Raw genomic sequence first — 57,671 nt, 5'->3', positions numbered from 1 at the left:
CCCGCCACCGTGCGGCCACGAGCCACATCGCCCTGGCTGACGAGCAGGTCCAACACCCACACCAACGCCAGCACACCCAGCACCGCCGCCGCGATCACACCGGCCTTCCGCCGCCCGATCGCGAACTCCTTCGCCGTAGCCAACCGGGCCGCCACGCCGCCGCCCGCCGCCGCGGCCACCGGCGGGGCCACATCCGGGTCCGACGGGGAGTCGGTGTCGGCGGAGTCGGTGTCGGTCGAGTCGGTGTCGTCGGTGTCCGTGCCGTCGGTCGGCTCTCCGGAGTCGGCCGGGCCCGCGTGCTCAATCGGCGGGGTCAGGACGGCGGTCGCGGCTGCCGCATCCGTCTCCGACGGCCACTGCGGATCCTCCGCGTCGGTATCCGCCGACTCCTCGGCCCCCGTTTCTCCAGTCGCCGTTGCGGCCGCCGCTTCGGCAGCGGGCGGCTCGACGGTCCCGGACTCGACGGTGGGTTCGTCGTCCGCGGGCGCCGCACCGGAAGCGTCGTCGGCGGGCTCGTCGGTCCCGGCCTCGCTGGTCTCGACCTCGTCGCCCTGGGGTTCGTCGGCCTGGGTCTCGGCGGACGGGTCGGGTACCGGCCCGTCGCCTGTGGCCTCGGACGCGTCGGCGGCGTTGGGTTCGGGATCGGCCTCGGGCGTGGACTCCTCGCCTGCCGGGTCGGGCTCGGCGGCGTTGGCGGCGGCGCCATCGGAGGCCTCGTCGCCGGCAGCGTCCTCGGCGGCTGTGTCCGCAGCGTCCTCACCGGCGTCGGCCTCGTCCTCGCCATCGGCGCCGGCGGCCTCGCTGTCGGCGACCTCGTCGCCTTCGGCAGTGTCTGCGGTGTCTGTCTGACCAGCACGGTCCTCACCGCTGACGTCCTCGCCGGAATCGGCAGCGGACGTCGTGTCGGTGTCGTCGATCCCGGCGGCGTCGGCGGCGTCGTCCGCGGATTCGGGCTTCGGGGAGTCGTCGTCCTGGGCCAAGATGTCCCTTACCTGCGTTCAGCTATGGCAATCGAACCAAAATTACCGCAGGGCACAGGCGTGGCCGCACGCACCTCACACGTATCGGCACCGACCGTGGCCCCCGGCCCCGCCCGGTGCGGCCCGTCAGCGCTCCTCGTCGTCCTCCTCGTCCTCCTTCTTCTCCTCTTCCTCCTCCTTCTTCTTCCGCTCCTCCTCGCGCTTCTTCTCCTCCTCTTCCCGCTTCTTCTCTTCCTCCTTCTTCTTCTCCTCTTCCTTCTCGTCCTTGTCCTCGTCGTCCTTGTCGTCGTCGTCCGTGGCGTCGTCGTCCTTGTCCTCGTCGAGCGGACGGGACGAGACCACCCGGTCGCTGTCGATCAGCGGATCGCCCGCGTCCGACACCGTCATGCCCAGCTGGTGCACCTGCCGGGTGCGCTCCCCCTCCTTCGAGGTCAGCACCAGCTGCACCTGCACCGTCTCGTCGTCCAACGCCCGCGGCCGCCGGTGATCCGGACGTCCTCGAAGCCGCCCCAGAACGCGTCGTAGGCATCTCGCCCTGGGCCTGCAACGACGGGCCGAGGCTGTTCCACGCCGCATCGGCATCGGACAGGACCAGTGCGTAGTACCGCGTCACCGCGGCCTGCATCTCCGCCCGCGACGGCTGCGGCGGTGCCGGGGGCTCCGTCGAGCTCGGGGCACTGCTGGTGGGCGGCGGACTCGGCGCAGGCGCGGCGTCGGCGTCCGACGCCGCGCGCACCAGCACCTCCGACACCAGCACACCGGCGAGCACCGCCCCGACCACGGCCAACGCCGTGACCGCCACCCGGTTGCGCCGGGCGGATGCGTTCCCGTCGTCCGCACCGGACTCCTCCGCGGCCGCCGCGGGCATGTCGACCCGCGTCCCCGTGCCCGGCGCCGCGGCGGGTGCGATCGCCGTCGCATCCGGCCGGGCGGGCGGCGGCACCGCGGCCATTGCCGGCACCGTCGGCGGGTCGAACTGCGGCGACCCGCCGGCGGCCACCACGCTGAGCCCGTCCGCCACCTGCGGCATCGTCGGCCGCTGCCCCGGCTCCGGCCGCAGCATCGCCTCGAGCGCGCCGGTCAACGGGCCGGCCTGCCGCGGCCGGTCGACCGTGCCCGTGGCGACCTTGTGCAGCAACGCGATCTCGTTGTCGACGTGGCCGAACGGCCCACGGCCCTCCACAAGCGCATAGAGCGTCGCGCCGAGCGAGAACACGTCCGAGGCCGGACCCGGGTCCGTCCCTCGCGCCGCCTCCGGCGACAGGTAGGCCGGCGTGCCGGCGAACATCCCGGTACTGGTCAACGTCACGTCACCGGCGGCCCGCGAGATGCCGAAGTCGGTGATCTTGGCGGTGCCGTCCTCGGCGATCAGCACGTTCCCCGGTTTGACGTCGCGGTGCACGACCCCCGCCGCGTGCGCGGCGGCCAACGCCGACGCCGCCTGCGCGCCGATCCGCGCCGCCTCCGCGGGCGGCAGCAGCCGTCCCTCGCCCTGCAGATCGGACAGGCTCCGCGACGGCAGGTACTCCATCACCAACACCGGCTGACCGGCGTCCTCGGCGACGTTGTAGACCGTGATCGCGTGCGGATGCTGCAGCCGCGCGGCCATCCGGCCCTCGCGGAACGCCCGCTGCCGCGCCGTCTCGGTCTCCCGCGCGTTCAGCCCGGGCGGCAGCAGCAACTGCTTGACCGCCACCGTGCGGTCCAGACGTTCGTCGACGGCCCGCCAGACCACCCCCATCGCGCCGGAGCCGATTCGCGCCTGCAGGCGATAACGCTCCGCGACCAGCCGGCCCTGACCTTCACTCACGGGCGAACTCCTCGGGCTGCGTACTCGTGCGGTGTCATGGTGCGCACAGGGTAGATGTCAGCGCACCGTCCCAGGACACGGATGGCCGAGATCGACATCTACCCCCACCACGACCTGCACGGCGAGTGGGACCCGGAGTGACGCCCACCCTCAAGATCCACCCAAATGGGTGGATAGACTGACTCCCCATGGTTTGGTTGATGCACACGTGGCGGGAGTCCGCCGCCAGGCGCGAGATCGCCGCGCTCGCCGACCGGCTCGGCCGGGTCGCGCGGCCATCAACACCCTCGCACCCGGACGCCTCGCGACCGTCGACCAGCACGCCGCCGCCGTCCGGGACATCCTCACCCTCGGCGGAGCCGGTGGCGTCGGGACCGTCCAGCTCGCGCACTACGCCAAGGGCGTCCAGGACGCCGCCCACGAGGCGGGCTGGACCCCGCCCGAACCACACGACGCCGCGGGCGACTGGGTCCTGCTGCGGCTGGCCGCAGTGTGCCTGCTCGCCTCGGCCGCCGTGGCCGTCGGCAGCGACCTCGACCCCGCCCTGTTCTCCTGACCGACCGACGACAACGGCGGATGCACCCTCGTGGTGAGGGTGCATCCGCCGTGGCGATGGAACGTTTCGTGCTGCGAGCCTCGTGCTCGGTGCTCGACCCCGCTTACCTGGGGTAGTCGCCCGCGTCCGGACGCGGCTGCTCGGACTGCATGCCCGAGGCCCCACCGGGCGCGGTCGGGATCGGACCCGTCTGCGGGTCCGGGTCGGCCGCCGCACCGGCAGCGGGCTCGCCGGACCGTGCGCGCATCGTGTCCTCACGGCCCCGCTGGTACGCCTGCTGCGCACCGCCGTTGCCGGGCATCTCGGCCTCGGCCCTGCCCAGCCACTGCTCCCAGCGCTGCTGCATCGGCCGGACCATGCCGCCGCCGACGCCGACGACCAGAATGCCGCCGACGGTGGCCAGCACCGCGACCAGCACCGGGGTCGTCACCGTGGTGGCGACGCCCATCTGGTTCAGAGCGGCGATCACCGCGAGGGCGATGATGAAGCCCTGGGCCACCCGGGCGACCAGGTTGCCCCAGCTGAACCCGCCGAGCGCCGAGGACACGATGTCCTTGACCGCGTTGGCGATCGCCGCCGCCACCACGATGATGACGATGGCGACCACGGCCATCGGCATCCACGCGACGAGGTCGGAGAGCAGATTGCTGACCGGGTTCGGACCGAACACCGCGAAGCCCATCTGCAACGCCATCAACAGGACGGCGTAGTAGACGATCGCCGCGATCAGGCCGCTGGCATCGTATTTGGAGCGTGCGAGGGCCCGCTGGATCCCACCCCGCTCAACCGCCCGGTCGAAATGGACGCGCTCGAGCACCATGTTGACGACCTTGCGCAGCACCTTCGCCACGATCCAGCCGACAACGAGAATTACGAGGAACACGGCCAAGTTCGGTAGGAAGTTGATTACCGTGTCCATGACGTTGCGGAACGAATCACCAATGTTCATCGCCGGTACCATCCTTTCCGGGTGGTTGCGGACTACCCGGAAAGTCAGGCTCACACGCACGCGCGTGTAACGCCTTTCGAGATCGACTACTCACCCCATTCGGGTGAGGGCGGAAAATCACGAATAATTCTCGCTATTTGTGCGATCTCCGCAGGTGAGACCCGACAGCATCCCCCCACCAGGCGCGCACCTTCCGCCATCCAGGCCATCACCTCCTCGGGGGAGAAGGTCGCCCGGCCGGCCCATTGACGCCGTGCGGCGTCCCATCCGTGACCACTGTTCGGGTAGGCGATCACCGGCTTTCCGGTCGCCACACGGGCGATGCGTACCGCCTCGACCACGTCCGCCGGCGCGCAGCAGTTCACCCCGACAGCGGTCACCCGCTCGTCGGCGGCGACCGCGAACGCCTCCTCGAGCGGCTGGCCGGCGCGCGTCCGGTCGCCGTCGACGCTGTAGGACAGCCACACCGGGATGCCCGACCCGCCGACGGCCTCCAGCGCCGCCAGCTCGGCGACCGCCTCGTCGACGTCCGGCACCGTCTCCAGCGCGAGCAGGTCCGGACCGGCCGCCAGGAGAGTCTCGATCCGCGGCCGGTGGAACGCCGTCAGCTCCCGGTGCGAGAGCCCGTAACCGCCCCGGTACTCCGACCCGTCGGCCAGGTAGGCGCCGTACGGACCGACGGATGCGGCGACCGTCCCGCCGCCCACCCGGCGGGCGGCCTCCCGCGCGAGCTCGACACTGCGGCTCAGCAACCGCTCCGCCTCCACGCGGCCGATGCCGTGAGCGGCGAATCCGGGCACGCTCGCCTGATAGCTGGCGGTGATCGCGATGTCCGCGCCCGCCCGGAAGAACGCCTCGTGCGCCGCGACGATCTCCCCGGGTGCGTCCGCCAGCAGCCGCGCCGACCACAGCGCGTCCGACAGATCGTGCCCCCTGGCCTCCAGCTCGGTCGCCAGCCCGCCGTCCACCACCCGAACGTCCACCCCACCCACGGTAGTCGGGCCGCCGCGGCGCGTCGGTAGATTGTGGCCGCCCGAGCGGCGAGACACCCGGCGGACCGCGACGTCCGCGACGCGAGAGGAGCACGACGCGTGGCCCATGAGGGCGCGGATACCGCGACCGGCGACCCGTCCGGCCCCACCGAGGACTTCTACGCGGTGCTCGGGGTCCCGGACGACGCCTCCGCAGCGGAGATCAAGTCGGCGTTCCGGTCCCGGGCCCGCAGCTGGCATCCCGACGCCGGTGGGGACGCCGCCCGCTTCGCCGTGCTGCGCGAGGCGTACGAGACGCTGTCCGACCCGTACCTGCGCCGGCTCTACGACGGGCTCGACCCGGACGACGGCGGGTTCGCGAGCGCGCCGACCGACGTGTTCGACGCGGTGGACACCGACCGGCCCGGCGAGCCCATGCCGCCGGGCCGGGCACGGGCACGGGCCCGTGCTTTCGGGGACGACCCCGCGTTCCGGCCGCCCCGGGTCCGCGTCGACCCCGAGACGCTCCCCTGGTGGCACGCCGCCGACGACGATCCCCGGCTGCGGTTCAGTCCGGCGAAGGCGCCCGGACATGCGGCCCCCGCGACGCTGCTCGTCGGCGCCGCGCTGCTGACCGTCGTCCTGCTCCTGACGGCCCCGACGCCGGTCGCCGTGCCGGGCTCCCTCGCGGCGCTCGCCGTCGCCGCCGCCCTGGTGATCGCGGTCGGCCGTGCCCGCCGCACCGCGCTGCGCGGTGCGCGGCACGAGGTGCGCGGCACCGTGTTCGGCAACCCCGGCACCGAGGACGACCAGATCGCCGAACGGCGCACGGCCGACATGCTCGGCCGGTACGTCACCCGACTGCCGGGCGCGCGGATCTTCCACGGTCTCGCCTGGCCCGGGTCGGTGTTCGCCGACATCGACCACGCCGTCCTGTGTGGACACCGGTTGTTGCTGGTGGAGTCGAAACGGTGGCTGCCCGGCCACTACTCGACCGCACCCGACGCCGCCGGGGAGCCCGTGCTGCACCGCAACGGGCGCCGCTTCGGCGGGGGCGGCAGCAGACTCGCCGAGGCACTGGACGTGTTCGAGGAGTTGCTGCCCGGCATCGAGGTGCGCGGCGCGCTCGTGCTCTACCCCAACCGCGCAGGGACAATCACCGTCGAGGATGCCGGGCCCGCCGCCGGCGACGACACGGTGCGCGTGCTGACCCCCGAGGGGTTCCTCACGGATGCCTGCGCCTGGCTGGCCGCTGATCCGTCCACTGTGGACGTGAGTGCCTTCCGCAGGGTGCTGGCGCAGGTCGTCAGCTGACCCACGCCGGGGTCACACTCCCCCGCGCGCCCCGGCAGCTCACACCGGTTTCACACCGACCCGCCCATCGGACTCCGACCCGTTTTCGGACTCCCGCAGCGGCGCCGCGACTGGTAACTTCCTAAGCGCACGCTTACTCGATGAGGAGGAACAGTGTCGGTGGACAATCCTGGACAGAACTCGGTGTCCCGTGTCGCCATCGTGACCGGCGCGGGCCGTGGGATCGGGGCCGCCGTTGCAGCTCGGCTCGCCGACGACGGCTTCGCCGTCGGCCTGATCGATCTCGACGAGGCCGGTGCGAAGGCCGGCGCCGAGGCGATCACCGCCGCGGGCGGCAAGGCCATCGGACTCTCGGCCGACATCAGCGACGCCGACGAGGTGGACCGCGCCGTCGGCACGGTCGCCGACGAGCTCGGACCGCCCACGGCGCTGGTGAACAACGCGGGCATCCTGCGCGACAACCTGCTGTTCAAGATGTCGGAATCCGACTGGGACGCGGTGATGAACGTCCACCTCCGGGGCGCGTTCCTGATGTCGCGGGCCGCGCAGAAGCACATGACCGAGCAGGGCTGGGGCCGCATCGTCAACCTCTCCAGCACCTCGGCGCTCGGCAACCGCGGACAGGCGAACTACTCGGCCGCCAAGGCCGGGCTGCAGGGCTTCACCAAGACCCTGGCCATCGAGCTCGGCAAGTTCGGGGTGACGGTCAACGCGATCGCCCCCGGCTTCATCGCCACGGACATGACGGCCGCGACCGCCGAACGGGTCGGTGTCGAGTTCGAGGACTTCAAGACCGCCGCCGCGCAGGAGATCCCGGTGCGCCGCGTCGGCCGGCCAGAGGACATCGCGCACACGGCCTCGTTCCTGGTCAGCGAGGGCGCCGGGTTCGTGTCCGGGCAGGTCATCTACGTCGCGGGAGGGCCGAGGGCATGACCACCACGGAACCGGAGCGCGTGTTCGCCGACCTCGACAGTTTCGTCGCCGTCGCCGGCCAGCATCTCGGCCGGAGCCAGTGGCACACGATCACGCAGGACCAGGTCGACCTTTTCGCCGACGCGACCCTCGATCACCAGTGGATCCACATCGATCCCGAACGTGCCGCCGCGGGTCCCTTCGGCGCCCCGATCGCCCACGGGTTCCTGACGCTCTCGCTGATCCCCCGTCTCGGTAAGGACATCTACCGCGTGGACGGACTGCGCATGGGCATCAACTACGGGCTCAACAAGGTGCGGTTCCCGCAGCCGGTGACGGTCGGCTCGCGGGTGCGTGGCAGCGCCGAGCTGACCGAGGTCACGCCCGTCTCCCAGGGCATGCAGGCGATCGTGCGCTGGACCGTCGAGATCGACGGCGAGGACAAGCCCGCGTGCGTGGCCGAGACCGTCAGCATCCTGGTGCCGTAACCCGCGCGGCGCAGCCCACCGGAACCACGTCGCGTTCCGCTCAAGGACAAGGAGGTCGGATGAGCAATGAGGATCCGCCCGGGGTGGACCTGACGCGCCTGCGCGCGTACCTCGACCGACAGCTGCCGGGGACCGTCACCGGTCCTCTCGCGGCCCGCCTCGTGGAGGGTGGCCGGTCGAACCTCACCTACGTGCTCGACGACGGGACCCATCGCTGGGTGTTGCGGCGGCCGCCGCTCGGGCACGTGCTGCCGACGGCGCACGACATGGGCCGGGAGCACCGGGTGATCAGCGGGTTGCACGGCACGCCCGTGCCGGTCCCCCGCGCCCACCTGCTGTGCACCGACCCCGAGGTGCTGGGCGCGCAGTTCTACCTCATGGATTTCGTCGAGGGCTCGCCGTTGCGCACGGCCGAGCAGCTGCGCCCGCGAGGACCCGAACGCACGAGGGCCATCGCCGACCGGTTGGTCGAGACGCTCGTCGAGCTGCACGCCGTGGACCCGGAGGCCGTGGGGCTCGGCGATTTCGGCAAGCCGGACGGCTTCCTCGAACGGCAGCTGCGGCGGTGGTCGAAGCAGCTCGCCGCGTCCCGCAGCCGCGACGTACCCGGCATCGACGAGCTGTTCGAGCGGCTCGCCGCCCGGGTACCGACGTCGGCGGCGCCGGCGGTCGTGCACGGCGACTACCGGCTCGACAACGTGCTGGTCGGCGAGGACGACCGGATCAACGCGGTGCTCGACTGGGAGATGTCGACGCTCGGCGATCCCCTCACCGACGTCGGCCTGCTGCTGGCGTACTCCCGATTGCACGAGCTCGACCTCGACGCCGTGAGCGACGTCGGGCGTGCGCCGGGGCATCCGTCGCCGGACGAGCTCGTCGAGACCTACGCCGGCGCCTCCGGACGCGACGTCTCGGAGCTGGGCTGGTACCTGGGCTTCGCCCTGTTCAAACTCGCCGTGATCCTCGAGGGCATCTACTACCGCTTCCGCAGCGGTCAGACGGTCGGCGAGGGCTTCGATCGCATCGGTGCGGGCGTGGGCCCGCTCGTCGAACTCGGCAACGCCGCCGTGAAGGAGAAGTGATGGATTTCGCCGTCGACAGCACCACCGAGGAGCTCACCGGGCGGTTGACGGAGTTCATGGACTCCCACATCTACCCCGCCGAGCCCGTGTTCCACGAGCAGCTGGCCGCGCGCACCGACCCGTGGTCGATCCCGCCGATCGTCGAGGACCTCAAGGCCGAGGCCCGCAAGCGCGGGCTGTGGAACTTCTTCCTGCCCGGCTCCGACGGCGCGGGGTTGACGAACCTGCAGTACGCGCCGCTCGCGGAGATCACCGGCCGCAGTCCGGAGCTCGCGCCGACCGCGCTGAACTGCGCCGCCCCGGACACGGGCAACATGGAGGTGCTGCACATGTTCGGTTCGTCCGAGCAGCAGCGCGAGTGGCTCGAACCGTTGTTGGACGGTCGGATCCGGTCGGCGTTCGCGATGACCGAGCCCGATGTGGCCTCCTCGGACGCCCGCAACATCGGCACCAGCATCGAACGCGACGGTGACACGTATGTCCTGAATGGACGGAAGTGGTTCATCTCCGGGGCGATGAACCCGAACTGCCGAATCTTCATCGTGATGGGCAAGACCGACCCCGAGGCCGAACCGCACCGCCAACAGAGCATGATCCTGGTGCCGCGGGACACGCCCGGGCTGCATGTCAAGCGCGGCATGCAGGTGTTCGGCTACGACGACAGCTCCGGGGGCGGCCACGCCGAGGTGGTCTTCGAGAACGTGCGCGTTCCCGCCGAGAACCTGATCGGCGAGGAGGGCGGTGGGTTCGCCATCGCCCAGGCACGCCTCGGCCCGGGGCGCATCCACCACTGCATGCGTCTGCTGGGCATGGCCGAACGTGCCGTCGAGCTGATGTGCAAGCGCGCGGTGAGCCGCGAGACGTTCGGCACGCCGCTCGCCAAACAGGGCGTCGTGCAGGAGTGGATCGCCGAGGCCCGCGTGACGATCGAGTCGCTGCGCCTGCTCGTGCTGAAGACCGCCTGGCTCATGGACACCGCGGGCAACAAGGGCGCCCACACCGAGATCCAGTCCATCAAGATCGCCACCCCGGCCGCCGTCGAGTCCATTCTGGACAAGGCGATCCAGCTGCACGGCGCCGGCGGGGTGAGCCAGGACTTCCCGTTGGCCGGGCTGTGGGCCTCGGCGCGCACCCTGCGGCTGGCCGACGGTCCCGACGAGGTGCACAAACGTTCCCTGGCCCGCCGAGAGCTGAAGAGGTACCTGTGATGACCGCTACCGACAGTTCCCCGGCGCTCGACGCCGGGACCCTGCGCGGCCGCGTGGCCGCGTTCCTCACCGACAACGACCCCGCGCGGACCGACCGCCTCGAGTTCCTGCGGGCACGGTTCGACGCCGGGCTGGCGTGGGTGCACTTCCCCGTCGGCCTGGGCGGCCTGGACGCCCCGCGCCCACTGCAGTCCGTCGTGGACGCCGAGTTCGCCGCCGCCGGCGCACCGGACAACAACCCGCGCCGGATCGGCATCGGCCTCGGCATGGCGGCGCCGACCATCCTCGGCTTCGGCAGCGACGAGCTGAAGAAGCAGCTGCTGCGTCCGTTGTGGACCGGCGAGGAGGTGTGGTGTCAGCTCTTCTCCGAGCCGGGCGCGGATCCGACCTCGCGGCACTGGCCACCCGGGCCGTGCGCGACGGCGACAGCTGGGTCGTCAACGGGCAGAAGGTGTGGACCTCCAGCGCACACACCGCGCAGTGGGCGATCCTGGTGACCCGCACGGATCCGGAGGTGCCGAAGCACAAGGGCATGACGTATTTCGTGCTCGACATGTCCAGCCCCGGCGTCGAGGTGCGCCCGCTGCGGCAGATCACCGGTGAGGCCGAGTTCAACGAGGTCTTCCTCAGCGACGTGCGCATCCCGGACGCGCACCGGCTCGGCGAGGTCGGCGCGGGCTGGCAGGTCGCGCAGACGACGTTGATGAACGAGCGCGTCGCGATCGGCGGCAACGCCCAGCCGCGCGAGGGCGGCATGGCGGGTGTCGTCGCCCGGGTGTGGCGCGAGCGCCCCGAGCTGCGCACCCCGGAGCTGCGGGACCGGCTCGTGCGGCTGTGGGTCGAGGCCGAGGCGTTCCGTCTCGCCGGCAGCCGGCTGCGCCAGCAGCTGGCCGTCGGCCAGCCCGGGCCGGAGGGCTCGGGCATGAAGCTCGCGTTCGCCCGCAACGCGCAGGCACTGGCCGGCCTGGAGCTGGAGCTGCTCGGCGACGACGCCCTGCGCTACGACGACTGGAGCATGCGCAGGCCCGAGCTGGTGGACTTCACCGGCCGCGAGGCCGGCTACCGGTATCTGCGCAGCAAGGGCAATTCCATCGAGGGCGGCACGTCGGAGGTGCTGCGCAACATCATCTCCGAGCGCGTGCTCGGCCTGCCCTCCGAACCCCGCACCGACAAGGACGTCGCCTGGAAGGACCTGCCCCGATGACCACCGCGGATCTGCTGTACTCCGACGTCGAGACCGATCTGCGCGACAGCGTCCGCGGATTGCTCGGCGACCGGTGCTCACCCGAGGCGCTCCTGGCCCGCGTCGAGAGCGACCAGCCGTACGACCTGACGTTGTGGCAGACCCTCGCCCGCGAGCTCGGCCTCGCCGGTCTCGCGGTGCCGGAGGAGTTCGGCGGGCAGGGCGCGTCGGAACGTGAGGTCGCCTGGTGCTGGAGGAGCTCGGCCGCGCGGTTGCGCCGGTTCCCTTCCTGGGCAGTGCGGTGCTGGCGACCTCGGCGGTGGCGCGGTGCGACACCGCGAGCACCGACGTGGCGACGCTGCTGCGCGGTCTGGCCTCGGGCGAGCGCACGGGCGCGCTGGCCGTCCCGCTGTCCACGCCGCCGGACGCGCCGCTGCCCACCGATGTCACCGTGTCCGCCGGCGCGGCGGGCAGCACGGTGGCGGGCACGGTGCGGTCGGTCGCCGACGCCGCGGTCGCCGACGTCCTCGTGGTGCCGGCCACGGGCCGGACGGGCCGGGGCTGTATGCCGTGGAGGCGAGCGCGGCCGAGGTGAGCACTCCGGTCTCGTTCGACCTGACCCGGCCGATCGCGGACGTGACGTTCCGCGACGCGCCGGCCGTGCCGCTGGCCACCGGCGACCGGGCCGAACAGGCCCTGCGCCACGCGCTGCGGACGGGTGCGGGCCTGTTGGCCTCCGAGCAACTCGGACTGGCCCAGTGGTGTCTCGACGAGACGGTGGCGTACCTGAAGGTGCGGTACCAGTTCGGCCGGCCGGTCGGCTCGTTCCAGGCGCTCAAGCACCGGCTGGCCGATCTGTGGCTGGAGCTGGTCGGGGCGCGGGCCGCGGCCCGGTACGCGGCGGACACGCTCGCGCGCGGCGACGACGACGCGCCCGTGGCGGTGGCGCTCGCGCAGTCCTACTGCGCCGAGACGGCGGTGCACGCCGCCGAGGAGGCCGTCCAGCTGCACGGCGGCATCGGCATGACGTGGGAGCACCCGGCGCACCTGTACCTCAAGCGAGCCAAGGCGAGTCAGGTCGCGTTCGGAACTCCGGGCCGGCACCGCGCGGTGCTCGGCGACCTCGTGGACCTGCCCGCATGAGAAGAACCTCGGTGGGACGTCCCGGCGAACCGGGGCGTCCCACCGTGCACCATCAGCGGGTCTCGCCGACGAGCCACTCCAGATAGTCGGCGTGCCCGCCCACGAGCGGGCTGACGACGACCTCGGGCACGTCGTAGCCGTGCCGCTCGGTCAACAGCGCGACGAGCTCGTCGGCGCGGTCGCCCGCGGTCTTGACCTCGACGCGCCATTCGCGGTCGGTCTCGACGGCACCCTGCCAGCGGTAGACGCTCGTGATCGGTCCGACGATCTGGGCGCACGCGCCGAGCCTCGCCTCCACGGCAGCGGCGGCGAGGCTCTGCGCGGCGTCCTCCGAATCGGTGGTCGTCACGACGACGACGTGTTCGTGGGTCATGGCCCCAGGCTGCCACCCGTTGCGCCCACGGCTTCCTCGAGGCCCCGCTGCAGTTTGTTCATCCCGCCCAGCCACCGGTCGGTCTCGGTGGCGCGGCGGCGGTAATACTCGGCCACCTCGGGGTGCGGCAGGATCAGGAACCGCCCGTCGGTCAGCGCCTCCAGGACCGTCGCCGCGACGTCCTCGGGTTCGATCGCGCCGGCCCCGAGCAGTGCCTGCCCCGCGGGACCGGCGTCGTCGAGCAGCGCCGTCCGCACGCCCTGCGGGCACAGCGCCTGCGCGCTCACGCCGCGATGGCGGTACGTCGCACGCACCCATTCGGCGAAGGCCACCGCACCGTGCTTGGTGACGGAGTACGGCGCCGAGCCCAGGTTGGTCAGCAGGCCCGCGGCGGACGCGGTCACGAGCAGGTGCCCGCGGCCCCGCTCGAGCCATCCCGGGAGCAGTTCGCGCGCCGCGCGGACGTGGGCCATGACGTTGACCTCCCACGACCGCGTCCACGCGTCCTCCGGTGCCTCGGGTCCGCCGTGTTCGGCGACGCCGGCGTTGGCGCAGTAGACGTCGACCTCGCCGAGTTCCTCGCGGGCGCGGGACACGAGGGTGCGCACACCGTCCTCGCTCGCCGCGTCGCCCGGGACGGCCACGGCACCGAGTTCCCGCGCGACCGACGTGACGGCCGCGCCGTCGACGTCGGCCAGCACGAGCCTCGCGCCCTCGGCGGCGAAGGCACGTGCCATGGCGGCCCCGATGCCCCGGCCGGCGCCGGTGACGACGACGCCGCGCCCGACAGCGCGACCGCCGGCTCGCTCGTCACAGTCCACCGCCCAGGGTCACGCCACCGTCGAGGATCAGGGTCTGACCGGTCATCCAGCCCGCGTTCTCCGAGAGCAGGAAGGTGACGGCGCCGGCGATGTCCTCGGGCACGCCGAGGCGGCCCAGCGGGTACGTCGAGGCGATCTCCTGCTCCCTGCCCTCGTAGAGCTGGGTGGCGAACGAGGTCTTCACGATGGCGGGCGCACGCAGTTCACGCGGATCTTCGGACCGAGTTCCTGGGCGAGCTCGGTGGTCGCGCGGATGACGGCGGCCTTGCTGATGCCGTACATGCCGATGCCGGGCGAGGTCCGGACGCCGGCGATCGAGGCGACGTTGACGATCGCGCCGCCGTGCTCGCCCATCCACGCGTCGCGCACGGCGCGCGTCCACGCGAGGGGTGCGAGCACGTTGACCTGGAAGATCTTGGCCGCGGCTGCGTCGTCGCAGTCCAGCAGCGACCCGAAGTGCGGGTTGATCCCGGTGTTGTTGACCAGGTAGTCGATCCGGCCGAAGGCGTCCATCGTCCTGGCGACGGCGTCCTGGCGGTGCTCGGCGTCGTCGGCGCGGCCCGCCACGCCGAGGGCGACGTCGGACCCGCCGAGCTCGGTCACCGCCTCGGCCAGCGGATCGGGTTTGCGCGCGGTGATGCAGACCTTGGCTCCCCGGCTGATCAGGTCCTGCGCGATGCCGAAGCCGATGCCCCTGCTCGCGCCGGTCACGACGGCGACCTTGCCGGTGAGGTCTCCGGGGCCTGCGGTGGTCGTCATGTGGTCGATACTCCAATCCGCGCTGAGCGCTCGCTTACACTTCTCACATGTCTGGGAGCCTGCCCGCCGGTCCGCAACCGGCCGATCTGTGGCCCGAGGTCCAGCCCGACGCCGCGCGCCGGCTGATGCTGGCGGGTGTCGAGTCCTTCGCCCGGCGCGGATACCACGCCACGACCACGCGCGACATCGCCGCGGCCGCCGGGATGAGCCCGGCCGCGTTGTACGTGCACTTCCCGTCGAAGGCCGCCCTGCTGTTCGCGATCAGCCGCAGCGGCCACGAGCAGGCGCTGTCGCTGGTGCAGCGTGCGCAGGACGACGCGGCCGGGCCCGTGGAGGCGATGCGGGAACTGGTCGAGCAGTTCACCGCGTGGCATGCGCGGCGGCACACGATCGCGCGGGTGGTGCAGTACGAGCTCGGGGCGTTGCCCGAGCAGGAGTACGCGGTGGTCGCGAGCCTGCGCCGGGACATCGAGGAGCTGGTCCGCACTCTCGTCGAACGGGGCCGGGACGAGGGTCTGTTCACCGTCGGCGACCCGCACACGGCCGCCCGCGCGGTGCTGTCGCTGGGCGTCGACGTGGCGCGCTGGTACACCGATCGCGCCCGGCAGACGCCCGACGAACTGGCGAAGGAGTACGGGGATCTGACGCTGCAGATGCTCGGCGCAGCCCACCACTCACCTCCGCGTTGACGACACCGTCTCGCCGACCATCCTAAGCAACCGCTCACCTCCAGCACCAGGGCCGGCTCCGGCGCCGGCGCCATCGGGTGCCGGCGCCGGAGCGGGCGGGGAGTCAGTACGACTTCGGCAGCCCGAGGCTGTGCTGGGCGACGAAGTTCAGGATCATCTCCCGGCTCACCGGCGCGATGCGGCCGACCCGCACGGCACCGAGCAGGCTGCCGAGCCCGTACTCCGACGCCAGGCCGTTGCCGCCGTGCGTCTGCACGGCCTGGTCGACGGTCCTCGTCGCGGCCTCGGCGGCGGCGTACTTGGCCATGTTCGCCGCCTCGCCCGCTCCCCCGTCGTCGCCGGCGTCGTACAGGGCGGCGGCCTTCTGGTACATCAACTTGGCCAGCTCGGTCTCGATCTTCACCTCGGCGAGCGGATGGGCGATGCCCTGGTGCGAGCCGATCGGCGCGCCCCACACGCTGCGCTGGTTCGCGTAGGCGGCGGCCTTGTCGAGCGCGTAGCGGGCGATGCCCACCGAGAAGGCGGCCCCCATGATCCGCTCGGGATTCAGCCCCGCGAACAGCTGCGCCAGCGCCGCGTCCTCCGAGCCCACGAGCGCCTCGGCGGGCAGTCGCACGTCGTCGAGGAACAGGCCGAACTGCCGATCGGCCGACACGAGGTCCATCGGGATCTCGCGGTACTCGAACCCCGGGGTGTCGGTCGGGACGACGAACAGCACCGGCTTGAGCTTGCCGGTGCGGGCGTCCTCGGTGCGGCCGACTACCAGCACCGCGTCGGCGTCGTCCACACCGGACACGAACACCTTCTGCCCGTTGAGGATCCAGTCGGCGCCGTCCCGGGCGGCCGTCGTGGTGATGCGGTGCGAGTTCGACCCGGCGTCCGGTTCGGTGATGCCGAACGCCATGCGCACGCTGCCGTCGGCGAACCCCGGCAGCCACCGTGCGCGCTGCTCGTCGGTGCCGTAGCGGGCGATCACCGTCGCGCAGATGGCCGGCGAGACGACCATCAGCAGCAGCGGGGTTCCCGCGGCGCAGAACTCCTCGCACACCGCGGCCAGATCGCCGATCCCGCCGCCCCCGCCGCCGTAGGCCTCCGGCACCGCGACGCCGAGGTAGCCGAGGTCGCCCGCCTCCGTCCACAGTTCCGTGGTCGATCCGCCGGAGCGGGCACGTTCGACGTAGTACTCGTGGCCGTAGCCGGCGGCCAGGTCGGCCACGGCTCGGCGGAGCGCCAGTCGTTCGTCGGATTCGGTGAACGGCGTCGACACCGTCATGGCACTGCCTCCAGGGGACTGTTGCACTGCTTTTCGGGTAACGGCTTCTCGCGTGGGTGGACGGTCAGCCGGTGTAGCCGAGCCGCTTCGCCGCCAGGCCGGTGAGGATCTCGGTCGTGCCGCCGCCGATGCCGAGGATGCGCACGTCACGGTAGTGCCGCTCCACTTCGGACTCGGCCATGTAACCGAGACCACCGTGCAGCTGGACGGCCTCGTTGACGACCCATTCGCCGGTCTCGACGGCGGTGTTCTTGGCGAAGCACGCCTCGGCCGTGACCTCCTCGCCGGCCGCGTGCCGCCGGGCGATCTCGCGCGTGTACGTCCGCGCGACGTCGACCCTCCGCGCCATCTCGGTGAGTGTGTGCTGCACGAGCTGCCGGGAGATCAGCGGACGGCCGAAGGTCTCCCGCGTCCGGCACCATTCGAGCGTCACGTCCAGCGCGCGCTGCGCGGTCGCGTACCCCTGCACGGCCAGCGACAGCCGCTCACCGACGAACTGCGCCGCGATCTGGGCGAAGCCGCTTCCCTCGGCGCCGACGAGGTTGGCCGCGGGCACCCGGACGTCCGAATACGACAGTTCCGCGGTGTCGGAGCAGCGCCAGCCCATCTTGTCCAGCTTGCGGCCGACCGTCAGTCCGGGAGTGCCCTTCTCGACGACGATCAACGACAGACCGTGCGCCCCGTCCTCGCCGGTGCGCACGGCGGTGGTGACGAAGTCCGCGCGGCAGCCGGACGTGATGAACGTCTTGGCGCCGTTGACGACGTACTCGTCGCCCTCCCGCCGGGCCGTCGTGCGGATCCCGGCGACGTCGGACCCGCCGTCGGGCTCGGTGATCGCCAACGAGCACACCTTCTCGCCCGCGAGCGCCGGCCGGACCCACCGCTCCAGTTGGTGGGCGTCACCGGCGGCCGCCATGTGCGGCACGGCGATGCCGCAGGTCAGCAGCGACGCGACCAGACCGCCCGAACCGCCCGCGTGATGGATCTCCTCGGTCACCACGAGCGCGTCGAGGAAGTCCCCGCCACCGCCGCCCGCGTACTCCGGCAGCGCCACCCCGAGCAGGCCGAGCGCACCGGCCGTGCGGTGCAGCTCGCGCGGCAGCTCGCCGTCGGCCTCCCAGGTGTCGAGGTGCGGCAGCACCTCTCGCTCCACGAAGCGGCGCACCGTCCTGCGCAGTTCGATCCGCTCGGGCGTCTGCAGCGGGTCGGTCGGCGCCGTCACGACCCGCTCCCCTGCGGCTGCCTGCCCGCGCCGGGTGGGCCGGCGAACGCCTGCGCGATGCCGAGCCACTCCTCGCGCCGGCGGTCGCGACGAGGTCGGTGTCGGCGCGGTTCCGGCGTTGTGTGACCAGCAGGCAGAAGTCGAGGGCGCTGCCGCTCACCCGCTCCGCGGCCTCGTCCGGGCCGAACGCCCACGTCGTGCCGTCGGGCGCCGTGAGCTCGACCCGGAACTCCTCGGCCGGGGGTGTGCGGTCGTGCACGGCGAAGGCGAAGTCGCGGGTGCGCACGCCGAGCCGCGCGATGTGCCGCAATCGTGCGGTGGGTGTCCGGCCGACCTCGAGTGCGTCGGCGACGTCCTGCGCGTGCGCCCAGGTCTCCATCATGCGCGCGGTCGCCATCGACGCCGGGCTCATGTCGGGGCCGTACCACGGCAGCTTCCGTCCCGCGGGTACCGCGGCGAGCGCCGCCTGCAGCTCGGCCCTGCCCGCGCGCCAGCGGCGCAGCAGTTCGGTCGGTTCGAGGCGGGCGAGCTCCTGGGCGCCCTCGTCGACGAAGTTCTCGCCCGCGGCGAACGCGCGGTGCCGTTCGGCGTCGAACTCGTCGGGGGTGCGCGCGGCGATCAGCGACTTCTCGTCCGTCCACAGCAGATGAGCGATCTGGTGCGCGACGGTCCATCCCGGCGCCGGCGTCGGCCGCTGCCACCCCGCGTCCGGAAGCCGGGCGACGAGCACGTCGAGATCGCCGCTTTCGGCCTCGAGATCGCTCAGGATCCCGTCGAGATCGACCACCGGGTACCTCCTCGTCGACGACCCGCTGTGCACGCCTGCCCGAACCGGGTGCCCGGAGATCGACAGCGTCGACCGCCGCGGGGCGCGCATGATCATTGTTACGCTGTTGACAGACCGCCAGCAACCCCGTACGCACAATGTCGTGGAGTATCCGCCTGCGCCGTGGAACCTGACGGCGAACGCCTACCTGTCACTGTGGACGGTTCCGGCCGCCGACATCCCGCGGCTGCCCGGCACCGCGACGCCGGTGACCGTCGGATCGACCGCCTTCGTGTTCACGGCCTGGTTCGACTATCTGCCCTCGGGCCAGATAGCCTACCACGAGCTGCTCGCCGCCGTCGCCGTGCGCGCCGGGCTCACGCCCACCGCCACGGTCACCGAGATCTGGGTGGACAGCCCGGAATCGCTCGCCGGCGGCCGCGCGCTGTGGGCGATTCCCAAGGACCTGGCCGAACTGGAGTTCACCGACGGACGCGCGTTCACCGCGACGGCCGGAACGCAGGACGACTGGATCGCGACGGCGGCGTTCTCCCCGCGTCCCGGACCTCCTCTGCGCCTGCCCGCGGCCTTCGCCGTCCAGCAGGAAGCCGCGGGAGCCCGCTCACCTCGGCGGTCAGCACGCTCGCCCGGCCCCGGGCCGCCTCGGCGGCGTGGAACATCAACCCGGACGGTCCGCTCGGCTATCTCGCGGACCGCACTCCCCTGCTCAGCGCCCACCTGGCCGACGCGCAGATCCGGTTCGGCGCCTGAACTCGCGCGGCGACATGCCGTGCCAACGGGTGAAGGCGTGGATGAAGCTCGAGGCCTCGCTGTAGCCGAGCCGTTGGGCGACCTGTTCGACCGTCATCGCCTCGCCGGCCAGGAGCTGATCGGCGCGCTCGCGGCGGACCCGGTCGACGAGCGACCGGAACCCGACTCCCTCGTCGGCGAGCCGGCGACGCAGCGTGCGTACGGTCATCGACAGCGTCGCGGCCACCTCGGCCATACCCAACGCGGGTCCCTGCTCGGTCAGCACCCGGCGCACGAGCGTCGCCGTCGCCGTGGCGCGCCTGCGCGCCTCGAGCACCTCGCGGCACTGCCGTTCGCACAATGCGAGATTGTGCTCGTTGGCCTGCGGCATCGGGTGGTCGAGGACCGCGTGCGGGAACGTGATCCGCGTGGTGTCGCCGAATTCGGGGACGACGCCCAGCACGGCGCGGTACGGTTCGGGGTCCGGCGGCGCGGGCGCGGCGAGCGTGATCGCGGTGGGCAGCAGCTCCGCCGCCGCCTGTTCGCGTACGAGCGTGGCGATCGCGGCCACATCCCGCGCCGCCAGGAAGCTGCGCACATCCGCGGGGACGTCGTCGGTGCGGCAGTGCAGTTCCGCGAGCGGACCGTCCGTGCGCAGCTCCGGGATGCAGAAGACGTGGGTCAACTCCACGTACCGCAGCGCCAGTTCGACCGCCTGCCGCACGGTCGCGCAGCTGGTGACCGCGTAACCCCAGATGCCGTAGGACGTCGCGTGGTACCGGGTGCCCGCCTCGAGGCCCAGCAGCCCCGGGTCCCGCAGCCGCGGATCCCGCAAGGGCTGTGCGCCGGCCGGGGCGGAGCCGGCAGCGCAGGTCGCCACGAGGTTGCGCACGACGGCCAGTTCCTGATCGGCCGACACGTGCGCGTGCGGATCGTCCAGTACCGCCGGGTCCAGACCGCTGCCGCGCAGGATGTCGTGCCGAGACCGGCCGAGCTCGTCGCGAGCCCGGCCAGCAGCACCACGCTCGCCACACCGCGAGGAAAGTCCCAACCCGCCACATGGCCGAAAATATCAACATTCTGTCCGCCGCTGCGATGGGCGCGCCCACGCCGCGTCCCTACATTGCGAGCATGACCACTCGCAGCACCGCGCTCATCGTCGGAGCCGGCTTCGGCGGCCTCGCCATCGCCATCGAACTGCGACGCCGCGGCATCGACGACTTCGTGATCCTCGAGAAGGCCGACGATCTCGGCGGGGTCTGGCGCGAGAACACCTATCCCGGCGCCGGCTGCGACGTGCCGTCGCCGCTCTACTCGTTCTCGTTCGCCCACACACCGCGCTGGCCCCGCCGCTACGCCCTGCAGCCCGACATCCAGGCGTATCTGCAGCGGGTCGCACGCGATTTCGACATCCTCCGGCACATCCGCTTCGGCCGGGAGGTCACCGAGGCGGAGTTCGACGAGACGACCGCCCGCTGGCGCGTGTCCACCGCCGGCACGGGTGCGGGAGAGCCCGAACTGTTCGAGGCGAGCGCGTTCATCCCCGCGGTCGGCCAGCTGTCCCGGCCGGCGATGCCGGACATCCCCGGCATCGACGAGTTCACCGGCACCGCGTTCCACTCCGCCGAGTGGAACCACGACTGCGACCTCGAGGGCAAGCGGGTCGCGGTGATCGGCACCGGCGCCAGCGCGATCCAGTTCGTCCCGGAGATCCAGCCGAAGGTCGCGCACCTGTCGGTGTTCCAACGGTCGGCCCAGCACATCCTGCCGCGACGCGACCACGCCTACGACCGCTGGTACCACGCTCCCCTGCGCGCGGTTCCCGCGTTGCAGAAGCTCGACCGGTTCGGCTTCTGGCTCTACACCGAGTTCGCCCAGTCGTGCATGTCGCGGTGGACCGCACTCACCCCGGTGTTCCGACTCCAGACCGCGCGGCATCTGCGCACACAGGTCGCGGATCCGGCGCTGCGGACCGCACTCACCCCCGACTACACCCTCGGCTGCAAGCGCGTGCTGTTCAGCAACGACTACCTGCCCGCAATCACGCAGTCCAATGTGGACCTCGTGACCGACGACATCACCGAGATCACCCCCGGCGGCGTCCGCACCGCGGACGGGACCGAGCACGAGGTCGACGTCATCGTCTACGGCACCGGCTTCGCGGCACTCGAGCTGCTGGCGCCCATGACGATCCGCGGCCTGCGGGGCCGGGAGCTCACCGAGGCGTGGAGCGAGGGTGCCCGCGCGCACCTGGGCATCACGGTCCCCGGATTTCCCAACATGTTCCTCATGTACGGGCCCAACACCAACCTCGGCGGCGGTTCGATCGTGTACATGCTGGAGAGCCAGGCGCGCTACGTCCGCGCCGCCGTGCAGCGTCTCGCGGCCCGGCCGGGCCGGTTCCTCGACGTTCGGCCCGAGGCCGAACGCGCCTGGGACGCGATGGTGCAGAGCAGGCTCGCGCGGTCGGTGTGGACGCGGTGCCACAGCTGGTACCGCAACGCCCACGGCCGCGTCGTGTCGAACTGGCCCGGCCGCACCCGCGAGTACCGCCTGCGCACCCGGACGCTCGACCCGGCCGACTTCCGGATCGGCGTCGTCAGCAGAGGCGACACCACCGGGGCCGGTTCTTCCAGGGATGACACCACCGGAATCGCCGCAGCGACACCGGGAACGAGCGAGGAGGTCACCGCATAACCCGTACGTCCGGCGGGAGGAACGTCCTTGTCCGCCCACCGGCGCATCATGCACGGTTGAGGAACGTCTCGACGAGGAGATGATTCACCCATGGCCGTCACACCGGTCCGCTCCGTCCGAGGTCTCCGCGACGCCGCGAGCAACGCCATCGGCAGCGCGATCAACACCGCAGGCACCGTCGTCCGGGAACGGGTGCCACCGCTCACCGCCCTGCCACTGCCCGCGGCCGTGGACGAACGGCTGTTGCGGCAACGCTGGCCGTCCGAGGTGCTCGCCGCGCCGCCGGCCGGCAGCGGCCTGCACCCGGTTCTCGGCGATGCGGGTCCCCCCGTCGTCGGCAACACCCTCACGCAGATGCGCTTCGGTGTCGACTTCGCACTGGAGCGGTTCCATCGCTACGGACCGGTGTCGTGGTCCGGCGCGTTCGGCCGCCGCATCGTCACCCTCACCGGCGCGGACGCCACGCAGGCCGCGTTGGTCAACAAGGACAAGGCGTTCTCCCAGGCGGGCTGGGAGTTCTTCATCGACGCGTTCTTCCACCGCGGGCTCATGCTGCTGGACTTCGACGAGCACCGCATGCACCGGCGGATCATGCAGGACGCCTTCACGCGCGAGCGGCTCGAGGGATACGTCGCGAGCATGGGCCCGACGTTGCGGGAGGGCGTCGCCGCGTGGCCGCGCAATCCGCGGCTGTACTCGGCGCTCAAACAGCTCACCCTCGACGTGGCCACCCGCGTGTTCATGGACATGCGCAGCGACGAGGAGGCCCGCGCGATCAACCGCGCGTTCGTCGCGTGCGTGCGCGCGGGCACGGCGCTCGTGCGCGCCCCCGTGCCGGGCGGGCGTTGGCGCGCGGGGCTGGAGGGCCGCAAACTCCTGGAGCGCTACTTCGCCGAGAACCTGCCCGCCAAACGCGCGGGCGACGGCAACGACCTGTTCTCCGCCCTGTGCCACGCCACCACGCCGGACGGCGAGCGGTTCGGCGACGAGGACGTCGTCAACCACATGATCTTCCTGATGATGGCCGCGCACGACACGACGACCATCACCTCCACCGCGGCGGCCTACTACCTCGCCAAGCACCCCGAGTGGCAGGAACGCGTCCGCGCGGAATCCCTGGCACTCGGCGACGACTATCCCGACACGGCGGCACTCGACACGCTCGAGTCGCTGGAGCTCGTCATCAAGGAGGCGCTGCGGCTCGTGGCTCCCGTGCCGTCGTTGCAACGCACGACGGTGACCGGCACCGAGGTACTGGGCCACTACATCCCCGAGGGTCAGCTCGTCGGCGTGGCTCCGGCGGTCAACCACTTCGACCCGGCGTGCTGGAGCGATCCGCACACCTTCGACCCCGAGCGCTTCGCCGAGCACCGGCGCGAGGACAAGTCGCACCGGTTCGCGTGGATGCCGTTCGGCGGCGGGGCGCACAAGTGCATCGGACTGCACTTCGGGATGTTCGAGACCAAGGCCCTGCTGCACGAGATGGTGCGCCGCTACCGGATCTCCGTGCCGGACGGGTACTCGGTCAAGTGGGACTACGTCTCGTTGCCCGTGCCCGTCGGCGGACTGCCCGTGCGCCTCGACCCGGTGTGACACGGGCATACGTGAGAGCGCCGCTGCTCGGAGCGCGGGTGTGATCCGAGTGCGCACCCCATGGAGTGAAATACGCCGGACGAGGCACACCCAGACTCGCACCGCCGGGACGGAAATCCGAAGCTCACCACCCGTCCCGGCGGCCGAAGGTCACACAGTGTGATGGCCACGGCGCGTGAACCACCCGTACAGACGGTGGACACAGCGTAGCTATCATGATGGTCTTGCAACGTTTTCGGCCGACTCGACCGGCAATGCGCACTCAGCGGTGTACCGCCGATGCGCGGACGGGCGAGCCGGCCTTTTCGACTGGTCAGGCCGGGTCCAGCGCGTCGGGGCAGCTGACCTCGGCAGCAACGTCGCACGCCGACGTCGCACGACAACGCCAGCTGAGAGAGGTGCACGGTGCCCGAACCTGGTGACGCACCAGGGATGTCCGACATCACCCGCCGCTGGGCCGCGGAGATCGCCGCCGCGGCCGGAGACGCCGTGCCCCGCGCCGAACTGGAACGGCTGGTGCGTTCGGCCGTGTCCGAGGCGGCCGATGCCGCCGCCGGCCACTGCCGGGTCACGCACGACTCCGCCGTGGAGCGCTTCGCCGCCCTCTACGCCGCGTCCCCCAGCGGCGTGGCGCTGGCCGACGCCGACGGCGCGATCCTCGACGTCAACCCGGCGATGCTGGACATGCTCGAGACCGACATCGACACGCTCGTCGGGCGGGCCCTCACCGAACTCACCACCGACCACCGCGGCACCGCCGCGCTCCGCACCGCCCTCGACGATCTCGCCGAGGACGGCCGAGCCCGCCGCCGCGAACAGGTCAACCTCGGGGTCGGGGCCGACAGTGCCGTGCTGACCAACGTCACCGTCACGACGCTGCCGAGCTCCGACGGCGAGCGCATGCACCCGATCCTGCTCGCCGAGAACATCGACGAGCTCCACCTGCTGCGCGAGACCCTGCGCCGCCAGAACATCCACGACCAACTGACCGGCCTGCCCAACTCGGGCAGCTTCCTGACGACCCTCGAGACATGGCTCGGTGCCGTCGGCGACCACCGGGTCGCGGTGATCTACCTCGACATCGACGGCTTCAAGGTCGTCAACGACGGGCTCGGCCCCGGCGCGGCCGACACGGTGCTGCGGCATGCGGCCGGCAGGATCGAGTCGGTCTTCAACGGGCCCAACACGGTCGTCGCGCGGCTCGCCGGCGACGGCTTCGGCGTCCTCGTCGGCGGGTACATCACCGCGGCCGACGTCATCGCCCTCGTCGAGGAGGCCATGGCCGAACTCGCCGAACCCGTCTACGTCGGCGAGACCGGCGTCGCCGTCAGCATCAGCGCCGGCATCGTCGTGCAGGAGGCCGGTTCCAGCAACCCCGACGAGATCCAACGCGCCGCCGAGATCACCCTGCACCGGGCCAAGGAAGCCGGGCGCGCGCAGTGGATGCTGTACGAACCCGAGCTGGACGAGGGCGACCGCAGGCGCTACGGCATCGGGGCCGGAATCGGCGGCGGCATGGAGAACGGCGAGTTCATCGTCGACTACGAGCCCACCGTCACGCTCGACGGCAGCAACCAGATTGCCGTCGTCAACGCCGTGCTGCGCTGGGAGCACCCTCGGCACGGCAAGCTCGACGGCTCCGAGTTCTTCCCGCTCGCCGACACCACGGGCATGACACCGGCACTCGGCAGTCTGTTGCTGTCGCAGGCCATGGGCGACGCGGCCGCCTGGTACAGCACGTTCCCCAGTGCACCCGACCTGTGCGTGCGGCTGCCCACCCGGCTCGCCGTCGACCCCAACCTGGTGCGGATCATCCGGCGGCTGCTCGACGAGACCGGCCTGCCCGCGCAGAAGCTCCGCATCTGCACCGACAGCCTCGCCCTGTTCGACCCGCGCGGCGAGGTCCTCGACACCCTGTCGGTGCTCGCCGACCTCGACGTCAAGATCACCCTGGCGATCTCGGGGGCGTCGGACCTCGAGCTGGTCCACACCCACAAGCTGCCGGTCGGGTTCGCCATCCTGTCCGGTCCGCTCGTCGACGGCCTCGCCGCCGAGGGCACCGAGGCCGACAACGCGCGCGCCCACCTGCACGCCCTGCTCGAACGATCCCGCGAACTCGGCATCAAACGCATGGGTGCCGACGGTGTGCGCAACGCGGCCCATGCCCGCAGGCTGCGCGACGTCGGCATCTTCGCCGGCCGCGGCAAGCACTACGGCGGCATCGCCACCGCTGCCGAGATCCGCACCGTCCTCGACGAGCGCTACGCCCACACGTGACAGGCTGATCGGCAATGAAACAGGACGAGTACGCCCCCGATTTCACCCTGCCCGATCAGACCGGCACCGATCGGTCGCTTCTCGGTTTCCTCGAGAGCGGACCCGTGGTGCTGCTGTTCTACCCGGCGGCCATGACCCCCGGCTGCACCGCCGAGACGTGCCATTTCCGGGATCTGGCAACGGAGTTCGCCGCCGTCGGGGCCCAGCGAGTCGGTATCAGCCGGGACGCGGTGGCCAAGCAGCACACCTTCGACGAGGCCCACGGCCTCGGCTTCCCGCTGCTGTCCGACGCCGACGGCACCGTGGCACGCCAGTTCGGTGCGAGCCGGTCGTTCGGACCACTCGCGACGAAGCGGCACACGTTCGTCATCGACACCGACCGGCGCGTCCTGTCGGTCATCAAGAGCGAACTGCGGATGTCGGTGCACGCCGACAAGGCACTCGAGGTCCTGCGCGCGCGGTCCTGACCACCGCCGTCGGATGACGGCCGGCGGCCAGGCCGCCGGCCGTCATTCCACGATCACGTTCTCCGGGATCTCCGTGTCGTTGCGCAGCGCGTCGAGCAGCGCACCGGACAGTTCGTCGTCCCAGTACTCCGCGGACGCGCTCGTGGTCGGCATCGTCGTGCTGACCACGCCGCCGCTGGAGATGCCGCGCATCGCCCACGCCAGTTTCACCAGGTGGTGCAGGTGGTCGTCGTCGTCGATCGTCAACGCGTCGGGCGCCTCGGCCAGCAACGGCACGGCCCGGAACGGGTTCAGGAACGTGCTGGGACTGGCCATCTGGCTCACCATCTCGCCGATGAACCGCCGCTGGTTCATGACCCGGTCCAGGTCGGAACGCGGGGTCGCCGAGCTGTAGCGCATCCGGACGAACCCGAGGGCCTGCGCACCGTCGAGCTTCTGCCGGCCTCCGGGATCGTCAGGCCCGTCATCGGGTCGTGCATCTCCTGCTCGATGTCCATCTCGACGCCGCCCATGGCATCGACCATCCCGGCGAAGCCGCCGAAGCCGATCTCCGCGTAGTGGTCGATGTGCAGCCCCGTGGCCTGCTCCACGGTCCGCGACAGCAGCGGCGCCCCGCCGATCGCGAACGCCGAGTTGATCTTGCCGCTGCCGTGGCCGGGGATCTCGACGATCGAGTCCCGCGCAGGCTCAGCAACGTCGGCTTCGTGTCGTTGTCCGGCAGATGGGCGATCATCATCGTGTCGGTGCGGTCGCCGCCCGAATCGCCGGTGGCCAACGACTCGCGCTGGTCGGCGTCGAGCCCCTCCCGCGAGTCCGAGCCGACGATCAGCCAGTTCGTGCCCTCAGCGGCCGCCGGACGGCCCTCGTAGTCCTCGAGCGCGTTGATCCGGTTGATGGAGAAGTCGAGGTAGGCCCACACCGCGCCGAGCAGCAACAGGATGACCAGCGCGAACACGCCGAGGACCTTGCCGAACGACCACCGGCGCCGGCGACCCTTCGGACGTCGCGGCGGAGGTGGGGGCGGCTCCTCCGGAGGCACGTCCCGCGGCGGCGGTGCAACCCGGGTCTGCTGCGGCCGCTGCCGCGCCCGCTCGCTGCCGGGCACCGGCATCATCTGCGCCTGCTGGTGTTCGCGCGGACCGCGCGGACGCCGCGGATCACGGGGGCCACCCGGACCGCCCGGGCCCGGGCCGCCCCGCCCGCCAGGGCCTCCCGGACCGCCGGGGCCGCCCGGAGGACCCGGCGGACGCTGCCGCCCGTGCGGCGGCCGACCCTCCGGCCATCCCCCGCCGTACTGTCCGCCCTGCGTCATGGCGTCTCCCGGTCCGTCCTGTCTCGTCCGTCGCTACGCGCCGTGTGGTGGCTTCCACTAAACCGCACACTCCGGTGTGAGCGACGTATGGAGCCCCGTGTCGGTTGTCCGATCCACCGATGGTGCCGGGCGCGTGACCGTTCTGCCCCGCTTCTAGAGCGAGATCGACAGGCGTCCGGGAGCAGGATCACACCACACCCGGTCGAGTGCGTCGACGGCACCCGGCAATTCGACGCCCCGCGCGGTCGCCGGGCCCTCGCCGGGCGGGCGGGCGTTCAGGGCCCGGGCGGTGACGTCGACCACGAGCCGGCGCCACATCGCGGGTCTGCGCAGCATCGCGTGCCGCTCCCCCGCGAGCTCGACCCTGGCCAGTCGCGCCGCGACCGGCTCGGCCCGGGTGGCGTAGGCCAGCGACGCCTCCGGCCTGGTCCGCACGTCGTCGGTGCCGTGGGCGATGAGAACCGTGCGCCCGCGCACCGGCTCGACGGGTTCGCCCTCCGGTGTCCAGGGCGCGAGCGCGCACACCCCGGCGACGCCGTCGCGTCGGCGACCCGCAGCGCGACCCGGCCGCCCATCGAGTGCCCCACGAGCACGAGCGGCACGTCCGGGGTGACCTCGCGGATGCGCTCGAGCGCCCACCGCGCGTCGGCCACGGGCTGCCGCTCCGGTTCGTTCCACCCCCGGACCCGGTTGCGCAGCAGGTGCACGTCGACGCCGAGGCGACCGTAGGTCGAGACCAGGGCCCGGGCGAACGGCACCATGCGCAGGTACGCCGCGCGCCACGGCGGCACCGGGTCGAGGCCGTGCTCGGCGCCGCCGTGCAGCACCAGCACCGCGGCCACCGGGCGGCGGCTCCGGGACCGGACCGTTCGCAGCACGGGCGACTCGGCCCGGTCGGCCCACTCGTCAGACCGCCGCCGGTTCGGCATCCGCACCGTCCTCCGCCTGTCCCTCGAACCCGTGCCCGTCGGACGCCGTCTCCGCATCGCCCTCGCTGAACTGCGTACGGTACAGCTGCGCGTACTTCCCCTCGGCGGCGAGCAGCTCGTCGTGGGTGCCCTGTTCGGCGACGCTCCCGTCCACGACCACGACGATGCGATCGGCGGCCTGATCGTCGACAGCCGGTGCGCGATCACCAGTGACGTCCGCCCGTCGAGCGCCTCGTTCAGCGCCTCCGACACGGCCACCTCGGACTCGGAGTCCAGATGGGCGGTGGCCTCGTCGAGCACGACGACCTGGGGCCGCGCCAACAACAACCGCGCGATCGTCAACCGCTGCCGCTCACCGCCGGAGAGCCGGTAGCCGCGTTCGCCGACGACCGTGTCCAGTCCGTCGGGCAGCGACCGGACCAGCGCGTCCAGCCGGGCCCGTGCGAGCGCCGCGGTGATCTCCTCATCGGTGGCCCCGGGCCGGGCGTACTCGAGGTTGGCGCGGATGGTGTCGTGGAACAGGTGGCCGTCCTGGGTGACGACGCCGACGGTGGTCTTGAGGCTGTCGAAACCGAGGTCGCGCACGTCGACCCCGCCCAGGCGCACCGCCCCGGCGTCGACGTCGTAGAGCCGCGGCACCAGGCCCGCGATGGTCGACTTGCCCGCGCCGGACGGGCCGACGAGGGCGACCATCTCGCCGGCATCGGCGCGGAAGCTCACCCCGTGCAGCACCTCCTCACCGCCGCGGTGGTCGACGGTCGCCACCTCCTCGAGCGAGGCCAGCGAGTACGCATCGGGTGCGGGATAGCCGAAGCGCACGTCGTCGAACTCGACCGACACCCCGCCGGAGGGCAGCCGCGCCGGATCGCGCTTCTCGGTGATCATCGGGTCGAGGTCGAGCACCTCGAAGATCCGCTCGAACGACACGAGCGCCGTCATGATGTCCACCCGCACGTTGGCCAGCGCCGTCAGCGGTGTGTAGAGGCGCGTCAGCAGCAGCGCGAGGGACACCACGGTGCCCGCGGCGAGGTCGCCCTCCAGCGCCAGCCACCCGCCGAGGCCGTAGACCAGGGCCAGCGCGAGCGCCGACACCAACGTCAGACCTGTCAGGAACCAGCGGGTGAGCATCGCGGTGCGCACGCCGATGTCGCGGACCCGTCCGGCGCGCTCGGCGAACTCGTCGGCCTCCACCCGGGGGCGGCCGAACAGCTTCACCAACGTCGCACCCGGCGCGGAGAACCGCTCGGTCATCTGGGTCGTCATCGACGCGTTCTGCTCGGCCGACTCGCGTTGCAGATCCGCCATCCGGCGCGCGATGCGGCGGGCCGGGATCACGAACACCGGCAACAGCACCAGTGCCAGCAGCGTGATCTGCCAGGACAGCGTGAGCATCACCGCGACCGACAGCACCAGCTGGATCACGTTGGTCACCAGCCCGGACAACGTGGCGGTGAACGTGCGCTGGGCGCCGATCACGTCGTTGTTGAGCCTGCTGACCAGCGCGCCGGTGCGGGTGCGCGTGAAGAAGGCGACCGGCATCCGCTGGACGTGCTCGAACACCGCCCTGCGCAGGTCGTAGATCAGCCCCTCGCCGATGTGCGCCGACTGCCACCGTTCCGCCAGCCCGACGGCCGCATCGGCCAGTGCGAGCCCCGCGATCGCCAACGCCAACCACACGACGACCCGCACGGCGTCGGCGCCGTCCCCGCCGACGATGGCGTCGACCACCCGTCCGGCCAGCAGCGGCGTCGACACGGCGATCACCGCCGACACCACGGTCAGACCGAGGAACACGATCAACCGCCGCCAGTGCGGCCGGGCGAACACCGCCACCCGGCGCACGGTGCCCTTCCGTAGTCCCTTGGGAGCGTCCGCGGCGCGCATCGCCCCGTTCATCAACGTCCAGGTGCCGTCCATCGGTCTCCGCCCTTCCCCGCCACTCCCCGGCACGAAACCTCGAGCATGGAGGAGGTTTCGACCCTGTCTGCCCAGCACAACGCGCCGGCCATGATGATCCTTCCCGATTCGGTGTCCGAACCTCCTACCGCATCCCCCACTGCCGTTCAGGGCCTGCGCGCCGTCACCTAACCTGACACGTCATGGGGAGCCGCCTCGTCCCGGAGTGGGTACGTGCCAGCTGGGCCGAGGGTCCACCCGGCCGGCCGCCGTATCGTCCGGTGCGACTGGATCTCGTGCTGTACGCGGTGTGCACCGCCTACGCCGTCGCCCTCGCGCTCACCGACAAGCACTACGGCTTCCGGGTCTGGGCCGTGTTCGCCGCCGTCGCCTACGGCGCGGCGCTCGCGCACAGCATCGGGCTGGCGATCTCGGAGCACCTGGCCGCGCGCGCCGAACGACCGCCCCGCGGGGCCCGGCTGCGCTCGCGTTGGATCGGCGTCGCCATCGTCGGCGTGGTCGGGATGCTCGCACCGCTGGTCGCACTGCTCGCGCGCCGACTGTCCGGCGGCGACTGGTCCCCCGACCCGAACCGCTGGGCCGCACAGCCCGAGGTGTGGGTGATCGAACGCTCGGCAGGGCTGCTGACGTCCACCGGGACCCCGTACGTCGACGTGACGGCACTCGGACGGCCGCCGGTCGTCGACGACTTCACGCCCTACGGCCCGGCCATGCCCGTGTTCGGCCTGCCGCGGGCGTGGTTCGGCGGCACCCCGGTCGGCGATCTGCTCACCGATGCACGGCTGATGTTCGCCCTGACCGCCGTGCTGTGCGCCTGGGGTGCGTGGCGGCTGCTCGGCCGGCCCGGCATTCCGGTACGCGCGGCGCAACTGGCCGCGGTCTTCCCGCTGACGGCGCTCACGTGGGCGACCGCCGGCCCCGATCTGGCCATGACGGGACTGCTCATCCTGGGCTGCACCCTGGCCGCGGTGGATCGCCCGCTGTGGGCGGCACTCGTGCTCGCGCTGGCGACGAGCGCCAAGTTGACCGTGCTGCCCGCGGCCGTGGTCGTGGGCGTGCTCGTCTGCGCCAGGCTCGGCGCGGGCGCGCTGGCCAGGTTCACGGGAGCATTCGTCGGTACCTGTGGTCTCGTCAACGTGCCGGTGCTGCTCGTCCACCCCGCCGCGTTCGTCGAGCACGTGCTGAAGTTCCCGACCGGACTCGGCGCGGTCACCTCACCGGCGGCGAGCCCGCTGCCGGGTCATCTCATCGCCTCGACGGGCGAGGCGGGCAGGATCGTCGCCTTCGTGCTGCTCGGCCTTGCCGGGGCCGCGGTCCTGTGGTGGCTGCTGCGCCGGCCCCCCGTCGACGGTGCGGACGCCATGCTCCGCATCGCCGTCGGTCTCGGCGCTTTCACGCTGCTGACCCCGGCGACGAGATTCGGGTACCTCGTGTATCCGGTCGTCCTGCTCGGCGCGATGCTCGTGCTACGCCGCAGTCTGCACCACGGCCCGCCTCGCACCCGATCGACCGGGACCTCCGCGCCTGAGGACGGCGCGCGGAGGTCGCGTTCTACTTCTTCTTGACCCGCGTGGCACCACCCCGGCCACGCAACTGGACCCCGGATTCGGACAGCACCCGGTGCACGAATCCGTAGGAGCGACCCGTCGACTCGGCCAGGGAGCGAATACTCGCACCCTTCTCGTACTTCTTCTTCAAGTCGGCGGCCAGCTTGTCCCGCGTGTTTCCGGTGATACGCGCGCCCTTCTTGAGGTCAACCACGTCGATCCACCTTCCGCCTGTCGTGTTCTGGGCCACATTCGGCCCCTCTCATCGCAATGATCGAACACGTACCGCGGGAATGCCAGACGAGAGCCGCAAAACGCAGCGGATGGGCCGAAATGTTGGGCCAACCCGGTATTTGTGCACGTCAACTAACTACCTGACCGGGTTCGCACAACCCGGCAGCAAGATCGGCTTTTTTCGTCAGGCGAGCTGGACCAGTTCCAGATAATCGGCGGACCAGTGGTCCTCGGTTCCGTCGGGCAGCAGGATCACCCGTTCCGGTTCCAACGCCTCGACCGCGCCCGGGTCGTGGGTGACGAGCACGACCGCGCCGTCGTAACTGCGCAGCGCGTCGAGCACCTGCTCGCGGCTGGCCGGGTCGAGGTTGTTGGTCGGCTCGTCGAGCAGCAGGACGTTCGCCGCGCTCGAGACCAGACCCGCCAACGCCAACCGCGTCTTCTCACCGCCGGACAACGTTCCGGTGGGCTGCTCGAGCTGTTCGCCGGAGAACAGGAACGAACCGAGCAGCGTGCGCAGTTCCTGCGCCCCGGTGTCGGGAGCCAGATGGCGGATGTTCTCCCACACCGACGCGTCGTGATCGAGCATCTCGTGTTCCTGGGCGTAATAGCCGAGCCGCAGACCGTAACCCGGGACGACCTCGCCGGTGTCGGCGTTCTCCATCCCGCCGAGCAGGCGCAGCAACGTCGTCTTGCCCGCGCCGTTGAGGCCGAGGACGACGACCTTCGACCCGCGGTCGATCGCGAGGTCGACGCCGGTGAAGATCTCCAGCGAACCGTACGACTTCGACAGGCCCTCCGCCGTCAACGGCGTGCGGCCACACGGCGCAGGGGCGGGGAACTTGATCTTCGCGACCTTGTCCGACTGTCGTTCCTCGTCGAGGTTCGAGAGCATCTCCTCGGCGCGGCGCGCCATGTTCTTGGCCGCGACGGCCTTCGTGGCCTTCGCCCCGAGTTTCGCGGCCTGCTGCTGCAGCGCGCCGGCCTTCTTCTCGGCGTTGGCGCGTTCCCGGCGACGACGCTTCTCGTCGGTCGCGCGCGCCTCCTGGTAGCGCTGCCAGTTCATGTTGTAGCCGTCGAGCTCGCCGCGGGTGGCGTCGAGGAACCACACCTTGTTGACGACCTCGTCGAGCAGCTCCACGTCGTGACTGATGATCACCAGCCCGCCCTCGTGGGCCTTGAGGAACCCGCGCAGCCAGTTGATCGAATCGGCATCGAGGTGGTTGGTCGGTTCGTCGAGCAGCAGCATCGTGCCCGACTTCCCGCCGGCCCCCGACTCGGAGGCGGCGAACAGGATGCGCGCGAGCTCCACCCTGCGGCGCTGTCCGCCGGACAGGGTGCCCAACCGCTGACCGAGGATGCGCTCCTCGAGGCCCAGGTTGGCGCAGATCCGCGCGGCCTCGCTCTCGGCGGCGTAACCGCCGAGCGAGGAGAACCGCTCCTCCAGCTTGCCGTACCGGGTGACGGCCTTGTCGCGCTCGCGCTCGTCGACGTGTTCGGCCATGGCCGTCTGCGCCTTCTCCATGTCGCGCAGGATCTTGTCGAGTCCGCGTGCGGACAGGACCCGGTCCTTGGCCAGCACCGCCAGATCGCCCTCGCGCGGGTCCTGGGGCAGATAGCCGAGTTCGCCGCTGAGGGTGACCTCGCCCGCGTACGGTTCGCCCTCCCCCGCGAGCACCTTCAGCGTGGTGGTCTTGCCGGCGCCGTTGCGGCCGACGAGGCCGATCCGGTCACCCGGCTGCACGCGCAGCGTGGTGTCGTCGAGGAGGATGCGCGAACCCGCGCGCAACTGCAGGCCGGTAGCCGTGATCACAGGAGAACTCCGGTCGTTGAAGAAGGTCGGCGGACACGCGGACAGGCGCAGCGGGCCCGGGATGCGGGCGGCTGCCTGCGCGGCTCATTCCAGCTTGACGACCACGACGACGAGTGTACGGACCACGCGCCACCGGATTCCCGACGGGCGAGAACACCCGCCGACGCGGCTCAGCGGCCGGTCGCCGCGGGGCGCACGACGATCTCCACCGCGCGTGCCCGGTGGGCGGCCTCGTCGAGCACGGTCCGGCGCGGTTCGGCGATGTCGAGCACCCGCGGCGTGGCCAGCGCGAACACCGGCTCGAGCCGCCGGTCGGCGCGCAGCTCGTCGAGGGCCTGCCGGTCGCCGCCGAGCACGACCGCGTCGAGGTCGGCGAGCCGGCCGGTGAGCACGTCGGCGACGTCGTCGGCGGCCGAACGCAGCGCCTGCCGGGCCTGGCCCGCGCGCCGGCGCGCGAAGCGTTGCTGGGACCACCCGCCCGCGGCGCTGCGACCCTGCACGTGGTGCCGATCGGTCCGCGACACCTCGACCGTGCCGTCGAGGGCGACCCCGACACTGTGGGCGCCCTTGCGCACCAGGACGAGCCCGATCCGCCGCGGCGTGCGGGCATGCTCGATCAACCACTCCACCACCGAGCCCTCGGGCGGGTCCTGCTGGTCCGGTGCGACCAGCGGTGGGAACGGAACCCGAGCGGTGGCGGTGGTGCCCTCGCCGCCGGTCACCACGACCTCCTCGGCGCCCGGCACGGTCGAGCGGATGCCGTCGTTGCGCTCGGCGAAGCGCGTGAACCACCGTTCGAGCCGTTCGGGCTCGACCTCGACGGCTACGCCGCCCCCGCCGACCTGTCTCTTCCTGCTCACGGCCGGATCACAGGACGAACGACTCCGACCACGGTTCCGGCGTGCGGCCCGTGATGCCGTCCAACAGGGCGGAGGCCTGACGGTCGGTCAGCGAGGCGACGAAGTCCACGACCGCCCGGCCGCGCGCGAGGGTCCACACGGCGTCCTTGCCCGACACCCGTTCCCCGGTGGCGCCGACCAGCAGTTCGGGCGTGTCCTCGGCCAGCCGCGTGTACTGCTCGCGCGCGAGAGTGACCAGATCGTGCAGCCGGCGCGGGAGCCGGCGCGCCTCGTCGCGGTCGGTGAGCCAGTCGTCGAGCGCGTCGACGAGATCGGCGATCATCCGCGCCTGGCCCCGTTGGTGCAGGGCCAGATCGGCGCGTTGCAGCACGAAACGCACGTGCACGAACTTGAGCACCTGCACCTCGTGCCACTGCGCGGGTCGCAGGGTGACGTGCCCGGTGCGCACGGGCGGGTCCGGATCGACGAGCACCCCGCCGACGAGGCGCGCCATCCAGCGGGCGGAGAAGGCCGCCATGGCCTGTTCGGCCTCCACCGAGCCGTCGAACGGGATGGCCAGCAGGTCGTCGACGAGCTCACCGCGCACGCGGGCGACCGCGCGGGCGAACGCCTCGTCGTCGGCGACCCAGCCGTCCTTGGCGTGCATCCGCCGGCGCAGCGCCTCGAGCGAGCGGCCCGGTTTCCGGTGCTGGTCGCCCAACGCCTCGGCCGGCAGTCCCGCGAGGTCGTCGACGTTGGCGAGCCACTGTCCCAGTTCCGTGGCCACGGCGGCGTGCTGCAGGACGCCGATGCGGTGGAAGTCCTGGATGTCGTGGATCGCGTAGGCGATGTCGTCGGCCAGGTCCATCACCGACGCCTCGACGGTCTGCTGCCAGGGCTCGACGCGGCCGGTCACCATCGCGCGGGACTGGGTGACGTCGGCCAGATCCGTGACGTAGGCCGAGAACTTGCCCGATCCGGTGCCCGGGGCGTCGGCGGGTTCACCGGCGCCGCGCGGCAGCACGGGCATCGTCGACGGATGCGGGTCGGGGTAATGCAACCGGGCCCACGGGTACTTGAGGATCGCCGCGCGCGTCGCGGCCGTCAGGTTCAGCCCGTGCGGCGTCGGGCCGCCGGCCTCGGTGGTGGTGACGATCCGGAAGCTCTGGGCGTTGCCCTCGAAACCGTCGGCCAGGCCGTACCGGTGGCGCGCGATGCGGTCGAGCACCTGCTCGCCGAGATGCCCGAACGGCGGATGCCCCAGGTCGTGTCCGAGCGCCGCGGCCTCGACGACGTCGGCGTCGCAGCCGCCGAGCTTGTCGACCAGTTCCCGCGCCTCGGGGTCGGCGACGACACGTTCGGCGATCGCCCGCGCCACCTGGCCCACCTTGAGGCTGTGGGTGAGCCGGTTGTGCAGCAGGCCCGAACCGCTCGGGCTCACCACCTGCGTGACCCCGCCGAGTCGGGCGAAGAACGGGGACGCCGCGATGCGGTCCCGGTCCACGCGGTACGGACTGCCGATCAGATCGGAGAACCCCGCCGCGGCCTGCTCCTCGTACCGTCTCCGGATGCGCGTGTCCCGCTGCTCGACCATGCGCCTCACCGTACGTCAGCACCGGCCGCCGGTTCGGCGACAACGAGCCGAAAACACGGCGAAAAACCGGCGGTGACCCAGACCTCCATTTTCGGTGTATCCACTGATCAGCAGCCTTGCGATTGACTGATCGTCCAGTCGAGTTCTTGCGATTACCGCAAGCGGTGATTACGGTCCCCCGACATGTCCGGAAGGGAAGAGTTGCGTGACCGGGTCCGCGGGCTGCTGCCCGAGAAGCCGGGAGCACAGCGCGAGTTCGCCACGGCGATCGGTCTGGACGAGACCAAGCTGTCCAAATCGCTCAAGGGAACCCGCCGGTTCTCCCCGCACGAACTCGTCCGGATCGCCGAGCACTCCGGGGTCACGGTCAACTGGCTGCTCAACGGCAGCGACGACGCCGCGACCGTCACGGCGGTGCCCGCCCCATCGGCGAGCGCCACCCAGGACGGCCCCCAGCCGGCGACCCGCAGACGGATCCTGGAAACCGCGTGGGAGCTCATCGCCGAACGCGGTTACCACCGCGTGCGGATCGCCGACATCGCGAAGGCGTGCGGACAGAGCACGGCCAGCATCCACTACCACTACCCCAGCAAGCACGCCGTACTCACCGAGGCGTTGCGCCGCAACGTGAAACTCGCCTTCGACCGTCAGGTCGCCGAACTGCACGCGATCGACAACGCCTACGAGCGGCTGCTGCTGTTGGTCGAACTGCAACTGCCCACCGACGGGCTGTTGCGGGACGAATGGTCCGTGTGGCTCCAGGTCTGGAACGAGTGCGCGCTGAACCCCGACATGCGCGCCCTCTACTCCGATTCCTACGACCGCTGGTTCCACACGATCGCCATGACCATCCGCAGTGGACAGCAGCAGGGCCTGTTCGCCGAACGGGACGCGACCGCGATCACCGCTCAGCTCAGTGCCCTCGTCGACGGCCTCGGCATCCAGGTGTTGACCGGCAAGCCCGCGCGTCGGTGGACACGATGCGCGAACACCTCAAGGACTTCATCGACCGCACGATCGCCACCTGCACCAGCACCGACACCAGCACCGACGACCCGGACACGAACACAGACACCGAAGGACCGTGAACACATGCAGGAGAAGGTCATCATCACCTGCGCCCTGACCGGCGCGGGCGACACGACCGGCAAGAGCGAGCACGTACCGGTGACCCCGGAGCAGATCGCCGCCGACGCCGTGGCCGCGGCGAACGCCGGCGCCGCCGTCGTCCACATCCACGTGCGCAACATCGAGACGGGCCAGGGTTCCCGCGACGTCGCGTTGTACCGCGAGGTCACCCGGCTCATCCGCGAGTCCGGTGTGGACGTCGTGGTGAACCTGACAGCCGGGATGGGCGGCGACCTGGTCATCGACCAGGAGGATCCGCTCAAGCCCGTCGACGGCACCGACCTGGTCAACGCCCACGACCGGCTGCCCCACGTCGAGGAGCTGCTGCCCGACATCTGCACCCTCGACTGCGGTTCGCTGAACTTCGGCGAAGGCAGCCAGCTCTACATCTCGACCCCGGACATGCTGCGAACCGGGTCGAAGCGAATCCAGGAGCTCGGCGTGAAGCCCGAGCTGGAGATCTTCGACACCGGCCAGCTGTGGTTCGCCACCAAGATGATCGAGGAAGGCCTGATCGACGCCCCGCCGCTGTTCCAGCTGTGCATGGGCATCCCCTACGGGGCGCCGGCGAACCCCGAGCTGCTGCAGACGATGGTCACCATGCTGCCCGAGGGCGCGCAGTGGGCCTCGTTCTCGATCGGCCGCAACCAGCTGCCGTGGGTCGCGCACTCGGCACTGCTCGGCGGGCACGTGCGGGTCGGCCTCGAGGACAACCTGTACCTCGCCAAGGGCGTGAAGGCCACCAACGCGGCGCTGACCGAACGTGCTGTGTCCATTGTGGAAGGTCTCGGCGGCACCATCGCCTCGCCGGACGACGCCCGCCGGATCCTGAACCTGAAGGGAGGCTCCGGTGTCCGAGGTGCCTGAACCGCAGGAGATCCGCACGGTCGCGTGCGTCGGCGCCGGGGTCATCGGCGGCGGCTGGGTCGCCCACTTCCTCGCCCGCGGGTTCCGCGTGCGCGCCTGGGACCCGGCTCCCGACGCCGAGGAGAAGCTGCGCCGCCTCGTCGACGGCGCGTGGCCCGCGCTCACCGAACTCGGCCTCGCCGAGGGCGCCTCGCCCGAGTCGCTCGTCGTGCTGCCCACCCTCGCCGAGGCGGTCGAGGGTGCGGGGTTCGTCCAGGAGAGCGCCCCGGAGGACCTCGAACTCAAGCGCACGCTGCTTGCCGACATCGACGCCGTCACCGCGCCCGAGGTGATCATCGCCTCGTCCACGTCCGGCTTCCCGATGACCGACATGGCCACGGCGGCGGAGAACCCGGGCCGGCTCGTCGTCGGCCACCCGTTCAACCCGCCGTACCTCATCCCGCTCGTCGAGGTCGTCGGCGGCGAGAAGACCGAGCGGTGGGTCGTCGAGCAGGCGAGCGCGTTCTACCGCCACGTCGGCAAATCGGTCATCACGATGGACCGGGAGCTGCCCGGGTTCATCGCCAACCGGCTGCAGGAGGCGCTGTGGCGCGAGGCGCTGCACATGGTCGCCGAGGGTGAGGCCACCGTCGAGCAGATCGACACCGCGATCACCGACGGGCCCGGCCTGCGCTGGCCGGTCCACGGGCCGTGCCTGACGTTCCACCTCGCCGGCGGCGAGGGCGGCATGGCGCACATGCTGGACCACTTCGGACCCTCGCTCGAGCGCCGTGGACCCGGTTGACCGCGCCCGAACTGACCACGCGGCTGCGCGACGACATGGTCGCCGGCTGCGAAGAGGCCTCGGGCGGTCGCAGCATCGCCGAGCTGGTCGCCGAACGCGACCGCGCCGTCATCGCCGTCCAACGGGCGGTCGCCGAGGCCCGCGGGGGCGCCCGTGGGTGAATGTATGCAGTACCGCGACCGGGTCCGTCCGGAGTGGATCGACTACAACGGCCACCTCAGTGAGCCGTTCTACGTGATGGTCTTCGGGTTCGCGACGACGAACCTGATGGACCACGTGGGTCTCGACGAGACCTACCGCGGCGAGACGGGGTGTTCGCTCTACACCGTCGAGGCCCATGTGCGTTATCTGCGGGAGGTCGGGCCCGATGCCGACCTCCACGTGACGACCTTCGCGCTCTCGGTCGGCGCCAAGAAGGTCCGGCTGTGGCACGAACTGCGTGTCGACGGCGACGACGGCGACGTCGTGGCGACCGAGGAGATCATGGCGATCCACGTTTCCGGATCGCGGGCGGCACCGTTCCCGGACCACGTGGCGGACAAGCTTCGACGCCTGCTCCGCCCGGCACCGGAGTACGCCGGACGAGCGATCGGCGCCTGAGACCCGTTCCGGCGGTGGCGCGCCCCCTGGGCGTCACCGCCGGAACGCTCCACCGGTTCGGCCCACGAGCCGGGCGCTGCGCTCCCCGTCGCCCTGTCCCCTACCGGAAGCCCGACGTCATGTCGCCTGTTCATTCCCAGAATTCCCGCATCTCCCGGAGGACCCTGCTGTTGGGTGGTGCCGCCCTCGCCGGCGCCGCGCCCCTGTTGTCCGCCTGCGGCGGGCGCACCAGCGCCGCCGAGGACCCGACCGGACCGCCGAAACGCGGCGGCACGCTGCGTGTCGGGGTCACCGGCGGCGGTGCCTCCGACACGCTCGACCCGCACTCCCCCGTCGCGAATCCGGACATCGCCCGGGTCCGCAACCTCTACGAGCCGCTCGTCGACCGCGATCACGAGTACGCGATGGAGTACCTCGTCGCCGAGCGCATCGAACGCTCCGCCGACGCGCGGACGTGGACGGCCACGATCCGCGACGGTATCCGCTTCCACGACGGCAGACCCGTCACGCCCGAGGACGTGGTCGCGACGTTCGCGCGGATCATGAACCCCGACGACCCGAAGTCCGGCGCCGCCAGTCTGTCCATGTTGGACCGGGTGGTGCCGAAGGGTGACCGGCAGGTGGAGTTCCACCTCAACGAGGCGTCCGCGGTGTTCGACGACTATCTCGGTCAGTACTCGCTGGGCATCGTCCCGGCGGACTTCGACCTCGAGAATCCGATCGGCACCGGCCCCTTCCGCGCCCGCGAGTTCACGCCCGGGCTGCAGAGCCGTTTCGTCAAGAATCACCACTACTGGCGGCCCGACCGGCCGTACCTCGACGAGCTGGTGCTCATCAACTTCACCGAGGACGACGCGCGGATCAACGCGCTGCTGGCCTCGCAGGTGGACGCGATCGACCAGGTTCCGGTCTCCCTGGTCGAGGTGCTGCGCAGCGACGAACGCATGCGCATCCTCTCGTCCGAGACCGGCGCGTGGCTGCCGTTCACGATGCGCGTCGACCGGCCGCCGTTCGACGACCCACGGGTGCGCCAGGCGTTCCGGCTCATCGTCGACCGCGAGCAGATGATCAATCAGGTGCTGTCCGGTCAGGGCCGGGTCGGCAACGACCTCTACGCCCCGTTCGACCCGGCATATGCCTCCGAACTGCCGCAACGCACGCAGGACATCGCCGAGGCGCGGCGGCTGCTCGCCGAGGCGGGTCACTCCACATTGGACGTCGAGCTCGTGACCGCGCCCATCCAGGCGGGTGCGGTCGAGGCCGCCCAGGTCTTCCAACAGCAGGCGAGGGCGGCCGGGGTGAACGTGCGACTGAACCGCGTCGACACCACCACGTTCTTCGGCGACAACTATCTGCAGTGGGATTTCGCCCAGGACTTCTGGTACACGCGCAACTACCTGCCGCAGGTCTCCAACGGTTCCCTGCCGGACTCGCCCTACAACGAGACGCACTGGCAGGACCCCGAGTTCCTCGACCTCATCGCCGAGGCCAGGGCCACGACCGACGACGGGCGGCGGGCCGAACTGCTGCGGCAGGCCCAGCGCATCGAGTACGAGCGGGGCGGGCTGATCGTGTGGGGCTTCCTCAACCAGGTGGACGCCCACCAGGTCTACGTGGCCGGGCTCGTCCCGGACCGCACGGGACTGCCCCTGTCCGGCTATTCGTTCGACCGGGTCTGGCTCGGCTGAGGAGGTGAGTGTGTCGTGTTCCGTGTAATCCTGCGCCGGCTCCTGGTGAGCGTCGCGGTGCTGTGGGTGGTGACGTTGCTCGTGTTCGTCGCGACCCTGTTGTTGCCGGGTGATCCCGCCCGCGCGATCCTCGGTCAGGCGGCCACGCCCGACCGGATCGCCGCGCTGAACGCCCAGCTGGGCCTCGACGCCCCGGTGTGGCAGCGCTATCTCGACTGGCTCGGTGGCGTGTTCACCGGCGACCTCGGTGTCTCCGCCGCGACCCAGGGTCCGGTGACCGAGCTGCTCGGCGAGCGGGTCGGCGCCTCGCTGGTGTTGCTGATCGTCGCGGCCGTGCTGAGCACAGCGGTCGGTCTCGCGCTCGGCACGTGGTCGGCGCTGCGGCGCGGCCGGGGCGTCGACCACACCGTGTCCGGGCTGAGCCTGGTCGTGGCCGCGCTGCCCGAGTTCGTGATCGGTGTGGCGTTGATCGTGCTGCTGTCGACTACGGTCCTGCCGATCCTGCCGTCGGTGACGCTCGCGCCGCCCGGCGAACCGGTCTGGGCGCAGCCGAGCCAGCTGATCCTGCCGATCATCACCCTCTGCCTGGTCGTGACGCCCTACATCACGCGCATGATGCGGGCGACGATGAGCGAGGTCCTCGACAGTGGCTACGTCGAGATGGCGCGACTGAAGGGACTGCCCGAACGGGTCGTGATCACCCGGCACGCCGTGCCGCACGCGATCGGCCCGGTCGCCCAGGTCATCGCGCTGCAGCTGGCGTGGCTCGCCGGCGGCGTGGTCGTGGTCGAGTTCCTCTTCCGCTATCCCGGGATCGGCCAGGCGCTGATCGACGCGGTCAACAACCGGGACGTCGCGGTCGTGCAGGCGATCACGCTGATCATCGCCGGCGTCTACGTCGTCGTGAACCTGATCGCCGACGTCGTCGGCATCGTGTCCAACCCCAAGCTGCGTGCCGAGGTGACCCGATGAACGCCACATCCCGGAGTTCCCGCCGCACCCAGCCGGGCCTGCTGCGCAGGGCCATGTCCCTGCCGCAGGCCAAGATCGGGACGGCCCTGACGGCGCTCGTGCTCGTGCTCGCCGTGGGCGGCGCCCTGTTCGGCTCCGCCCTCACCGGCTACGACGCAATGGAGTTCGTGGGGCGGCCGTTCCAGTCCGACGGTATCGCCGGAACCGACGGCCTCGGCCGCGACGTGTTCACCCGCTTCCTCGCGGGCGGGGCGACCCTGCTGCTCTACGCCGTGCTGGCCACGGCGCTCGGCGTCGTGCTCGGCGCGCTGCTGGGCATGCTCGCCGGCTACAGCGGCGGCCGGCTCGACTCTGTCATCATGCGCGGCAGCGACGTGCTGCTGTCGTTCCCGCAGCTGGTGTTCGCGCTGCTGGCGATCGCGATGATCGGGCCGGAGGGCTGGCTGCTGGTGCTGGTCATCGGCATCACGCACGCGCCCCGGGTCGCGCGGGTGGCGCGGGCGTCGACCGTGGCCGTCAAGGACGCCGACTTCATCCGCGCCGCGCGGATGTACGCCATGCCCCGCCGGCGCATCCTCGCCGGCGAGGTGCTGCCCAACATCACCGGTCCGCTCATGGTGGAGCTGGGCCTGCGGCTGACCTACTCGATCGGCTACGTCGCGTCGCTGTCGTTCCTCGGACTCGGCATCCAGCCGCCCACCGCGGACTGGGGTCTGATGATCAACGAGAACCGGATCGCGCTCGTCGTCGAACCGTGGGGCGTGCTGCTGCCCGTGCTCGCCATCGCGGTGCTGACCGTCGGCACCAACCTCATCACCGACTCGCTCGCGTCCGCCGCGGCGGGCCGGGAGCAGAAGAAGGAGGTCGCGGCGTGACGACCCAGGTAGCGGTACGGCACGCGCTCGTCGTCGACGATCTGCGCGTGGACACCACCACCGGCGCGCCCGTGCTGCGCGGCGTGTCCTACGACATCGCGCCCGGCGAGGTGCTGGCTCTGGTCGGCGAGTCCGGATCGGGCAAGACCACCGCCGGACTGGCCGCGCTCGGCCACTTCCGCCGCGGACTGCGCCACACGGGCGGCACCGTGACGGCCACCGCCCGCGGCGGGGACGGGGACGGGGACACCGTGTCGGTGCTCGAACTCGACGAACGCGGCCGCCGCACGCTGCGGGGGTGCACCGTCGCCTACATCCCGCAGGATCCGGCGGCGTCGCTGAACCCGGCGCTGCGCATCGGCCGGCAGATCGGCGAGGTCCTCGAGACCCACGGCTACGGCGACTCGGCGGCCGAACGCACCGCGCGGGTCGCGAGGTGCTCGACGAGGTCGGCCTGCCCGGCGACGAGGAGTACCGCCGGCGCTATCCGCACCAGCTCTCCGGCGGGCAGCAGCAACGCGTCGGCATCGCGATGGCGTTCGCCTGCCGGCCGAGCGTGGTCGTACTCGACGAGCCCACGACCGGACTCGACGTGACCACCCAGACGCTGGTGCTCGAGACCGTCGGCCGCCTCACCGCCGAGCACGACACCGCGGCGCTGTACATCACGCACGACCTCGCGGTCGTGGCCACCGTGGCCGACCGGGTGGCGGTGCTGCGGCGCGGCGAGGTCGTCGAATGCGGCACCACCAGCGAGGTGCTGCGCACACCGTCGCACGAGTACACCCGTGAGCTCGTCGCCGCCGTGCCGCACCTCGACGGCCCGGACGGCGCCTCGGCGTCCGGGGTCGGCACGGCGGAGCCCGAGTCCGGCGCGTCGGGGTCCGGCGCGTCGGGGTCCGGCGCGTCGGTGGCGGTGTTGTCGGTGCGGGACCTGTCCGTGTCGTACGGCGAGAACCGGGTGCTGCGGGACGTCTCGCTGGACGTGCGGGCCGGCGAATGCCTGATGCTGCTGGGCGAATCGGGCTCGGGCAAGACCACGTTGTCGCAGTGCATCGCCGGGCTCAACGAACGCCACCAGGGCACGATCGCGCTGTCCGGTACCGAGCTGGCGGCGTCCACGGCGAAACGTTCCGCCGAGCAGCTACGCTCGGTGCAGTACGTGTTCCAGAGCCCGTACTCCTCTCTCAACCCGCGCAAGACCATCGGACAGTCGGTCGAGCTGCCGCTGCGGACGTTGACCGACCTCGACAGGCGGGAACGAGCGGAGCGCGTGCACGCCACGTTGGAACGGGTGCGGCTCGATCCCGACCTGGCCGTTCGCCTGCCCGATCAGCTCTCCGGCGGACAGCGGCAACGCGCCGCGATCGCCCGTGCGCTGGTCACGACGCCGGACGTGCTGCTGTGCGACGAGGTGACCTCCGCACTCGACGTGTCGGTGCAGGCCACGATCATCGAGTTGCTCTGCACGCTGCGCCGGGAGCTGGGCACCGCGATGCTGTTCGTCACCCACAACATCGCGTTGGCCCGGCACGTCGCCGACCGGATCGCCGTGCTGCGCGGCGGTGAGGTCGTCGAATCCGGCACGGTCGACGAGGTGCTCGACGCGCCGCAGCACGAGTACACGCGCCGGTTGTTGGCCAATACGCCGAGGATGTGACCGATGGCGGTCGAGGGCATGGTCGCCCCGGGGTTCGAACCAGTCCGCGACGTGTTCGCCGACATCGTCGGCGACGCGCGCGGCGGGGCGGCCTTCGCCGTCGTCCGCGACGGGGAGCCGGTCGTCGACCTGTGGGGCGGGCTCGCCGACCCCCTCACCGGCACCCCGTGGCGGCGGGACACGTTGTGCGTGCTGTTCTCCGGCACCAAGGGCATCGTCGCGACCGTCGCCGCGGCGCTGGCCGACCGCCTCGACCCGACCGCACCCGTGCGCACGTACTGGCCGGAGTTCACCGCCGACGTCACCGTCGGCCACGTGCTGTCCCACACCGCCGGCCTGCCCTATGTGGACGGCCCGCACGACCTGCTCGACAGCGCCGGGTGCGCCCGACTGCTCGCCACGCAGAAACCCCTGTGGGAGCCCGGAACCCGGGTCGCCTACCACCCGCTGACCTACGGCTACCTCGCCGGCGAACTGCTCCGGCGGGTCACCGGGTCGTCCGTCGGGACGCTCGTGCAGGAGCTCGTCGCGCCGTACGGGCTCGACCTGCACCTCGGCACCCCCGCCGACTGCGATCCGCGCATGGCTCGGCTGGTGCGCGCGCCCGACTATGCGATCAGTACGTTCCTCACCGATCCCGAGCGGCGCCGCATCGTCGAGCGGATGTATGCCGGGCTGCTCGACTCCGATTCCCTGATGAACTCCGTCGCCTACCGGCGGGCCGAGCTCGCCGGTGGTAGTGGGGTGGGTACCGCTCGCGCGATGGCCTCCTTGTACGACCTCGTGCTTCGCGGGTGTGTCGTGGACGACTCCGCGCTGCGTCGGGCCACCGGGGTGTGGGCCGACGGGGTTGATGCGATCAACGATCGGCCTGTTCGGTTCGGGCTCGGGTACGAGCTCGGGGATTCGATCGGGACTTATGGGCCCGATCGGCGGGGTGACCGGGCCTTTGGGCACTCCGGGGCCGGAGGTGGGCGACACGGGGCCTGGCCCGGCGCTGAGCGTGGGGGTGTCGGCGGGGTTGGGTTTTCGTTTTTGTGCAACGAGTTGCGGAGTGAGGATCGGGACTCGCGGGCGGAGCGATTGTTGACCGTGTTGGATGAGGTTTTGGACCGGTAGTCGGCTCCGCTTTCCGGGGTATTCCGGTGCCGTGTCAGCACCTCACGTCGCCGTGTTGGCGTTCTGTGGCGTCGTGTTGGCGTTTTGTGGCGTTGTGTTTGCGATTCGGGGTGCCGTGTCAGCAATTCACGTCGCCGTGTCAGCGTTTCGGGACGTCGGGTTGGGGACCTGGGGGTTGGGGTGCTCGCCGGCGGGCAGGTCTCCGGGATGCTCGGGCGACTGGTGTCGCTGCTCCGTGTCATCCCTCGACCTCGCGTTGTGGGTATCACGCTGCAGACAGGGCGCAAGGTTGTGTTGTTTGGCTCCGGTTTTGGGGTGGGTTGCGCCCTGCCTGCAGCGTGATGGTGTCCGTTTTAGGTCGACGGGATGACACGGTGGAGGTGCGTGTTTGAGGGGGTGGGGGTGGCGGGTTTGCCCTTGCTTCGCTTCGGGGGTGGACATTTTTTGGGTTGTTTCTGGGGTTGCTCCTGGGGTGGCTTTTCGGGTTTCTTTTGGGTGGAGTTGTTGTGGGGTGTTTGGTATCATTTAGGGGTGTCGACGTTGACTTCTTCTCTTCTTGGTGAGCTTGATCGGGTTCGTGCTGATCGGGCTCGGCTTGATGCTCGGGAGGCGGTTTTGCTGGCTCGGTTGGAATCGGTTGAGTCCGATTCTGTGAGTGTTGTGGAAGCGTTGCGTCCGGTATTACGGGGGTCTCGGGCTCAGGTGGAGAAGCGGGTTGCTCTCGCCTCGACGCTGGTCTCTGATCACCCTGGGATGTTGGGGGCGATGTCGCGTGGGGAGATCGATGCCTACGGAGCCTCCCGGGTCGCTGCCGTGACGTCCGGGATGTCGGCCGCCGATGCACGCGCCGTCGATGCCCAGTTGGCCGAGAAACTGTCGTCGGCGCCGACCTCGACGTTCATACCCGACAACCTCGCCGCACATGCGCGGAAGATTGCTCATTCCGTGGATCCTGAGGGGCAGACGGCACGGGCCCGCGTTGCTCGACGCGGTCGGAAACTTGAGCTCATCCACGGCGAGAACGCCATGTCCCGACTGACCGCACACGTGCCCGTCGAGGTCGCCTCCGCCGCCTACGCGCGCGTCGACGGGATGGCTCAGGCCCTGCGGCGGGCCGGATCGTCGCGATCGATGGACCAGTTGCGGGCCGATGTCACCACAGATCTGCTCCTCGGGCGTGATCCCGGCGTCACCGCACCCGAAACCGCCGCCACCGTCTCCCTGCACATGCCCGCCTCCACCGCCCTCGGCATCACCGACTCGGGCTGCACGCTCGACGGCTACGGCACCATCCCCGCACCCATCGCCCGAGAGATCATGACCAACCCCGCCAGCACCTGGCGCAAAGTCCTCTGCGACCCCACCACCGGCCAACCCACCGCGCTCGGCCGAACCCGCCGCAGACCCTCAACCACCATCCGAGACCTCGTCCGCATCCGCGACCGCGAATGCGTCGTCCCGTGGTGTCACCGGCCGGCCACCCACACCGACTTCGACCACGAACAACCCTGGAACCACGGCGGCACCACCTCAACAGACAACGGCACCAGCCGCTGCCGACACCACCACCGCCTCAAACACCACCCACGCTGGACCCACAGCCACAACCCCACCCGCGGCACCACGACCATCACCACACCCCACGGCACCACCTACTACGGCGCGACCGACCCCATCGTCACCCCACCCCGCGCACGCAAACGGCGGGCCCCACCGTGATGGTGAGACCCGCGTCGCGGAAAACCTTGGCGCCGCTACAGCCGACGCTGCACTGTCAGACCGTGAAGCCCAGCGCGCGCAACTGCTCGCGGCCGTCCTCCGTGATCTTCTCCGGACCCCACGGCGGCATCCAGACCCAGTTGATCCGGAAGTCGTCCACACCCGACGTCTTCAACACCGACGCCGTCTGGTCCTCGATCACATCCGTCAACGGGCACGCCGCCGACGTCAACGTCATATCGATCGTCGCCGTGTTGTCCGGCTCCACCCGGATGTCGTACACCAGACCCAGGTCCACCACATTGATGCCCAGCTCCGGGTCCACCACATCCCGCATGGCCTCTTCGACGTCGTCGACCTTCGCCAGCTCGCCCGACGCCGGAGCAGTGCCGGCCGTCTCCTGGTCCAGATCCGCCGCCGTACGGCCCTCGCGCTCATTCTGCGTCTCGGTCATGCTCCCACCTCGTTCGACTTCGACGTGCGGGCCAACGCGTCCTTGAAAGCCATCCATCCCAACAACGCGCACTTCACCCGCGCAGGGTACTTCGCGACACCCGCGAACGCGATGCCGTCGTCCAACACGTCCTCATCCGGCTCCACCTGGCCACGGCCCTGCATCAGCTCCGTGAACGCCGCCATCGTCGACGTCGCCTCCTCGACCTTGTGGCCCACCACCAGATCGGTCAGCACCGACGTCGACGCCTGGCTGATCGAACAGCCCTGCCCCTCGTACGACACGTCCTCCACGACGCCGTCCGCGGACACCTTCACGCGCAACGTCACCTCGTCGCCGCACGTCGGATTCACCTGGAACGACTCCGCATCGAACGGCTCGCGCAGCCCGCGGCCATGCGGATTCTTGTAATGATCCAGGATGATCTCCTGGTACATACTCTCCAGCTGCACGCTCACGCTCCCACGCCGAAGAACCGCTGCGCCTCGCGCACACCCTCCACCAAGCGTCCACCTCAGACGGTTCGTTGTACAGATAGAACGACGCCCGCACCGTCGCCGGCACCTCCGCAGCCCGATGCAACGGCCACGCGCAGTGATGCCCCACCCGCACCGCGATCCCCAGACTGTCCAACACCTGGCTCACATCGTGCGGATGCACACCATCCACCACGAACGCCACCGTCGCACCACGGTCGACCGTGTCCCGCGGACCCACGATCCGCACCCCGTCGACCGCGGCCAACCCGGCCAGCGCGCGCTCCGCCAACACATGCTCGTGCGCCGCCACCCGGTCCATGCCCACGCCGTTCAGATAATCGATCGCCGCCGCCAGACCCACGGCCTGCGACGTCATCGGCACCCCGGCCTCGAACCGCTGCGGCGGCTCCGCGAACGTCGAACCCTCCATGCGCACCAGCTCGATCATCGAACCGCCCGTCAGGAACGGCGGCATCGCCTCGAGCAGCTCCCGGCGGCCGTACAGGATGCCGATACCCGACGGGCCCAACATCTTGTGCCCCGAGAACACCGCGAAATCCACGTCCAACGCGCGGAAATCCACCGGACCGGCCCCGTGCACGCCGTGCGGCACCGACTGGCACGCATCCAGCACCACCAGCGCACCCACCTCGCGGGCCCGCCGCACCAACGGCTCCACCGGATTCACCGTGCCGAGCACATTGGACTGATGCGCGAACGCGACGACCTTGGTCCGGTCCGTGATCACCGAGTCCAGTTCGGACAGATCGAGCCTGCCCTCGGACGTCACCGAGAACCACCGCAACGTCGCACCCGTGCGTTGGCACAACTGCTGCCACGGCACGAGATTCGCGTGGTGCTCCATCTCGGTCACCACGATCTCGTCCCCGGGGCCCACCGAGAACCGCTCGGCCTCCGGCCCCGCCGTCGCCGCATTGCTCATCGCATAGGCGACCAGGTTGATGCCCTCGGTGGCGTTCTTCGTGAACACGACCTCGCCCGCGGACACCCCGACGAACGACGCGATCGTCTCGCGCGCGCCCTCGTAGGCGTCCGTGGCCTCCTCCGACAGCTGATGCGCCCCGCGGTGCACCGCCGCGTTCGACGTCTCCACGAATCGGCGTTCCGCGTCGAGCACCTGGACCGGCCGCTGTGACGTCGCGCCCGAATCCAAATACACCAACGGTTTCCCGTCCCGCACGGTGCGGGACAGGATGGCGAAATCACCGCGCAGCGCCGTGACGTCCAATGGCCGCGAATCCGTGGTGGTCATCGCGCCGGCTCCCTTCGATGCGGGTGTGCCGGGCCCACCGGAGATACCGCCGGGCCCGGCCTCGGACGTTCTGGACGTGTCAGACCGTCGCTTCGGTGTACTTGACGTAGCCGCTCGCCTCGAGCTCGTCGGCCAGCTCCTTGCCGCCCGACTCGACGACCTTGCCGCCGGCGAACACGTGCACGAAGTCCGGTTCGATGTGCTTGAGGATCCGCGTGTAGTGCGTGATCAGCATGAAGCCGGCGTCGCTGGTGGACTTGAACTCGTTCACGGCCTCCGACACGACACGCAGCGCGTCGACGTCCAGGCCCGAGTCGGTCTCGTCCAGCACGGCGAACTTCGGCTTCAGCAGCGCCATCTGCAGGATCTCGTGGCGCTTCTTCTCACCGCCGGAGAAGCCCTCGTTCACGCTGCGCTCTGCGAACTCCGACGAGATGTCCAGCTTGCCCATCTCGTCCTTGACCTCCTTGACCCAGTGCCGCAGCTTCGGGGCCTCGCCCCGCACCGCGGTCGCGGCCGAACGGAGGAAGTTCGACATCGACACACCCGGCACCTCGACCGGGTACTGCATCGCGAGGAACAGCCCCGCACGGGCACGCTCGTCGACGCTCATCTCGAGGACGTTCTCGCCGTCGAGCAGCACCTCGCCGGAGGTCACCTCGTACTTCGGGTGCCCCGCGATCGCGTACGACAGCGTCGACTTGCCCGAGCCGTTGGGGCCCATGATCGCGTGCGTCTCACCCGAGCGGATCGTCAGGTTGACGCCCGTGAGGATCGGCTTGTTGCCCTCGTCGGTCACGACATCGGCGTGCAGATCCTTGATTTCCAGTGTGGCCATGCCTCTTCGTTTCTCTTCGCGTCTTGAGAAGTTCTGGGGAAGGTTCGGTCGTTTACACGCCGATGGCGGTCAGTTCCGCCTCGATCGCCGCCTCGAGCCGCTCACGCACCTCGGGAACGTCGATCTTCATCAGGATCTCGTGGAAGAACCCACGCACGACGAGCCTGCGGGCCTCGTCCTCGGGCAGTCCCCGCGCCTGCAGGTAGAACAACTGCTCGTCGTCGAACCGCCCCGTGGCGCTCGCGTGCCCGGCGCCGGAGATCTCACCGGTCTCGATCTCCAGGTTCGGCACGGAGTCGGCCCGCGCACCCTCGGTCAGCACGAGGTTGCGGTTGAGCTCGAAGGTCTCCGTGGCCTCGGCGGCCGCGCGGATCAGCACGTCGCCGATCCAGACGGCGTGCGCGGCGTCGCCCTGCAGCGCACCCTTGTAGAGCACGTTCGACTTGCAGTTCGGCACCGCGTGGTCGACGAACAGCCGGTGCTCCTGGTGCTGACCGGCGTCGGCGAAGTGCAGACCCAGCATCTCGACGTCGCCGCCGGGGCCGGCGAACGTGGCCGTCGGGCTCACCCGCACCAGGTCACCGCCCAACGTGACGACGATGTGCTTGAGGTGCGAATCGCGGCCGAGCTTCAGGTGCTGCTCGGACACGTGCACCGCGTCGTCGGCCCAGTCCTGCACGCTCACCACGGTCAGCTGCGCGCCGTCGCCGAGGACGAACTCGACGTTGTCGGCGTACGTACCGGACCCGACATGGTCGAGCACGATCGTCGCCTCGCCGAACTGCTCGGCCCGGATCTGCACGTGACCGTAGGCGGTCTTGCCCGCACCGGGGCCGTGCACACGCACCAGCGTGCGCGCGGAGGCCTTCGTCTCGTTCGGCACCGTGACCAGCGTGGCCTTCTCGAACGACGAGTACGCCTGGGCGGCGATCCGGTCGCTCGGCACGCCGGCCCGGCCGAGACGTTCGTCGTCGCGGCCGACGGTCTCGACCCGCACCTCGGGTGCGGCCTCGACCTCGACCTCGGCCTCGCCGGTGGCCGGGGCGGACCCGTCGTGCAGTCCGCGCAGACGCTTCATCGGCGTGAAGCGCCAGTTCTCCTCCCGACCACCGGGAACCTCGAACGCCTCGACGTCGTACGAGGCGAAACGCTCCGCGCGGGAGGCCGCCGGGACGATCGTCTCGGCGGCCTCCGCCGTGTTCGCGGCGTTCGCGGCTGCGGTGTTGTCAGCAACCGTCATGTCAGCCGACGCTTCCTTCCATCTGCAGTTCGATCAGGCGGTTGAGCTCGAGCGCGTACTCCATCGGCAGTTCCCGCGCGATGGGCTCGACGAACCCGCGCACCACCATCGCCATGGCCTCCTCCTCGGTGAGGCCACGCGACATCAGGTAGAACAGCTGGTCCTCGCTCACCTTGGACACCGTGGCCTCGTGGCCCATGGACACGTCGTCGTTGCGGATGTCCACGTACGGGTACGTGTCCGACCGCGAGATCGTGTCCACCAGCAGGGCGTCGCACACCACGCTGGAACGGGAGTTGCGCGCCCGCTTCGCGACCTTCACCAGGCCGCGGTACGAGGTGCGGCCACCGCCGCGCGCCACCGACTTCGACACGATCGTCGAGGAGGTGTTCGGCGCGAGGTGCTCCATCTTGGCGCCCGCGTCCTGGTGCTGGCCCTCGCCCGCGAACGCGACCGACAGGACCTCACCCTTGGCGTGCTCGCCCATCAGGAAGACCGACGGGTACTTCATCGTCACCTTGGAGCCGATGTTGCCGTCGACCCACTCCATGGTGGCGCCCTCTTCGGCCTTGGCCCGCTTGGTCACCAGGTTGTAGACGTTGTTCGACCAGTTCTGGATCGTCGTGTAGCGGCAACGGCCGCCCTTCTTCACGATGATCTCCACGACCGCCGAGTGCAGCGAGTCGGACTGGTAGATCGGCGCCGTGCAGCCCTCGACGTAGTGCACGTAGGCACCCTCGTCGACGATGATCAGCGTCCGCTCGAACTGGCCCATGTTCTCCGTGTTGATACGGAAGTAGGCCTGCAGCGGGATGTCGACGTGCACGCCCGGCGGCACGTAGATGAAAGAGCCTCCGGACCACACGGCGGTGTTCAGCGCGGAGAACTTGTTGTCACCGGACGGGATGACCGAGCCGAAGTACTCCTTGAAGATCTCCGGGTGCTCACGCAGCGCCGTGTCGGTGTCCAGGAACAGCACGCCCTGGGCCTCCAGGTCCTCGCGGATCTGGTGGTAGACGACCTCGGACTCGTACTGCGCGGCCACACCCGCGACCAGCCGCTGCTTCTCCGCCTCGGGGATGCCCAGCTTGTCGTAGGTGTTCTTGATGTCCTCGGGCAGGTCCTCCCAGCTGGTGGCCTGCTCCTCGGTGGAACGGACGAAGTACTTGATGTTGTCGAAGTCGATACCCGACAGGTCCGCGCCCCAGTTGGGCATCGGCTTGCGCTCGAAGAGCTTGAGGGCCTTCAGGCGTGCATCGCGCATCCACTCGGGCTCGGACTTCTTCTCCGAGATGTCGGTGACGACATCGTCGTTGAGACCACGCCGAGCGCTCGCGCCCGCCGTGTCCGGGTCCGACCAGCCGAACGCGTAGTTACCCAGGGACTCGATGGTCTCTTCCTGGCTCAACGGCGTGGTGGTGGGATTGCGCTGCTCGGCAGCGGCAGTCATGCAGTCGTCCCTCCGTTCGGAGTTCGTGCTTCGTGACCGGCTTCGGACCGGGCACGTGCGTGGTGCACACGGCGTCGCCGCGTGCGATGGTGGCCAGTCGCTGCACGTGTGTGCCGAGCAACTGGGCGAACGCCTCGGTCTCGGCCTCGCACAGCTGCGGGAACTCCACTGCGACGTGAGCCACCGGGCAGTGGTGCTGGCAGAGTTGCGCACCGGTGCCGGCGACACCGGGGGCGTCCCCGGACTCCGGCCCGGCTGCGCCGACCTCCCGGGTCGACGCAGCGTAACCCTCCCTGGTCAAGACGGCTGCCAGGGCCTCCGCCTTGTCCGCGGGAGCCTCCTCGTCGAGGATCTGCTCCCGGTACGGGTCGACGAGCGCCGCGACGCGCCGCTCGGCGAACGCGCGAACCGCGTCCTCGCCCGCATGCTCGGCGAGGAACCGGATCGCGGAGACCGCCAGGTCGTCGTAGGCGTGCCCGAACCGCGCCCTGCCCTGCTCGGTGAGCAGGAACAGTTTCGCGGGCCTGCCACGCCCCCGCCGGCCGCGCCGAGGCGCGTCCCGCGTCTCGGCCTCCTGGTCGGCCGACAGTGCGTCGAGGTGCCGGCGCACCGCCGTCGGACTGATGCCGAGTTGCTCGGCGACAGCCGCCGCGCTCATCGGCCCCTGCTCCAACAGGACCCGCGCGACCTCGCCGCGGGTACTGCCGTCCGGGCCACCGGACGTTCCGACGGCCGGCCCGGCGGAACCCGCGACCGTGGCCGGCGTGCTGCCGACCTGCTGGTCATCGTGCCCGCTGTTTTTCACAACACAATTGTGTCGTATTTCCTCGCGCCGGGCAAAGGCGACCTCCCGGGCCAGTGACCGGATTCACCGAGACGGGAGCCACCGAGGCCCGTATACCCACTCCTACGTGGCCTTCATCCTCCTCTCGACAGGTCCCACCCGTCACCCGACCACCACCCCTCAACGCGCGCTGACGCGCCGATAGTCTTTCCCAGTGGTTTTCGGCAGGGGACGCGGTCGACGCGCCGACGGGGCGCAGTCGGCGGAGGCGAACGAGGGGCAGAGCTCAGCAGGCTCGCTCGGCGCGAGCACCGCGTCGACGGTCTGGGTTCCCTCGCGTTCGCCCGCGCACCCCGGCGACCGACAGCCCCTGACCGACGACGAGCGCCGCTCGGTCCGCATGGTGCAGGGTTTCGGCACCGTCGGCTCGCTGATGCTGGCGTTCGGCTCGCTCGGCGCGGGCGCCGCCCCGGTGCTCAACCCCGTCAACCACCTGCCGGTGCTGCGGATCTTCGCGCGCATCCCGACGGTCTCGCTGGCCGTCGCGTTCATCGGCATGATGATGCTGATCATCGGCTGGCTGCTGCTCGGCCGGTTCGCCCGGCCCAGCCGCAAGCGGATGGTGGGTCGCAAGGAGATGCACCGCACGCTCCTGCTGTGGATCGCGCCGCTGACGGTGATCCCCCCGGTGTTCACCCGCGACCCCTACGTCTACCTGGGCCAGAGCGAGGTCCTGACCCGCGGGATGGATCCGTACCAACACGGCCCCGAGGTGCTGGGCAACGACGATCCGCTCGTCGTCGGCGTCGCCAACATCTGGCGCGACACCCCCGCTCCGTACGGCCCGTTGTTCCTGCGCATGGGCAGCTGGATCACCGGCATCACCGGGGAGCACGTCTCCGGCGGCATCCTGCTGTTCCGCCTGGCCACGCTCATCGGGCTCGGCGTGGTCATCTGGGTGCTGCCGCGATTGGCCGACCGCTTCGGCGTGCCGCCCAGCACCGCACTGTGGCTGGGCGTGGCCAACCCGCTCGTGCTGTTCCATATCGTCGGGGGCGCGCACAACGACACGATCGGCATCGGCCTGATGCTCCTGGGCATCTGGGTGGGCCTGCGCCGGCTGCCCTACCGCGTGCGCGGCGACTCCCCGCCCCCGCTGGTCAAGGGCGAGCTGTTCTACATCGTGCTCGGCGCGTCGATCATCACGGTCGCGGCCGCGGTGAAGGTGCACGCGATCGTCGCCCTCGGCTTCTTCGGCGTGATGATCGCCCGGCGCTGGTACGGCGGCATCAAGGACCTGCTCAAGGCCGCCGCCCTGATGACGGCGGTGTGCGCCGTGGTGATGACGGCCGTGACCTACGGCGTCGGCCTCGACTACGGCTGGGTCAACGGCCTGAGCACCCCGACGAAGCTGTGGAACTGGATCGCCCCTACCTCCGAGATCGGCCAGCTCGGCGGCGTCCTCGGCATCGCACTCGGCCTCGGCAACCACACCGCGGGCATCATCTCGGTGCTCGCGATCATCAGCTACCTGGTCGCGGGCGCGATCACCGTCAAGTTCCTGTGGGACAGCCTGCACTGGCGGTACCGGCCGATGATCGGCCTCGGCGTCTCGCTCGGCGCCGTGATGCTGCTGCACGTCGCGATGCAGCCGTGGTGGCTGCTGTGGGCGATCATCCCGCTCGCCGCGTCGGCGGGGACCTCCCGGTTCCGTGTCGTCGCGACCGGCATGACGGTCGTGCTCTCGCTGCTCGTGCCGCCCAACGGCAGCCCGTTCGACGGCCGCATGTACACCCTCCCGCAGGCCTACTTCGCCGGCGGACTCGTCGTGCTCGCCCTGCTGGCCCTGCTGTGGTGGCGCGCGCCGTCGGTGTTGTCGCCCGCACCGATCCGGCCGACCTGCTGCATCCGGCGCCCACCCGCAAGAAGCGCCGCGCCCAGGGCACGCCCGCCGCCCCCGCGGCGCGGCCGGCCGTGCCCGCAGAGGCCAGCGGTGCCGCTCCCCCGCGCGACCGCGAGCCCACCGGCTCCGCGAGCAGCACCGACACCTCGACCGGAGGCGACACCGGGGCCCCGGCCGGCACCAGCACCGACGCCGGCACGGAGGCCCAGGGCGAGACCGCCGCCACGGACGCCGAGGGCGACGGCGACCGGCAGGTCCACACGCCGTACCCTTGACCTTTGTGAATGCTGCGGCCGTCGAGATCACCGGTCTGGTGAAGCGCTTCGGATCGGTCACCGCCGTCGACGGGCTCGACCTGAAGATGTCGCGGGGCGTGATCCTCGCGCTGCTGGGCCCCAACGGTGCCGGTAAGACGACGACCGTCGAGATCTGCGAGGGCTTCCAACGGCCGGATGCCGGCACGGTCCACGTGCTCGGCCTCGACCCGGTCCGCGACGGCGCCGAGCTCCGCCCGCGGATCGGCGTCATGCCGCAAGGCGGCGGCGCCTACCCGGGCGTGCGCGCCGACGAGATGCTGCGCCTGGTGGCCGCGTGCGCCGCCGACCCCCTCGACCCGGCCTGGCTGCTCGACGTGCTCGGCCTCGGCCCGGCCAGCCGCACCCCGTTCAAACGCCTCTCCGGCGGGCAGCAGCAACGACTGTCGCTGGCGTGCGCGATCGTCGGCCGCCCCGAGCTGGTCTTCCTCGACGAACCGACCGCGGGCATGGATCCGCAGGCCCGCCGGCTCGTGTGGCAGCTGCTCGACGCGCTGCGCTCCGACGGGGTCAGCGTGCTCGTCACGACCCACCTCATGGAGGAGGCCGAGTCGCTGGCCGACGACGTCGTCATCGTCGACGACGGCGCCGTGATCGCCCAGGCTCGCCGAACGCGCTCACCGCCGAGCACGCCGAGGACGCCCAACTGCGGTTCCGTGCCCGCGCCGGCCTGGACACCCGACTGCTCACCGCCGCGCTGCCCGAGGGCTACCTCGTCCGCGAGTCGAGCCCCGGCTCGTACCGCGTCACCGGCGTCGTCGACCCCCAGGTCGTCTCGACCGTCACCTCGTGGTGCGCCCAGCAGGGCGTGCTCGCCGAGGAACTGCACGTCGGCCGCCGCGACCTCGAAGAGGTGTTCCTCGAACTGACCGGACGGGAGCTACGCGCATGACCACGTCGCCGTTCTCCGCCGGCACCTTCACGCCCGCGCCCGGCCGCGGGCGCTCGGCCGCATGCTGCTGACCCACGCCCGCGTCGAGACGTCGATGACGCTGCGCCACGGCGAGCAGATCCTGCTGACGCTGCTCATCCCGCTCGCCATGCTGATCGGGTTGA

At 70.9% G+C, this 57,671-nt stretch carries 40 protein-coding genes and 14 pseudogenes (2 of these 54 cut by a window edge); 28 read left to right on the top strand and 26 right to left on the bottom strand.

Features of this window, described 5'->3' with window-relative positions:
* From BJF85_RS26275 to BJF85_RS30845, 3 genes and pseudogenes are all read right to left on the bottom strand, one after another.
* Positions 1-980: the 5' portion of a hypothetical protein gene (locus tag BJF85_RS26275; protein WP_075850552.1), read on the bottom strand. Its footprint begins 19 nt before the window's first position; only the first 980 of its 999 coding nucleotides appear in the window; its start codon is at positions 978-980; its stop codon lies off the left edge, out of view.
* Between the two features lie 126 nt (positions 981-1,106).
* Positions 1,107-1,433 carry a hypothetical protein gene (locus BJF85_RS30850; protein WP_255375948.1) on the bottom strand — a complete coding sequence of 109 codons (327 nt, stop codon included), beginning with the start codon at positions 1,431-1,433 and terminating at the stop codon, positions 1,107-1,109.
* Positions 1,434-2,052: 619 nt separating this feature from the next.
* A pseudogene (locus BJF85_RS30845) lies at positions 2,053-2,721 on the bottom strand (serine/threonine-protein kinase); the annotation flags it as partial.
* 277 nt (positions 2,722-2,998) lie between these two features.
* Here BJF85_RS30845 and BJF85_RS26265 point away from each other — a divergent pair.
* The gene (locus BJF85_RS26265; protein WP_255375944.1) at positions 2,999-3,346 is read left to right on the top strand and encodes a DUF6401 family natural product biosynthesis protein; all 348 of its coding nucleotides are present in this window, start codon (positions 2,999-3,001) and stop codon (positions 3,344-3,346) included.
* A 103-nt stretch (positions 3,347-3,449) separates the two neighbouring features.
* Here the strand turns inward: BJF85_RS26265 and BJF85_RS26260 are convergent, their stop codons facing one another.
* Positions 3,450-4,295 (bottom strand): hypothetical protein, encoded by an 846-nt coding sequence (locus BJF85_RS26260; RefSeq protein WP_075850550.1) that lies wholly within the window; start codon positions 4,293-4,295, stop codon positions 3,450-3,452.
* An 86-nt stretch (positions 4,296-4,381) separates the two neighbouring features.
* Positions 4,382-5,278 (bottom strand): homocysteine S-methyltransferase, encoded by an 897-nt coding sequence (mmuM, locus tag BJF85_RS26255; protein ID WP_255375943.1) that lies wholly within the window; start codon positions 5,276-5,278, stop codon positions 4,382-4,384.
* A 108-nt stretch (positions 5,279-5,386) separates the two neighbouring features.
* On the opposite strand from mmuM, the gene BJF85_RS26250 reads away from it, so the two are divergent.
* From BJF85_RS26250 to BJF85_RS26220, 7 genes and pseudogenes are all read left to right on the top strand, one after another.
* Positions 5,387-6,580: a DnaJ domain-containing protein gene (locus BJF85_RS26250; RefSeq protein ID WP_075850548.1), complete on the top strand. Its 1,194-nt coding sequence runs from the start codon at positions 5,387-5,389 to the stop codon at positions 6,578-6,580.
* Between the two features lie 159 nt (positions 6,581-6,739).
* Positions 6,740-7,513, top strand: coding sequence for a 3-oxoacyl-ACP reductase FabG (gene fabG / locus BJF85_RS26245; protein WP_075850576.1), 774 nt, complete (start codon positions 6,740-6,742; stop codon positions 7,511-7,513).
* On the top strand, positions 7,510-7,980 hold the full coding sequence (locus BJF85_RS26240; protein WP_075850547.1) for a MaoC family dehydratase: 471 nt from the start codon (positions 7,510-7,512) through the stop codon (positions 7,978-7,980). The genes fabG and BJF85_RS26240 overlap by 4 nt, the downstream gene beginning before the upstream one ends.
* A 59-nt stretch (positions 7,981-8,039) precedes the next feature.
* Positions 8,040-9,062 (top strand): phosphotransferase family protein, encoded by a 1,023-nt coding sequence (locus tag BJF85_RS26235; RefSeq protein ID WP_075850546.1) that lies wholly within the window; start codon positions 8,040-8,042, stop codon positions 9,060-9,062.
* Positions 9,062-10,270: an acyl-CoA dehydrogenase family protein gene (locus tag BJF85_RS26230; RefSeq protein ID WP_075850545.1), complete on the top strand. Its 1,209-nt coding sequence runs from the start codon at positions 9,062-9,064 to the stop codon at positions 10,268-10,270. Before BJF85_RS26235 ends, BJF85_RS26230 begins: the two co-directional genes overlap by 1 nt.
* Positions 10,270-11,474 (top strand): annotated as a pseudogene (locus tag BJF85_RS26225) (acyl-CoA dehydrogenase family protein). The gene BJF85_RS26230 and the pseudogene BJF85_RS26225 overlap by 1 nt, the downstream one beginning before the upstream one ends.
* A pseudogene (locus BJF85_RS26220) lies at positions 11,471-12,596 on the top strand (acyl-CoA dehydrogenase family protein). Before BJF85_RS26225 ends, BJF85_RS26220 begins: the two co-directional pseudogenes overlap by 4 nt.
* 52 nt (positions 12,597-12,648) lie before the next feature.
* Here the strand turns inward: BJF85_RS26220 and cutA are convergent.
* The 3 genes and pseudogenes from cutA to BJF85_RS26205 form a co-directional block, all read right to left on the bottom strand.
* Positions 12,649-12,969, bottom strand: coding sequence for a divalent-cation tolerance protein CutA (cutA, locus tag BJF85_RS26215; protein WP_075850544.1), 321 nt, complete (start codon positions 12,967-12,969; stop codon positions 12,649-12,651).
* Positions 12,966-13,790, bottom strand: a complete 825-nt coding sequence (locus BJF85_RS26210; RefSeq protein WP_075850543.1) for an SDR family oxidoreductase — start codon at positions 13,788-13,790, stop codon at positions 12,966-12,968. Before BJF85_RS26210 ends, cutA begins: the two co-directional genes overlap by 4 nt.
* A pseudogene (locus tag BJF85_RS26205) lies at positions 13,780-14,549 on the bottom strand (SDR family oxidoreductase). Before BJF85_RS26205 ends, BJF85_RS26210 begins: the two are co-directional and overlap by 11 nt.
* A gap of 47 nt (positions 14,550-14,596) precedes the next feature.
* Here BJF85_RS26205 and BJF85_RS26200 point away from each other — a divergent pair.
* The gene (locus BJF85_RS26200) at positions 14,597-15,238 is read left to right on the top strand and encodes a TetR/AcrR family transcriptional regulator (protein ID WP_075850542.1); all 642 of its coding nucleotides are present in this window, start codon (positions 14,597-14,599) and stop codon (positions 15,236-15,238) included.
* Positions 15,239-15,341: 103 nt separating this feature from the next.
* Here the strand turns inward: BJF85_RS26200 and BJF85_RS26195 are convergent, their stop codons facing one another.
* The 3 genes and pseudogenes from BJF85_RS26195 to BJF85_RS26185 all read right to left on the bottom strand — a co-directional run bounded on the left by BJF85_RS26195 (position 15,342) and on the right by BJF85_RS26185 (position 18,520).
* Entirely contained in the window at positions 15,342-16,511 is a 1,170-nt protein-coding gene (locus tag BJF85_RS26195) for an acyl-CoA dehydrogenase family protein (protein ID WP_075850541.1), read from the bottom strand.
* A gap of 64 nt (positions 16,512-16,575) precedes the next feature.
* A complete protein-coding gene (locus tag BJF85_RS26190; protein ID WP_075850540.1) occupies positions 16,576-17,733 on the bottom strand; it encodes an acyl-CoA dehydrogenase family protein in 1,158 nt (385 codons plus the stop codon).
* Positions 17,730-18,520: pseudogene (locus BJF85_RS26185) on the bottom strand (TIGR03084 family metal-binding protein). The gene BJF85_RS26190 and the pseudogene BJF85_RS26185 overlap by 4 nt, the downstream one beginning before the upstream one ends.
* Before the next feature lie 88 nt (positions 18,521-18,608).
* On the opposite strand from BJF85_RS26185, the pseudogene BJF85_RS26180 reads away from it, so the two are divergent.
* Positions 18,609-19,043: pseudogene (locus BJF85_RS26180) on the top strand (acetoacetate decarboxylase family protein); the annotation flags it as partial.
* Positions 19,044-19,226: 183 nt separating this feature from the next.
* Here the strand turns inward: BJF85_RS26180 and BJF85_RS26175 are convergent.
* Entirely contained in the window at positions 19,227-20,300 is a 1,074-nt protein-coding gene (locus BJF85_RS26175; protein ID WP_255375942.1) for an AraC family transcriptional regulator, read from the bottom strand.
* A gap of 80 nt (positions 20,301-20,380) precedes the next feature.
* Here BJF85_RS26175 and BJF85_RS26170 point away from each other — a divergent pair, with 80 nt between their 5' ends.
* The 4 genes from BJF85_RS26170 (at position 20,381) to BJF85_RS26155 (ending at position 26,283) form a co-directional block, all read left to right on the top strand.
* Positions 20,381-21,946: an NAD(P)/FAD-dependent oxidoreductase gene (locus BJF85_RS26170; RefSeq protein WP_083666721.1), complete on the top strand. Its 1,566-nt coding sequence runs from the start codon at positions 20,381-20,383 to the stop codon at positions 21,944-21,946.
* 90 nt (positions 21,947-22,036) lie between these two features.
* A complete protein-coding gene (locus tag BJF85_RS26165; protein WP_083666715.1) occupies positions 22,037-23,539 on the top strand; it encodes a cytochrome P450 in 1,503 nt (500 codons plus the stop codon).
* Between the two features lie 405 nt (positions 23,540-23,944).
* Positions 23,945-25,816, top strand: a complete 1,872-nt coding sequence (locus BJF85_RS26160; RefSeq protein ID WP_075850539.1) for a diguanylate cyclase domain-containing protein — start codon at positions 23,945-23,947, stop codon at positions 25,814-25,816.
* A gap of 14 nt (positions 25,817-25,830) precedes the next feature.
* Positions 25,831-26,283: a peroxiredoxin gene (locus BJF85_RS26155; RefSeq protein ID WP_075850538.1), complete on the top strand. Its 453-nt coding sequence runs from the start codon at positions 25,831-25,833 to the stop codon at positions 26,281-26,283.
* Positions 26,284-26,325: 42 nt separating this feature from the next.
* Here BJF85_RS26155 and BJF85_RS26150 read toward each other — a convergent pair.
* From BJF85_RS26150 to BJF85_RS26135, 3 genes and pseudogenes are all read right to left on the bottom strand, one after another.
* Positions 26,326-27,397: pseudogene (locus tag BJF85_RS26150) on the bottom strand (LCP family protein).
* A 473-nt stretch (positions 27,398-27,870) separates the two neighbouring features.
* Complete coding sequence (locus BJF85_RS30840) at positions 27,871-28,524, bottom strand: alpha/beta fold hydrolase (protein WP_075850536.1); 654 nt, start codon at positions 28,522-28,524, stop codon at positions 27,871-27,873.
* Positions 28,502-30,441, bottom strand: a pseudogene (locus tag BJF85_RS26135) (ABC transporter ATP-binding protein). Before BJF85_RS26135 ends, BJF85_RS30840 begins: the two are co-directional and overlap by 23 nt.
* A gap of 182 nt (positions 30,442-30,623) precedes the next feature.
* Between BJF85_RS26135 and BJF85_RS26130 the strand changes: the two are divergent.
* Positions 30,624-32,006, top strand: coding sequence for a glycosyltransferase 87 family protein (locus tag BJF85_RS26130; RefSeq protein WP_075850535.1), 1,383 nt, complete (start codon positions 30,624-30,626; stop codon positions 32,004-32,006).
* On the opposite strand, the gene BJF85_RS26125 is transcribed toward BJF85_RS26130, so the two are convergent.
* The 4 genes from BJF85_RS26125 to BJF85_RS26110 all read right to left on the bottom strand — a co-directional run bounded on the left by BJF85_RS26125 (position 31,993) and on the right by BJF85_RS26110 (position 36,468).
* Positions 31,993-32,208: a helix-turn-helix domain-containing protein gene (locus BJF85_RS26125; protein WP_255375947.1), complete on the bottom strand. Its 216-nt coding sequence runs from the start codon at positions 32,206-32,208 to the stop codon at positions 31,993-31,995. The two genes, BJF85_RS26130 and BJF85_RS26125, sit on opposite strands and share 14 nt — an antisense overlap.
* Positions 32,209-32,406: 198 nt before the next feature.
* Positions 32,407-34,035 (bottom strand): ABC-F family ATP-binding cassette domain-containing protein, encoded by a 1,629-nt coding sequence (locus BJF85_RS26120; RefSeq protein ID WP_075850534.1) that lies wholly within the window; start codon positions 34,033-34,035, stop codon positions 32,407-32,409.
* Between the two features lie 170 nt (positions 34,036-34,205).
* Entirely contained in the window at positions 34,206-34,895 is a 690-nt protein-coding gene (locus BJF85_RS26115; RefSeq protein WP_075850533.1) for an acVLRF1 family peptidyl-tRNA hydrolase, read from the bottom strand.
* A gap of 7 nt (positions 34,896-34,902) precedes the next feature.
* Positions 34,903-36,468, bottom strand: a complete 1,566-nt coding sequence (locus BJF85_RS26110) for a deoxyguanosinetriphosphate triphosphohydrolase family protein (RefSeq protein ID WP_075850532.1) — start codon at positions 36,466-36,468, stop codon at positions 34,903-34,905.
* A 183-nt stretch (positions 36,469-36,651) separates the two neighbouring features.
* Here BJF85_RS26110 and BJF85_RS29310 point away from each other — a divergent pair.
* From BJF85_RS29310 to BJF85_RS26055, 10 genes and pseudogenes are all read left to right on the top strand, one after another.
* A pseudogene (locus BJF85_RS29310) lies at positions 36,652-37,556 on the top strand (TetR family transcriptional regulator C-terminal domain-containing protein).
* A gap of 4 nt (positions 37,557-37,560) precedes the next feature.
* Positions 37,561-38,463, top strand: coding sequence for a 3-keto-5-aminohexanoate cleavage protein (locus BJF85_RS29305; protein ID WP_075850574.1), 903 nt, complete (start codon positions 37,561-37,563; stop codon positions 38,461-38,463).
* A pseudogene (locus BJF85_RS26090) lies at positions 38,456-39,408 on the top strand (3-hydroxyacyl-CoA dehydrogenase NAD-binding domain-containing protein). The gene BJF85_RS29305 and the pseudogene BJF85_RS26090 overlap by 8 nt, the downstream one beginning before the upstream one ends.
* 4 nt (positions 39,409-39,412) lie before the next feature.
* Positions 39,413-39,847, top strand: a complete 435-nt coding sequence (locus BJF85_RS26085; protein WP_075850531.1) for a thioesterase family protein — start codon at positions 39,413-39,415, stop codon at positions 39,845-39,847.
* A gap of 119 nt (positions 39,848-39,966) precedes the next feature.
* Positions 39,967-41,535: an ABC transporter substrate-binding protein gene (locus BJF85_RS26080; RefSeq protein WP_075850530.1), complete on the top strand. Its 1,569-nt coding sequence runs from the start codon at positions 39,967-39,969 to the stop codon at positions 41,533-41,535.
* Between the two features lie 15 nt (positions 41,536-41,550).
* Entirely contained in the window at positions 41,551-42,507 is a 957-nt protein-coding gene (locus BJF85_RS26075; protein ID WP_075850529.1) for an ABC transporter permease, read from the top strand.
* On the top strand, positions 42,504-43,382 hold the full coding sequence (locus tag BJF85_RS26070; protein WP_075850528.1) for an ABC transporter permease: 879 nt from the start codon (positions 42,504-42,506) through the stop codon (positions 43,380-43,382). The genes BJF85_RS26075 and BJF85_RS26070 overlap by 4 nt, the downstream gene beginning before the upstream one ends.
* Positions 43,379-45,042: pseudogene (locus BJF85_RS26065) on the top strand (ABC transporter ATP-binding protein). The gene BJF85_RS26070 and the pseudogene BJF85_RS26065 overlap by 4 nt, the downstream one beginning before the upstream one ends.
* 3 nt (positions 45,043-45,045) lie before the next feature.
* Positions 45,046-46,161 (top strand): serine hydrolase domain-containing protein, encoded by a 1,116-nt coding sequence (locus BJF85_RS26060; protein ID WP_075850527.1) that lies wholly within the window; start codon positions 45,046-45,048, stop codon positions 46,159-46,161.
* A 366-nt stretch (positions 46,162-46,527) separates the two neighbouring features.
* The gene (locus tag BJF85_RS26055; RefSeq protein WP_083666712.1) at positions 46,528-47,880 is read left to right on the top strand and encodes an HNH endonuclease signature motif containing protein; all 1,353 of its coding nucleotides are present in this window, start codon (positions 46,528-46,530) and stop codon (positions 47,878-47,880) included.
* A gap of 55 nt (positions 47,881-47,935) precedes the next feature.
* On the opposite strand, the gene BJF85_RS26050 is transcribed toward BJF85_RS26055, so the two are convergent.
* The 7 genes and pseudogenes from BJF85_RS26050 to BJF85_RS26020 form a co-directional block, all read right to left on the bottom strand.
* A complete protein-coding gene (locus BJF85_RS26050) occupies positions 47,936-48,334 on the bottom strand; it encodes a metal-sulfur cluster assembly factor (RefSeq protein WP_075850526.1) in 399 nt (132 codons plus the stop codon).
* Positions 48,331-48,786 (bottom strand): Fe-S cluster assembly sulfur transfer protein SufU, encoded by a 456-nt coding sequence (gene sufU, locus BJF85_RS26045; protein WP_075850572.1) that lies wholly within the window; start codon positions 48,784-48,786, stop codon positions 48,331-48,333. The genes BJF85_RS26050 and sufU overlap by 4 nt, the downstream gene beginning before the upstream one ends.
* A gap of 2 nt (positions 48,787-48,788) precedes the next feature.
* Positions 48,789-50,086 (bottom strand): annotated as a pseudogene (locus BJF85_RS26040) (cysteine desulfurase).
* A gap of 79 nt (positions 50,087-50,165) precedes the next feature.
* Positions 50,166-50,924 (bottom strand): Fe-S cluster assembly ATPase SufC, encoded by a 759-nt coding sequence (gene sufC, locus BJF85_RS26035; RefSeq protein ID WP_075850525.1) that lies wholly within the window; start codon positions 50,922-50,924, stop codon positions 50,166-50,168.
* Positions 50,925-50,976: 52 nt separating this feature from the next.
* Positions 50,977-52,164, bottom strand: a complete 1,188-nt coding sequence (gene sufD, locus BJF85_RS26030) for a Fe-S cluster assembly protein SufD (protein WP_075850524.1) — start codon at positions 52,162-52,164, stop codon at positions 50,977-50,979.
* Between the two features lies 1 nt (position 52,165).
* Positions 52,166-53,614, bottom strand: coding sequence for a Fe-S cluster assembly protein SufB (gene sufB, locus BJF85_RS26025; RefSeq protein WP_075850523.1), 1,449 nt, complete (start codon positions 53,612-53,614; stop codon positions 52,166-52,168).
* Positions 53,538-54,419, bottom strand: coding sequence for a helix-turn-helix transcriptional regulator (locus BJF85_RS26020; RefSeq protein WP_369822302.1), 882 nt, complete (start codon positions 54,417-54,419; stop codon positions 53,538-53,540). The genes sufB and BJF85_RS26020 overlap by 77 nt, the downstream gene beginning before the upstream one ends.
* Positions 54,420-54,612: 193 nt before the next feature.
* On the opposite strand from BJF85_RS26020, the gene mptB reads away from it, so the two are divergent.
* The 3 genes and pseudogenes from mptB to BJF85_RS26010 form a co-directional block, all read left to right on the top strand.
* Complete coding sequence (gene mptB, locus BJF85_RS26960; RefSeq protein WP_369822301.1) at positions 54,613-56,712, top strand: polyprenol phosphomannose-dependent alpha 1,6 mannosyltransferase MptB; 2,100 nt, start codon at positions 54,613-54,615, stop codon at positions 56,710-56,712.
* Positions 56,603-57,507, top strand: a pseudogene (locus BJF85_RS26015) (ABC transporter ATP-binding protein). Before mptB ends, BJF85_RS26015 begins: the two are co-directional and overlap by 110 nt.
* Positions 57,504-57,671 (top strand): annotated as a pseudogene (locus BJF85_RS26010) (ABC transporter permease); it runs 623 nt beyond the window's last position. The pseudogenes BJF85_RS26015 and BJF85_RS26010 overlap by 4 nt, the downstream one beginning before the upstream one ends.

This window comes from Saccharomonospora sp. CUA-673, assembly GCF_001942305.1.
GTDB lineage: Bacteria > Actinomycetota > Actinomycetes > Mycobacteriales > Pseudonocardiaceae > Prauserella.
This window is presented reverse-complemented; position numbering and strand designations above follow the sequence as displayed.

Excerpts from the sequence above, each read along its gene's own strand:
- BJF85_RS26260 (WP_075850550.1), bottom strand. The coding sequence starts at position 4,295 with ATGAACATTGGTGATTCGTTCCGCAACGTCATGGACACGGTAATCAAC.
- BJF85_RS26240 (WP_075850547.1), top strand. The coding sequence starts at position 7,510 with ATGACCACCACGGAACCGGAGCGCGTGTTCGCCGACCTCGACAGTTTC.
- BJF85_RS26235 (WP_075850546.1), top strand. The coding sequence starts at position 8,040 with ATGAGCAATGAGGATCCGCCCGGGGTGGACCTGACGCGCCTGCGCGCG.
- BJF85_RS26230 (WP_075850545.1), top strand. The coding sequence starts at position 9,062 with ATGGATTTCGCCGTCGACAGCACCACCGAGGAGCTCACCGGGCGGTTG.
- cutA (WP_075850544.1), bottom strand. The coding sequence starts at position 12,969 with ATGACCCACGAACACGTCGTCGTCGTGACGACCACCGATTCGGAGGAC.
- BJF85_RS26200 (WP_075850542.1), top strand. The coding sequence starts at position 14,597 with ATGTCTGGGAGCCTGCCCGCCGGTCCGCAACCGGCCGATCTGTGGCCC.
- BJF85_RS26195 (WP_075850541.1), bottom strand. The coding sequence starts at position 16,511 with ATGACGGTGTCGACGCCGTTCACCGAATCCGACGAACGACTGGCGCTC.
- BJF85_RS26170 (WP_083666721.1), top strand. The coding sequence starts at position 20,381 with ATGACCACTCGCAGCACCGCGCTCATCGTCGGAGCCGGCTTCGGCGGC.
- BJF85_RS26165 (WP_083666715.1), top strand. The coding sequence starts at position 22,037 with ATGGCCGTCACACCGGTCCGCTCCGTCCGAGGTCTCCGCGACGCCGCG.
- BJF85_RS26155 (WP_075850538.1), top strand. The coding sequence starts at position 25,831 with ATGAAACAGGACGAGTACGCCCCCGATTTCACCCTGCCCGATCAGACC.
- BJF85_RS30840 (WP_075850536.1), bottom strand. The coding sequence starts at position 28,524 with ATGCCGAACCGGCGGCGGTCTGACGAGTGGGCCGACCGGGCCGAGTCG.
- BJF85_RS26130 (WP_075850535.1), top strand. The coding sequence starts at position 30,624 with ATGGGGAGCCGCCTCGTCCCGGAGTGGGTACGTGCCAGCTGGGCCGAG.
- BJF85_RS26110 (WP_075850532.1), bottom strand. The coding sequence starts at position 36,468 with ATGGTCGAGCAGCGGGACACGCGCATCCGGAGACGGTACGAGGAGCAG.
- BJF85_RS29305 (WP_075850574.1), top strand. The coding sequence starts at position 37,561 with ATGCAGGAGAAGGTCATCATCACCTGCGCCCTGACCGGCGCGGGCGAC.
- BJF85_RS26085 (WP_075850531.1), top strand. The coding sequence starts at position 39,413 with ATGCAGTACCGCGACCGGGTCCGTCCGGAGTGGATCGACTACAACGGC.
- BJF85_RS26080 (WP_075850530.1), top strand. The coding sequence starts at position 39,967 with ATGTCGCCTGTTCATTCCCAGAATTCCCGCATCTCCCGGAGGACCCTG.
- BJF85_RS26070 (WP_075850528.1), top strand. The coding sequence starts at position 42,504 with ATGAACGCCACATCCCGGAGTTCCCGCCGCACCCAGCCGGGCCTGCTG.
- BJF85_RS26060 (WP_075850527.1), top strand. The coding sequence starts at position 45,046 with ATGGCGGTCGAGGGCATGGTCGCCCCGGGGTTCGAACCAGTCCGCGAC.
- BJF85_RS26055 (WP_083666712.1), top strand. The coding sequence starts at position 46,528 with ATGACACGGTGGAGGTGCGTGTTTGAGGGGGTGGGGGTGGCGGGTTTG.
- BJF85_RS26050 (WP_075850526.1), bottom strand. The coding sequence starts at position 48,334 with ATGACCGAGACGCAGAATGAGCGCGAGGGCCGTACGGCGGCGGATCTG.
- sufC (WP_075850525.1), bottom strand. The coding sequence starts at position 50,924 with ATGGCCACACTGGAAATCAAGGATCTGCACGCCGATGTCGTGACCGAC.
- sufD (WP_075850524.1), bottom strand. The coding sequence starts at position 52,164 with ATGACGGTTGCTGACAACACCGCAGCCGCGAACGCCGCGAACACGGCG.
- sufB (WP_075850523.1), bottom strand. The coding sequence starts at position 53,614 with ATGACTGCCGCTGCCGAGCAGCGCAATCCCACCACCACGCCGTTGAGC.